The following is a 55,272-nucleotide window of genomic DNA, read 5'->3' as shown; positions in this document are numbered from 1 at the left end:
TGCGTCCGGACTCTGGCTCGGGCATCGTCGGGAAAAGACCCTGGACCGCGACATGTTTCCCTTCCGAGATCACAACCCCTCTGAACGCACGCCCTATATCACTTACACCCTGATCTTCATCAATCTGGTGATGTTCGTGCTGACCATGCCCTGGCTGATCGGGATGACCGCCCTGTGGGACCAGCTTGCGCTTTATCCCGTGGCAGTTGTGAACGGCTATAACCTGTGGGGATTGCTGACGCATATGTTCCTGCATGCGGGCATCCTGCATATCGCCGGGAATATGCTGTTTCTTTGGGTCTTTGGTGACAATCTGGAAGACCAGATGGGCCATGCGGGCTTCCTGATCTTCTATCTGGGCTGCGGCCTTGCGGCGGCAGCGGCGCAGATCGCCGCCAACCCGGCCGAAGGAATTCCGATGGTCGGTGCATCGGGTGCGATTGCCGGCGTGATGGGCGGCTATCTGCTGTTGTTTCCCAAGGCGCGGGTCGATGTGCTGGCAATCATCATCATCTTCATCAAGGTTTTCACGATCCCCGCTTGGGTCATGCTGGGGGTCTGGTTCGTTCTGCAGATCTTCGGAGGCTTTTCGCTGATGGGCGGCGACAGCGTCGCCTATTGGGCACATGCAGGCGGGTTCATCGCCGGGGTGCTGCTGACCGTACCGGTATTCCTGCGGCGCGGCGGCACGACATATTGGAGCCGAACCCACGGCCACCCACCGCATCCGGCAACCGAATACACCAGATCGCGCATTCCACAGGTCCGCAGATGACACTGCCAGCGATCCAGACCCCGCACCGCCTGACCTGCCATTGTGGCGCGGTAGAGCTTGCCGTGACACTGTCCGACGGGCTGAACACCAAGCGCCGCTGCGACTGTTCCTTCTGCCGCCGGCGCGGCGCGGTTGCCGTCACCGCCCCGCTGGATGGCATCCGCATCGTGAAGGGAGGGGACGCGCTCAGCCTGTATCAGTTCAACACCGGCACGGCGAAACACTATTTCTGCAGGCATTGCGGGATCTATACCCATCACCAGCGCAGGTCGAACCCAAACGAATACGGCGTCAATGCCGGCGCGCTGGAAGGCTTGAATCCCCGCGATCTGGACCCGGTGCCCTGGTCAGACGGGGTCAGCCACCCCTCGGATCGCTAGAACGGCTGCGTCAGGCGGTGCGCAGCCCTGCCATCGCGTAATTCACCGACAGGTCGCGATCCGACAGCGACCAGCCCCAACTGATCGGGTTGAACACCATGCCCTGCCGGTCCGCGACCCGAAGCCCGGCGGATTGCATCATTTCGGCCAGCTCGTCGGGCGTGATGAAACGCTGCCACTCATGCGTGCCTTTCGGCAGCCAGCGCATGACCCATTCTGCCCCGATGATCGCCGCCCCGAAGCTGCGCATGGTGCGGTTCAGGGTCGACATGACCAGAAGCCCGCCGGGCTGCAGCAGGTCGTGACAGCTTTGCACAAATCCCGGCGGGTCGGCGACATGTTCGACGATTTCCATCGCCAGAACCACATCAAAGCGTTCGCCCGCGGCAAGCAGATCTTCGGCGGCTTCGGCGCGGTAGTCGATCTTGAGATCCACCTGATCGGCATGGATGCGGGCGACCTCGATATTGCGGGCGGCCGCATCCGCGCCCACAACGCTGGCCCCCAGCCGCGCCATCGGCTCGGACAGAAGCCCCCCGCCGCAGCCGATATCCAGCAGACGCAGGCCTTCAAACGGACGCGGCGATTCCAGATCGCGCCCGAACTCGGCGGCGATTTGCGTCGTGATATAGCCCAGACGAACCGGGTTCATCATATGCAGCGGCTTGAACTTCCCTTTCGGGTCCCACCATTCGGCGGCCATTGCCTCAAACTTGGCAATCTCTGACGGATCTCGGCTGTCGGTCATGGTCGGTCCTTTCGCGCCCCTCACGCGGCGTATATAGGGAAAACATGGATCGGACAGCAGCGCAAATCGGCGCATCCCGCCTTTATCCGCATATAGAGCCCTTTGATCGCTGCAAGATCGAGGTCGGCGACGGCCATGTTCTTTATGTCGAACAGTCCGGGAACCCCGATGGGGTGCCGGTGGTCGTCCTGCATGGCGGACCGGGCGGCGGGTGCAGTCCCTATATGCGGCGCTTCTTTGATCCGGCGCATTACCGCGCCGTCCTGTTCGATCAGCGCGGCTGCGGGCTGTCGACACCGCATGCAAGCGTCCAGGCGAATACGACGCAGCACCTTGTCGCCGACATCCGGGCGATCCGTGAAACGCTCGGCATCGAAAGCTGGATCGTATTCGGGGGAAGCTGGGGGGCGACGCTGGCGCTCGCCTATGCCCAGACCCACCCGTCAGAGGTCATGTCACTGGTGCTGCGCGGTGTGTTTCTGGCGACGCAGGCAGAGCTGGACTGGTTCTATGGCGGCGGCGCATCGCGGTTCTGGCCGGAACGCTGGCAGGATTTCTGCGCGCCGATCCCGGAGGAAGAGCGCGGCAACCTGATCGCCGCCTACCACCGCCGCCTGTTTTCGGGAAATGAAGCAGAGGAGCGCAGCCTCGCCCGGCACTGGATCATGTGGGAGAACGGGCTTGCCGGGATGGACATCGCCAGCCCCGGCGCAGCTTCGCCGCAATATGCGCGGGCATTCGCGCGGCTGGAGTGCCATTATTTCAGCAATAACTGCTTCCTCTCCGAGGGTCAGCTTCTGCACGAGCGGCACCGGATCGAACATATCCCGACCCGGATCGTGCAGGGCCGCTATGACATGGTCTGCCCCCCCATCGGAGCGTGGACGCTGGCGCAGGACTGGGCAAACTGCTTTCTGCACATGGTTCCGGCGTCCGGCCACGCGCTGAGCGAGCCGCGCATCGCAGCGGAACTGGTTTCGATCATGGACGAATTGAAGGGGCAGGCGGCATGATGGCCTTTTATTTCCTTTGCTTCCTGTCGGCATCGGCCGCGGCTGCCGCGACCGGAAGCGCGTTTCTGCCGGGCACCTGGTATCAGTCGCTTGAAAAGCCGTCATGGACGCCGCCGAAGAAGGCGTTCCCCATTGTCTGGACGGTGCTTTACGTCGCCTCGGCCATTGCGGCAACGCGGATCGCGCTCAGCACGAATCCAGCGCCCGGACTCGCGCTGTGGTCAACGCAGATCGCGCTGAATACGCTTTGGACACCGATCTTCTTCGGGGCAAAGCGGATGGGCATGGGCATGATTGTCATCGCCTGCCTTTGGCTGGTCATCGCCATTGCCACCGTCGTGTTCCTGCAGACGGACCTGATCGCGGGGCTGCTGATGATCCCTTATTTCGTCTGGATCGGCCTGGCGACTGCGCTGAACTGGCGCATCTGGCGCGACAACAACGATTCGGCTTGAATTCCCTTGGCTCCGGCGCTATATCGCCATCAACAGCGGTGCAGGCTTCCACCCCCTGCGCCACCGAAAGCATGACGGGCCGCTGTGGGCCCGTTTTTCATTTCCGGGGATGCTCATGTCCAACGACCTGATCGCCAAAACCGCCATCGACCGCCGACTTGCGGAAATTCTGATCCCTGTCATCGAGGATATGGGGTTCGAACTTGTGCGCCTGCGCCTGCAGGGCGGCAAGACGGCAACCTTGCAGATCATGGCCGACCGTCCCGAGGGCGGTATCAATGTAGATGACTGCGCCGAGATTTCGACCATGGTCAGCGCAACGCTGGACGTGGAAGACCCCATCGAAGACAAATACATGCTGGAAGTATCCAGCCCCGGCATTGATCGCCCGCTGACCCGGCTGAAGGATTTCGAGACGTTCGAAGGCTATGACGCCAAGCTGGAAACCAACCAGCCCATCGACGGCCGCAAGCGCTTCTCAGGCGTTCTGGCCGGGGTCGAGGGCGACGATGTCCTTATCAATATCGAGGTCGGGGCCGAGACCCAGACCATCGGGCTTAATTTCGACTGGCTGGCCGACGCCAAGCTGCTGCTGACCGACGAACTGATCGCCGAGATGCTGCGCCAGAAGAAGGAAGCCGGAATCGAGATCGACAATCTCGACGAATCCATGTTCGACGAAGTTCAAACCGAAGACGGCGACCGTGACGACGCCGCGATGAAGGAGTAAGTGATGGCAATCACCTCTGCCAACCAGCTGGAACTGCTGCAAACCGCCGAGGCGGTCGCACGCGAAAAGATGATCGAGCCCGAGCTGGTCATTGAAGCGATGGAAGACAGCCTCGCGCGCGCCGCCAAGTCGCGTTACGGCGCGGAAATGGATATCCGCGTCTCGATCGATCGCAAGACCGGCAACGCAACCTTTACCCGTGTGCGCACCGTCGTGGACGAGGAAGTGCTGGAAAACTATCAGGCCGAATTCACTGCCGCGCAGGCCAAGCCTTATTTCGAGGCACAGCGGGACGCGGCCAACTACTGGTCGCGTGAAGGTATCCGGATCGACGATTTCGCCGGTGGTCCGCAGGTGGGCGACGTGTTCCAGGAACAGGTCCCGCCTGTCGAGTTGGGCCGCATCGCCGCCCAGTCGGCCAAGCAGGTGATCCTGCAGAAGGTCCGCGAGGCCGAGCGTGACCGCCAGTATGAAGAATTCAAGGACCGTGCCGGCACCATCATCAACGGCATCGTCAAGCGCGAGGAATACGGCAATATCATCGTTGATGTCGGCCGTGGCGAGGCGATCCTGCGCCGCAACGAAAAGATCGGCCGCGAAAGCTATCGCCCGAACGACCGCATCCGCGCCTATGTGAAGGATGTGCGCCGCGAAACGCGTGGCCCGCAGATCTTCCTGTCGCGCACCGATCCGCAATTCATGGCGGAACTGTTCAAGATGGAAGTGCCGGAAATCTATGACGGCGTGATCGAGATCAAGGCCGTCGCCCGCGATCCGGGCAGCCGCGCCAAGATCGCCGTGATCTCCTATGACAACTCCATCGACCCGGTCGGGGCCTGCGTCGGGATGCGCGGCAGCCGCGTTCAGGCCGTTGTCGGCGAATTGCAGGGCGAAAAGATCGACATCATCCCGTGGTCGGAAGATCAGGCAACGTTCCTTGTGAACGCGCTGCAGCCTGCTGAAGTCAGCAAGGTTGTCGTTGACGAAGACGCGCCGCGGATTGAAGTGGTCGTTCCGGAAGAACAGCTTTCGCTGGCCATCGGCCGGCGCGGCCAGAACGTGCGTCTCGCCTCGCAGCTGACCGGGCTCGATATCGACATCCTGACCGAGGAAGAGGAATCGAAGCGCCGTCAGGCCGAGTTCAATGCCCGCACGAAGCTGTTCATGGACAACCTCGATCTGGACGAATTCTTCGCCCAGCTTCTGGTCGCGGAAGGCTTCACGAACCTTGAAGAGGTCGCCTATATCGACCAGGACGAGCTTCTGTCGATTGACGGCGTTGACGAAGACACCGCCAATGAACTGCAGGCCCGCGCCCGCGACGTGATCGAAGCCGCGAACCGCACCGCACTTGAAAATGCCCGCGGTCTGGGTGCCGAGGACAGCCTTATTGAATTCGAAGGCCTCACCCCCCAGATGGTTGAGGCTTTGGCCAAGGACGGCGTCAAGACGCTGGAAGACTTCGCAACCTGCGCCGATTGGGAACTGGCCGGTGGCTGGACGACCGTTGACGGGCAGCGCGTCAAGGACGAGGGCCTGCTTGAACCCTATGGCATCTCGCTGGAAACCGCACAGGACATGGTCATGACCGCCCGCGTGATGCTGGGCTGGGTCGACCCTGAGGAGCTGGCGCAAGGCGAAGACGTTGAAGACGTCGCCGAAACCGAGGAGGCCGGGGCCTGATGCCCCGGATCCGGCGGCATGACGCGAGGCGGGCGCGATAAGACGGAAGACGGCACGGAACGCCGTTGCCTTGTCACCGGCGAGGTGCAACCGAAAGCAGGTCTCATCCGTTTCGTGTTGGGCCCTGACGGCATTGTCGTGCCCGATCTGGCCGAAAAGCTGCCGGGCCGCGGCTTCTGGCTGACGGCGGACCGCGCGGTTATCGAGAAGGCGATTTCGAAGGGCACATTTTCGCGCGGGGCAAAAACGCAGGCCCAGGCGCCTGACGGGCTGGTGGAACTGATTGAAAGCGGGCTGGCAAAGCGCGTTGTCGAACTCGTTTCGCTCGCCCGGAAATCCGGCGATGCCGTCGCCGGTTTCGAAAAGGTCAAGGACTGGCTGGCGGCCGGTCGGGTTAAGGTTCTTCTGCAGGCCTCGGATGGGTCCGAACGCGGCAAGGGGAAACTTTGGACACCAGAAGGGGCACGCTGGTTCGGCTGCCTCACCGCTTCAGAATTGGGTTTGGCTTTCGGACGCGATCATGTCATACACAGCGCGCTTTCGAAGGGCGGACTCGCAGACAAGATCATCCGGGACGCTGGCAGGCTGAATGGCCTGCGAGGGCAATCGGCCATCCGGGCCGGGAAGGAATAAGACGCAGATGAGTGATACAGACGGCAAAAAACCCCTCGGCCTCGGCGGCAACCGCCCCGGTCAGGTAAAACAGAGCTTCAGCCACGGCCGCACCAAGAGTGTCGTGGTTGAAACCAAGCGCAAGCGCGTCGTGGTGCCCAAGCCGGGTGCTGCGGCCGACAAGGCGCGCCCGAACGGGACACCGGATAATGTAGCCAAGGCTGTCGCGTCTTCGTCCAAACGCCCTGCTGGCATCTCGGACGCGGAAATGGAGCGTCGTCTCAAGGCGTTGGCCGCTGCCAAGGCCCGCGAGGCCGAAGAAGCCGAAGCCCGCGCCGCCGAGGAAAAGGCACGCGAGGAAGAACGCGAGCGCCGCCGCGCCGAGGCGGAAGCCAAGGAGCGCGAGGACCGCGAGCGCGAAGAAGCGTTGAAGGCCAAGGAAGAAGAGGACGCCCGCAAGGCCGAAGAGGCCAAGCTGCGCGCCCAGAAGAAGGAAGAGGTCCGCAAGCCCGCCGCCAAGGATGCGGCGCCGGTCGATGCCGCCGCCGCACAGGCGGCCGCCTCGCGGGCCGAGACCAAGGGCGTGGCCTCTCGCCCCTCGCGCCCCGAGCGTGAGCAGCGCGACACCCGCACCGACGACCGCGATTCGCGCGGCAAGGGTGGCGAACGTGATGGTCGCCGCGCCGGCAAGCTTTCGGTGACGGCAGCGCTGGAAGGCGAAGGCGGGCGTCAGCGCAGCCTTGCCGCCATGAAGCGCAAACAGGAACGCGCCAAGCAAAAGGCGATGGGCGGTTCGGTTCGTGCTGAAAAGCAGGTGCGCGAAGTCCAGCTTCCCGAAACGATCGTGGTCAGCGAGCTCGCCAACCGGATGGCCGAACGCGCCGCCGACGTGGTCAAGTCGCTGATGAAGATGGGCATGATGGTGTCCATGAACCAGACGATTGACGCCGACACGGCCGAGCTCGTCATCGACGAATTCGGCCACAAGGCCGTGCGCGTCAGCGACGCGGATGTCGAACAGGTGATTCACACGGTCGAGGACAAGGTCGAAGATCTGGAAAACCGCCCGCCGATCATCACGATCATGGGCCATGTTGACCACGGTAAGACCTCGCTTCTGGATGCGATCCGTCACGCGAATGTCGTGTCGGGCGAGGCCGGCGGGATTACCCAGCATATCGGCGCCTATCAGGTGAAAACCGATAGCGGGGCTGTGCTGACCTTCCTCGACACGCCCGGCCACGCTGCCTTTACGTCGATGCGGGCGCGCGGCGCGAACGTCACCGACATCGTCGTGCTGGTCGTTGCCGCCGATGACGCGGTGATGCCGCAGACGATCGAGGCGATCAACCACGCCAAGGCCGCCGAGGTCCCGATGATCGTGGCGATCAACAAGGTCGACAAGCCCGACGCCGACCCGCAAAAGGTCCGGACCTCGCTGCTTCAGCACGAAGTCATCGTCGAGGAAATGTCCGGCGATGTGCAGGATGTCGAGGTTTCGGCCAAGACCGGGCAGGGTCTGGACAACCTGCTGGAAGCCATCGCGCTTCAGGCCGAGATCCTTGAACTGAAGGCCAATCCCGACCGCGCCGCGCAGGGCGCCGTGATCGAGGCGAAGCTTGATGTGGGTCGCGGTCCGGTCGCGACGGTTCTGGTGCAGAACGGCACACTGCGTCGCGGTGACATCTTCGTTGTCGGCGAACAGTGGGGCAAGGTCCGCGCCCTGATCGACGACAAGGGAGAGCGCGTTGACGAGGCCGGTCCTTCGGTTCCGGTCGAGGTTCTGGGCCTGAACGGCACGCCCGAAGCCGGCGACGTGCTGAACGTCGTCGAAACCGAAGCGCAGGCCCGCGAGATCGCCGAATACCGTCAGGAGGCCGCGAAAGACAAGCGCGCCGCTGCCGGTGCCGCGATCACGCTGGATCAGCTGATGGCCAAGGCCAAGGCGGATGAGAACGTGGCCGAGCTGCCGGTGGTCATGAAGGCCGACGTGCAGGGCTCTGCCGAGGCAATCGTTCAGGCGCTGGAAAAGGTCGGCAATGACGAGGTGCGCGTCCGCGTGCTGCATTACGGCGTCGGTGCGATCACCGAATCCGATATCGGTCTGGCCGAGGCTTCGGGCGCGCCGGTCATCGGCTTTAACGTCCGCGCCAACGCGCCTGCACGCAACGCCGCGAACCAGAAGGGCGTCGAGATCCGTTATTATTCGGTGATCTACGACCTCGTGGACGACATCAAGGCGGCGGCCTCGGGCTTGCTCTCAGCCGAAGTGCGCGAAAACTTCATCGGCTATGCCGAGATCCGCGAAGTCTTCAAGGTCACCGGCGTCGGCAAGGTTGCCGGCTGTCTGGTCACCGAAGGCGTGGCCCGTCGTTCCGCCGGCGTCCGCCTGCTGCGCGACAACGTGGTGATCCACGAAGGCACGCTGAAAACGCTGAAGCGCTTCAAGGACGAAGTGAAGGAAGTGCAGTCCGGTCAGGAATGCGGCATGGCGTTCGAAAACTACGACGACATCCGCCCTGGCGACGTCATCGAGATCTTCGAGCGTGAGGAAGTTGAACGGACGCTGTGAGCTGTCCGGTTTTGGAAATGGAACAGCCCGCCAGTTTGGCGGGCTGTTTGGTTTTGTGTATTCTCACCAATTGCGGCTTGGCGAATTTATCCAGTCAGAACAGCCATAATTCCACCACGCTCCATTTTTCTGCAGCCGGATAACCAAAACAGTGTCCGATGCATCAATTCGCGACTTCAGTTCATCTCTGATCGCTGGTGCAGGTTCGTTGGTGTCCAATAGCCAAACAGACTCCAAATCCTTGCAGTGATTAAACTGCTTTAGATATTGGTGGACCGGCTGGTAGTTTCGACCCGGCTTTCTCAAGTCATAGGTCACAAGATAGACTGCCATGGCAGACCCTCGCTCATTTTGCATGGGTCGCTTGACTTGCCGTTTCGCTGAGCGATACACTCAACTTGTATCTCACGGACGATCCGCAGCGACCCACAGGTTATGGTTGCGGAGTTTGGAGGACAGCGCCGTCGTGGCTGCAACCATGGCGGCGCGCCTGATTCTCCAAATGTCAATTATGGATAATGAAGCAGGCTGACCCTACGAGTCAACGTCTTCAACGATATATTGTATGGTCTGCAGCTTGGATCACAAACGCTGGTCATCAGCCTAGATCAATAAAACCGTGCTCACTAAGTCCGCGCCCCTATCCCCGCGCCGCCTCCAACGCCTCCCGCAATACCTCCATATCCCCAATATGGTTCATCAGCACCAAGATCAGCCGCGCATTCAGCGCGTCGGATTGGTCCTTTGTCAGCCCCTCATGCGCCTCCAGCAGCATTGCATAGGCGTCGTCGGGGGAGGACAGGTTCGGTTGCAGGTTCAGGCTCATGGCGTGTTTCCTGTGGCGCGGGCGATGGCTTCGCGGATGGCGCGGGCGTCGAAGGCGGGCCAGCGAGCGGCGATGTGCTGGTCGGGGCGGATCAGGTAGATGCCGGTGCCGTAGCGCTCGGCCAGGGTTTCCGAGGGGGCGAGGGCGATCAGGTCGATGGGAATGTCGCCAGCCTCGACGGGTTTGGCGTCCGTGCCTATGGCCAGAACAGTGAAACGCCCACCAAGGCGGTCGAGCAGGAAGCCATCGGGCAGTTCGGCATCCGGGCAGGGGCTGCCGGGACGGGTGCGGGCGGGTGCCTCTGGCATGGCGTCCGCCGTGTTCAGCGCCGATCCGTCATAGGTGCAGGGGACCGACAGCCGGCCGGAATTCACGAAGGGGCGGGCGAAGGCGTGGCGTTCGGACAGATGCAGGGCGGCATCGCGGAAGATGCGGCTGATTTCCGACTTTGGCGTGATGAAATCGGTTGAGCGGGTGGAGTTGAGGATGTTTTCCTCGGCCCCGTAAAGCCGTTCGGCATCATAGCTGTCGAGCAGGGTTTCGGGCGCACTGCCGTCCAGCACCAGTTTCAGCTTCCAGCACAGGTTGTCGGCGTCCTGGATGCCGCTGTTCGCGCCGCGCGCGCCGAAGGGGCTGACCTGATGGGCGCTGTCGCCCGCGAAGATCACACGGCCATGCCGGAAACGCTCCATCCTCCGGCATTGGAAGGTGTAGACGCTGACCCATTCCAGCGCGAATTCGACATCCTCGCCCAGCATCGCCTTGATGCGGGGGATGACGTTTTCCGGGCGCTTTTCGACCTCTTTGTCGATGTCCCAGCCCAGTTGCAGGTCGATCCGCCAGACCCCATCGGGCTGTTTGTGCAGCAAAGCAGACTGGCCCGGGTTGAAGGGCGGGTCGAACCAGAACCAGCGCTCGGTCGGGAAATCTGCCTGCATGGTCACGTCGGCGATCAGGAAATTATCTTCGAACACGCGGCCGACGAAATCGAGGCCCAGCATCTTGCGCGTGGGCGACCCCGCGCCGTCGCAGGCGATCAGCCAGTCGGCCTCCAGTTCATATGGGCCTTCGGGCGTGTCGATTTCCACCGTCGCATGGTCCTCATGCTGGCCGATGGCGGAAACGCGGGACTTGCCGCGCAGCTGGATCGGCGCGCCCTGCCCCTGCAAGTCGCGCAAGCGGTCCAGCAGCATCTGTTCGACGTAATATTGCTGAAGGTTGATGAAGGCGGGGCGGCGGTGGCCCCCTTCAGGCAGCAGGTTGAAGTCATAGACCTGCCTTTCGCCCATGAAAACCTTGCCGACATTCCAGACCACGCCCTTGTCGACCATCTGTTGCCCGCAGCCGAGGCGATCGAAAATCTCCAGCGGGCGCTTGGCGAAACAGATGGCACGGCTGCCGGTCGATACGCGGTCGTTGTCGTCAAGCAGCACGACCGGCACGCCGTGCAGGCCCAGGTCGATGGCCGTGGCCAGCCCGACCGGCCCGGCACCCACCACGATGACCGGATGACGCACGGGCGCAGACGCATCCTGATCGGGATGGCGCTGGTAAGGATAAAGCTGCTGGTCGAAGATCTTCGCGTCTGCCATGGGCCTCCCCTCCCTGACCGGCGTTAGCCTTGCAGCATGTCCCACATCTGCTTGTCACGCTCGGCAGTCCAGATGCGCGGGGTGTCGATGCCGAGCGCTTCGTCATAGGCGCGGGCGACGTTGAAGGGCAGGCAATGTTCATAGATCGCGTAATCGCCGAATTTCGGGTCGCATTCGGCGCGCACGGCGTCCCATGCCTGTTTCAGCGTGCCGCCACCGCGCGCCACACGGGCTGCGGGCAGATAGGTCGAGCGCACGAAATCGGCGGTATTATCAAGCGCCGCGTTCACCATGTCGCGCCCGACAAGCGCGTCACCGCGGCCCGGCGCGATTGCGTCCAGATCGAAGGCGCGGATCGCTTCCAGCGTCGCTGGCCAATCGGCGAAATGACCATCGCCGCAATAGCAGGCGCTATGGTATTCGACGATATCCCCCGTAAACATGACATTCGCGTCAGGCACATAGGCCACGATATCGCCCGCCGTATGGGCGCGACCCAGATGCATCAGATCAACCCGGCGATTGCCCAGATAGACGGTCATTCGGTCGCTGAAAGTCTCGGTCGGCCAGGTCAGGCCGGGGATCTCCTCATGCCCCTGAAACAAGCGCGGGAAGCGCTGAAACTCGCTGTCCCAGTCCTCCTGCCCGCGCTCCACGACCATGGCGCGGGCCTTCTCGCCCATGATTACCGTCGGCGCACCGTAAGCCGAGGCACCGAGCACCCGAACCGCGTGATAATGCGTCATCACCAGATGGCTGATCGGCTTGTCCGTGACCTCACGAACCTTCTCGATCACCTTGCGGGCCAGCCGCGGCGTCGCCTGCGCCTCGACGATCATCACCGATTCGTCGCCGATGATGACACCGGTATTCGGATCGCCTTCGGCCGTGAAGGCCCACAGACCCTCGCCAACCTCCGTAAAGCTGATCTTCTTTTCCGCCATGTCGCCGGCAGAGGCGAATTGCTTGGACATCCCTTACTCCTTCGCGGGTAGCACGGTCCCCGTGCAGTCGCCGAAGCCGACGCGGTAGCCGTCGCCCTGCGCATAACCGTTCAGCGTGATCGTATCTCCGTCCTGAATGAAAGTCCGCTCTTCATCGCCGATTTTCACGGGTTTCTTGCCACCTTCGGTCATTTCCAGCAGCGCACCGGTCGAATCGGGCGTTGGGCCGGAAATTGTGCCGGAACCCAGCAGATCGCCGACCCGCATCGGGCAGCCGGATGACGCGTGATGCGCCAGTTGCTGGGCCGAGGAGTAGTACATGACGTTGTAATTCGTGCGGCTAAGCACTTCGCCGTTCAAGCTCCACGACAGGTTGATGTCATAAAGACCGGGACGGGATTCGTGCAGGTAAGGCAGCAGTGGGTTCTGGCGTTCGGCGCCCTTGCTGCGGAAGGGCTCCAGCGCGGCCTGTGTCACGACCCACGGGCTAATCGTGGTCGCGAAGGCCTTGGCCTGAAACGGACCAAGCGGCTGGTATTCCCAGGCCTGAATATCGCGCGCCGACCAGTCGTTCAGCAGGACATAACCGAAGATCATCTGTTCGGCCTGATCGACGCTGACGCGGTCCCCCATATCTGAGGTTGCGCCGACGATTGCCCCTATCTCCAGCTCCAGATCCAGGCGCTTGCTGGCCGACCAGATCGGGCCGTCATCGCCTTTCAACTGGCCCATCGGGCGGATCACATCGGTGCCCGACACGACAACGGAAGACGCGCGGCCGTTATAACCGATTGGCATATGCGTCCATTGCGCCGGCAAAGCGTTTTCCGGGCCGCGGAACAGGACGCCGACGTTGAAGGCGTGGTTTCGGGAAGCATAAAAGTCCGTATATTCGGTGACACGGATCGGAAGATGCAACGTCGCCTCGGACATTGCGACGGTCGGCACATTCTCGTCGCCATCCTGCGCCAGAAGCGCTGTCAGAACACTGCGGATCTCTTCCCATTTGACGCGTCCCAGCGCGATGAAATCGTTGAGATGGGGGGCAGAGAATGTCCCGGCAGCATCCAGATAACCCTGCGCCTCGCAAGCGGCCAGATCGACGATGCGGTCGCCAATGGCTACGCCGCAGCGGCGCGTATCACCGCCGACTGAAAACACGCCATAGGGCAGATTCTGAATCGGAAAATCGCAATCCGGCGCGTTTGCTGCCTCGATCCAGCTTTTCAACGACATGTCAGCCTCCCATATAAGTTGCAAACGCAACTAACATAGCGCACCTGATCTGGCAAGTGCTCAGTCGTCGCGATCCTTTGTAAGATCGCGGAGAATCGCCGCGAGTTCTGTCGTCCGGGCCTTTCCAAGACGATCTATCAGGGTGTCAGAAAAGCGTTTTGCATGTGCGGTAAGGTCCGCATGAACCTGCCTGCCCTGATCGGTCAGGGAAAGATGCTCTGCCCGGCGGTCGATGGTGGAAGGCGCGCGGCGCAGCAAGCCCCGCTCTTCCAGCGCCGCAACCGCGCGCGATACCTTCGATTTTTCGAGATGAGAGCGAACGCATATATCGCTGGCAGTCAGCGCCCCATCGCTGCCGAGATGCGCCATGATCCGCCATTGCGCACGGGTCATGCCATAAGCTTCGCGATAATGGGCCGAAAACGCGCGGCTCGTCGATTCTGCGGCGTTGTTCAGAAGATAGGGCAAGAAATCATCCAGCCTGAAATCGGTCATTTTTGTCCTGTCGCTGGCAACGAGAGTCCTGCAACTGTCGCATATGCAACCGCCACTTGCCAATGCGCCCGAAACGCGCAAATCAATCAGAATGAACGGCTTCGTTTCATTCATTTCCTCTGGCCCCGGCGATCCAGAGCTTCTGACCCTGCGGGCCGCGGATCGGCTCTCGCAGGCTGATGTGGTGCTGTATGACGACCTGTCCTCGGGCCCGATCCTTGCGCTGGCCGTGCAGGCGCAGCTGATTCCTGTCGGCAAACGCGCCGGACGGCCAAGCGCTAAGCAGGACGCCGTGAATGCGCTGATCCTGAAGCATGCGCAGGCGGGGCAGCGCGTGGTGCGGCTGAAATCCGGCGATGCGGGCATGTTCGGGCGGTTGGAGGAGGAGCTGGCAGCCGTGCGCGGGGCCGGCATTCCGTTTGAAGTCGTACCGGGCGTGTCATCCGTGAACGCGGCGGCAGCAGCGGCAGGGCTGCCGCTGACCCGCCGCCTCACCGCGCGCCGGGTTCAGTATCTGACCGGGGCTGACGTAACCGGCAAGCTGCCGCAGGATCTGAACTGGGCGGCACTTGCCGATCCGAAATCCGTCACGGTGATTTTCATGGGGCAGCGCAGCTTCCCGGACATGGCGGCGGGTCTGATCGCCCACGGCCTGCCTGCCGAAACCCCTGCCCTGATCGCCGCAGCGATTAGCCAGCCAGGCCAGCGCATTCGGCGCGGCACGGTCGCCGAACTGGCCGAAACGCTGCGCCGCGAAGGCCCAAGCGCTGCGCCGGCGCTGATCTTCTATGGCCCGCTCGCCGAAATCAGCGATGAAGCGGTCGAGGTATTAGGCGGCTAGAACGGCCTTCGCATCGGCATATTCGCGGGCAAGCTGGTCGATATATGCTGCAGCAGGCTGGACCTTGTGGATCGCGCCGATCCCCTGCCCGGCACCCCAGATCGCGCTCCATGCCTTGGGTTTCGATGCGCCCTGGCTGAAATTCATAGAAGACGCATCGGCATGTTCAAGATCGTCCGGGTCCAGTCCGGCATTGCGGATTGATGGTTTCAGGTAATTTCCGTGAACGCCTGTGAACAACGATGAATAAACGATATCCTCGGCCCCGGAATTCACGATCATGTCCTTGTATTCTGGGACTGCATTGGCTTCCTCGGTCGCGATGAAGGGGCTGCCGATATAGCCCAGATCGGCCCCCATGGCCTGCGCCGCCAGCACGGCGCGACCCGTGGCGATGGACCCCGACAGCGCAATCGGGCCGTCGAACCACGTGCGAATTTCCTGAATCAGCGCGAAGGGCGACTGCATCCCTGCGTGACCGCCCGCGCCCGCCGCAACCGCGATCAGACCGTCGGCGCCCTTTTCAATCGCCTTCTTCGCGAAGGTGTTGTTGATGATGTCGTGCATCACGACGCCGCCGACAGAATGCGCCGCCTCGTTCACCTCGGGCCGGGCGCCAAGCGAGGTGATCCACAGCGGCACCTTGTGCTTCACGCAGATCTCGATGTCACGTTCCAGCCGCACATTCGAACGATGCACGATCTGGTTAACCGCAAAAGGGGCTGCCGGATTGTCGGGATTGGCCTGATTGTGGCGATCGAGTTCTTCGGTGATGCGGGTCAGCCATGCTTCAAGCTGAACCGGCTCGCCATCTTTCTCCCGCGCGTTCAGGGCCGGAAAACTGCCAACGATCCCGGCCTTGCATTGCGCAATCACCAGATCCGGGTTCGAGACGATGAACATCGGCGAGGCGATGACGGGAATGCGCAGGTTTGAAAGAATGGGCGGCAGCGACATGACGGACAACTCCTCCTGAAGATATTGCCCGTTATCATTGCGTTGGCCCCGAAAAGGGCAAGCGTTACGTCGCGGAGCCAACCTTGCCTTCTTGGGCGGATCAAGCCTGACGGCCAAGCCGCGTCAGATAGGACGGCGCGACCTCGGACGAACGCTTCCAAAGCTCCCACGGCTGGCGGCGGGCAAGATCAGCGTCGATCTCGACCTCGTCAAAACCCGACCGGCGCGCCATCGGGAACTGATCGGCGATGACGTGGCCATGCGCGCGCAGACGCCCCTTGTATCCCGCCATGCGCAGACGCCGCGCGATGGTGAAACCGCGCCCATCTGTGAAGCTGGGGAAAGCGATGCGGATCAGTTCCGCCTCGCGGAAATTCACATTCGCCTCGTCCAGATTGGTATCGCTTTCAAGATCGAGGATTTCGCCGGTGAAATCGTCAGCCGCAAAACCGCTGTCGCGGACAATGACCGGCTGGCCATCCACGGGTTCGAAAGCAGCGGTTTCGGCTTCGGCTGGCTCTGCCTCGGCGGGCTGAATACGTTGTAGCTTACCGTTCACGAAATGAATCCCACATTCAGTCTTCTGTTGCCCGCGCCAGCGGCCTGCGCGCGGGTCCTCACCCTCCTGGACCGGGCTTGTGCAGGGTGCACAGCCGATAGAGGGATAGCCCTGCGACACAAGCGGGTGGCGCGGCAGATTGTTGTTCACGATATAGTCGGCGACATCCTGTGCCGTCCAGTGCGCCAGCGGATTGATCTTGATGCGCGGACCGGCCGGGTCCTCTTCGAAAAAGTCGATGTCAGCGCGGCTGGCGGCCTGAAAGCGTTTGCGCCCGGTGATCCAGCTGTCAAAGCCCTGAAGCGCCTTGTTCAGCGGCACCGTCTTGCGCAGATCGCAGCAGGCGTCGGGATTTGTCTGGTTCAAATCGCCGTCCGGGTCCGCTGCCGCAATCGCGGCAGGCGTGGCACGGATGATGCGCACATCGGTCAGGCCCAGCTTGGCCGCGACCTCTTGCTGATACGCCAACGTCTCGGGGAACAGCATCTGCGTGTCCACGAACAGGACCGGCGTGTCGCGATCGACAAGCGCGATCATGTGCAGCAGCGCGACAGAATCGGCCCCGAACGAAGATACCATCGCCACACGCCCCAGTTCCGGGTCACGCAACGCGTCGCGCAGCACGCGGATCGCGGCGTGATGACGATAGCGGTCGTTCAGCGCGGCAATGCGCGCCGGACGTGTCGGGATCGTGACGACCTGTGCCATTACGCGGCCGCCTTTTCAGGATAAAGCGCTGCCTTGAACGGCTCTGGCCCCAGTCGGCGATAGGCCTGAAGGAACGTTTCCGATGCGTCCTCGCGAACGTCAAGATAGCCATAGACCAGGCGCTCGATGGCCGGGATGATCTCATCCTTCGAAAAGCCGGGGCCCGCACGCTCGCCCACCGACATGGTTTCGGTGCCGTCGCCGCCAAGCGTGACCTGATAGTTTTCGACGCCGGCGCGGTCCAGGCCAAGGATGCCGATATGGCCGACATGGTGGTGCCCGCAGGCATTGATGCAGCCGGAAATCTTGATCTTCAGTTCGCCGATTTCATGTTCCAGCTTCAGCTCGTCGAAGCGCGTCGCGATCTGCTGGGCAATCGGGATCGACCGCGCCGTCGCCAGCGCGCAATAATCCAGCCCCGGGCAAGCGATGATGTCCGAGATCAGGCCGAGATTGGCCGTCCCCAGATCAGCCTCGCGCAGCGCGGCGTGAAGCGCGGCAAGGTCAGCCTTGTGAATGTGCGGCAGCACGACGTTCTGTTCGTGACTGATGCGCAGATCGCCCTGCCCGAACCGTTCGGCAAGATCGGCGAGCACGCGCATCTGGTCAAAGGTCGCATCACCCGGCGTTGCACCATGCTTTTTCAGCGACACGGTGACGATCGCATAATCGGCATGCTTGTGCGCATGCAGGTTCGTATCGGCCCAGGACCGGAAAATTGGGTCCGCCTCGCGCGCCGCGTCGTAATCGGCAGTGCTGCGGCCGCTCACCAGCGTCGGCTGCCCGAACCGCGCGGCGATCTGGTCAAGGATCGTCTGATCGGTGCCGTCGAATTTAGGGCGGATCTCGGCAAAACGCTCATCCACCAGTTCCCGGATATGGTCGATGCCAAGTTCCTGCACGGCGATCTTCAGGCGCGCCTTGTACTTGTTGTCGCGTCGCCCGACAGAGTTATAGGCCGACAGGATCGCCTCCAGATAGGGCAGCAGATCAGCCACCGGGACGAATTCGTTGATGACCTTGCCGACCAGCGGCGTGCGGCCAAGCCCACCACCGACAGAGACTTCGAACCCGCTTTCCCCGTCCTTTTCGACCATGCGCAGGCCGATGTCATGCGACTTGACGACCGCGCGGTCATTCGGGCTGCCCGACACCGCGATCTTGAACTTGCGCGGCAGGAACTGGAATTCCGGGTGATCGGTCGACCACTGGCGGATCAACTCGGCATAGGGGCGCGGATCGGCAATTTCATCCGCGGCTGCCCCGGCGAAGTGGTCAGCCGTGACATTGCGGATCGTGTTGCCCGATGTCTGGATCGCATGCATGCCGACTTCTGCCAGTGCATCAAGCATATCCGGGATGTCGACCAGCTTGGGCCAGTTGAACTGGATATTCTGGCGGGTCGTGAAATGGCCGTAGCCCTTGTCCCAGCGGTCAGCGATCACGGCAAGCTGACGCATCTGGTCCGGGCTGATCGTGCCATAGGGGATCGCGATGCGCAGCATATAGGCGTGCAGCTGCAGATAGACGCCGTTCATCAGGCGCAGCGGGCGAAATTCGTCTTCGGTCAGCGCGCCAGAGATGCGGCGCTGCACCTGATCGCGGAAACGCTGTGCGCGATCAACGACGAAGGCGCGGTCAAATTCGGTGTGATGATACATTACGCTTCCTCTGCCTGCTTGCCGTGGAAGTAATTCGAAGGCCCGTGGGCCCGAAACGCCTCACGGGGGTGGCCGGGTTCAGGGCCGTCGGGCCCGGCCTTGGCCGGCGCCAGAAACACGCCCACCGCCCGATCGGACAGCGCAAGCGCGTGGGCCATGCGATGCTTGGCCTTTTCTTCGTCGGTAATCAGCTCTGCCTGACGCAGATGGGGAACCCATTCATCCTTGCCGGTAAGATAGATGACACGACCATCGAACAGGTCGTTGGCTGAAATGACGACTGGCTCAAATGCGCGGGCCATGGCGAATCTCCGGTTTTGTTGGGGGTAATATGGGATATTTTTCCACAAACATGCTAGTATCTGTGCGAAATAAGGAATACTGTTCCCCTGACGCCGCCAGAGAGGACAAAACACCGTCATGGACGACCTCAGCGAAAAGAAACTCCGCATCGATGCGCTCGACCGGAAAATCCTGACCGAGTTGCAGGAAGATGCGAGCCAGTCCCTGGACGATATCGCCCGCAAGATCGGCTCGTCCAAGACCCCGGTCTGGAACCGCATCCGCAAGCTGAAAGATGCGGGCGTCATCACGAAGCAGACCGTGATCCTCGACCCCGATGCGGTCGGCCTGGGCACCTGCTTCTTCGTGCTGATCCGCACCAGCGAACACGAGGCCGGCTGGCAGCAGAAGTTTCTGAACGCCCTGCAATCGCGGCCCGAGGTTCTGGAGGCGCACCGCCTGGCAGGAGAGATCGACTATATCGTCAAGCTGCGCGTTTCCGACGCACGCGCCTATGACGCATTCTATCAGGCGCTGATCGCAGAGGTTAAGATCTTCAACGTCACCGCGCTTCTGTCGATGGAAGAACTGAAATCGACGACCTTCCTTCCCGTTTAGGCACAGGGTGGGCCGCGCACTGGACAGACGGGCGGCATGGGGGTCTAATTCCGTCCATAGACCGCCCTGTAGCACGGAGATTTCCCGACAATGCCACCAGCCGCGCCCGAATTCACCGTCGGCAGCCTGCGCGGGACCATCCGCTTGCGTGTAGAGGCAGACGGAAGACTATGAAGCGTCGCGCTGTCACGCCGGAGACAGGTTTATGACCATGATACATTGGGTTCAAGCGGGCACTGACGCACTTTTCGGCTTGCAGCGGCTCATTCGCAAGCAAGGTAAGGATGTCCGCGTCTGGACCCGTGACGGCATCTCGTTGGACGGGATCAGCGCGGACATCCAGCAGCCCTATGACCATGACAGGCTTTCCGACGCGGTGCAGCCCGGCGATGTGATCGTCGCCCCACGCCCGACCGAGATTGCCATTGCACGTCTGGCGATGGATCGCGGCGCGAATATGGCGGTCGGCTGGCATGTCTCGGACAATCTGCGCGCGGCAGTCGCCGGGGCGGCAGAACGGGGTCTGGTTGTCATGGCCGAGGCTGGAATGGTGCCGGGGATCGAACACCTCATGGCGCGCGATCTGGTGAACGAATATCGCCACGACGCACGGCCCGGCGATGTGCTGCATTTCACATGCTATGGCGGCGGCATGCCGAAGTACCCCGACAATTTCCGCCATAAATTCAACACTTCGCCATTGTCGCTGCTGAACGCCCTTGCGACGCCGACAAGCTGGATCGGCGATGGCGAGGTCCGGCACGCAGACTTCCCCTTCGATGTGATCCGCAGCCATGACCTGAACCTGCCGACGCCGGAACGTCATCAGGTCTATCCGCATTATGACGTAGCGCCCTATCTTCAGGCCTATGGTTTCGATCCCGATTGGCAGATCGCCACGGCGCAGCGCGGCGCGATCCGGCTGAAGGGCTGGGATCAGGGCTGGGCGGAAGTCTTCGCCCATATCCGGGAAACCGGAAAAGATCAGAAAGCGCTGCGCGAACTTGCCGAAGTGCTGTGGAAACAGCATCCCTTCATGCGCGACGAGGCTGATCGGGCGGTTCTGTCCGTGTCGCTCAGGGCCGAGGCGGAGGGAAAGACGCGCTGGCATCGGGAATGGGTGATGGACGCCGCGGGCGGCCGCAACGGTTTCGCGCGGTTCCGCCTGAACTCGCTGATGCTTGCCCTGGGCGCAGAGGCGATTGTCGCAGGCCGGATATCACCCGGCCTGCATATCGGCGTCACCGACCCGGACCTGATCGCGAACTGGCTCGTCGAGGTGACGCATCAGGCGGGGCATTCGCGACGCATAAACCATACGCGCAATCCGTCAGAGCAAGCGTCGTGACGGTCTGGCAGAAAGGCGCACCGCATGGCATATGACGAAACCCTTGTCGTCCGGGTAAGACAAACACTGTCAGAGATGGGTGGCGCGGACGAGATCAGCATGATGGGCGGGCTCTGCTTCATGCGCGGCGGCAACATGGCGTGCGGCGTTTCCGGCGAACGGCTGATGGTGCGGCTGGGAAACGAGGCCGCTGCGAAAGCAGCAAAAGCCGAAGACGTCGCCCTGTTGCAGATCGGTGGCGGGCGCATTGCACGAGCTTTCGTGACAGTCGATCCGGCCAGCATCGCCGATCCGTCATCATTGGCCGCATGGGTCAGTCGCGGCGTCAATTTCGCCGACCGCCTGCCCCCGAAAAATCGCTAGCGGCGCAGATAGACGTAATAAGCCCCCGTTCCGCCATGGCGCAGATGCGCCGGCACGACCTGCTGCACGACGCGCGACAAGGGCGCGCTGTGCAGCCAATGCGGCACCTGATGGCGCAGGGCGCCGGGCCTGGTCGGCAGTGGTCCCTCATCCGCCGCGCGACTGCCCTTGCCGGTAATGACCAGAAGCAGCCGAAATCCGCGCGCATGACAGGACAGGATAAAGTTCGCCAGTTCCGGCCCAGCCTGCGCAAGCGTCATCCCGTGAAGATCCAGCCGCGCCTCTGGACGCAGCTTGCCGCGTGTCATCTGGCGGTGGGTTTTCTGGTCCATGCGCAGGGGATGCGTGGCAAGCGCCTCGGCAGGGCTGGGTGCGCGGCTGTAGCCGACGCTTGGCAGGCGCGCGGTATTTCCGGGCTTCGACAGGCCCGGCGGAAGCTCAAGACGCGGTTTGGGCGACGACGACTTTCGCGCAGCTGCTTCGGACGCTGCGGGCGAGGCATCCGGCGCGGACGGAATGGCAGCGCGGTGAAGGGGCGTGGTGGTGCGCGCGACGCGCGACCAAAGTTCGCGGTCCTCTGGTGTCAGGCCGCGGCGGCGGCCCATCAGACGCCGGTCGCGACAAGCCGCCAGTTCGGATCGTTCGAGCCCATCTTGCGTTCGAACGTCCAGCTGTCGCGCTGTTTGCGCGGCGATTTCGGATCACCCTCGATGACATTGCCATCGGCATCCTTCACGGCCGAGATCATCTCGCCGACAAACCGAACCGTCAGTTCTGCCTCGGCATTGTCGGGGTTGAAGCTTGCGGACGACAGCGCTGTCTCTCGGGTGCCAAGGAACTGCGCCTCGACCGTCTGGCCTGCTTCCTTTCTCGCCTTGATGACACCATCGAACGCCCCCGCGACTTCGGGCGACAGGAACGGTCTGACGCCTTCGATGTCACCGTTTTCGAAGGCGAGAAGGATCATCTCGTAGGCCTGCTTCGCACCCGACAGAAATTCCCCAAGCGAGAAGGACGGCTCGGCCTGCTTCATGGCTGCAAGGGCTGCGTAGGCGGGACTTGCTGCGTCGACGTGATCGGCAAGATCGTCGTCCGATTGGGGATTGCGCGTATCATCCTCGACCGCCTCGAAGTCGCGGGCGGGCCGTCGGTCTTCCTCGACCCGCGGGGATTCGAAGCCGTCGCGCGTTCCCAGAACCCCGCGAAGCCGCAGGATCAGAAACACCGCAATGGCGGCAAGAACGATAAGCTGAATCATCGGGTTCGACATCGACCATCCTTCGTCGCAGTCCATGACGGTTTGTTTTTCCGCCTTCCGACCCTATGTAGGGATGCAACGGGGCCAAGTCCAGTTTCCACCCCCCGCCAAAGGAGCGACATGCCGCTGTTTTTGCTGTTCATCATTGTTCCGATCATCGAGATCGCGCTGTTCATTCAGGTCGGCGGTCTGATCGGGTTGTGGCCAACCATTGCACTCGTTCTGCTTTCCGCAGTGATCGGCACGGTCCTGATCCGCAGCCAGGGCGCACGTGCCTTGAACGAGATTCAGCAATCCTTCCGCACGCTTAGCGATCCGACGCGGCCGCTTGCGCATGGCGCGATGATCCTTCTGGCCGGGCTTTTGCTGCTGACGCCGGGATTTTTCACCGACACGATCGGGCTTCTGTTGCTTGTCCCGGCGGTGCGCGACTGGGTGATGCGCCGTGCAGGGCGACATGTGAAAGTGTCGCGCGGCGGGTTCGGCTTCGACAGTGCCGAACAGCCGCGGCACGGCTGGCCCGGCCGCGATGACGAAGTCATTGACGGCGACTATGTCGTCCAGGATGACCCCTATACCTCGCGCGACGATATCGAGTTGCCCAAGCGCGAACTGCCGGGGGACGAGCGGCGCCAACGCTCAAATCGCCCATCTGGCTGGACCCGTCCCGACTGAGGATGGGAATGTCCGTCCGCCTGCACGCTGGCCCTGCACGCTGGCGTTGAGGCCGCGCTGAACGGGTGCTAGAACAGCGCCCAAGCCATGTATCCGGAACGAGGACGCGATATGACCGACGAAAACCCGCAAGAGACTTCCACTGACGCCGCACAGCAGCCGCCGCGAATGCAAATCCTCGCGCAGTATGTCCGCGATCTTTCGTTCGAAAATATCGTCGCGCAGCGCGGGCTCAGCGGATCGGAAGTGACGCCGGAAATCGGCGTTCAGGTCAGCCTCGACGCGCGCAAACGCAATGTCGAGAACCAGTATGAGGTGATCTGCAAGTTCCGCGTCTCGTCCAAGAACACCAATGACGACACCAACCTGTTCATGTGCGAACTGGATTACGGCGGGGTTTTCCTGGTCGAAGGGGTGCCGGAAGATCAGCTTCACCCCTTCCTGATGATCGAATGCCCTCGGATGCTGTTCCCGTTCATCCGCCGCATCATCAGCGACACGACACGCGACGGAGGCTTCCCGCCGGTCAATCTGGACCCGGTGGATTTCGTGGCGCTTTACCGTCAGGAGCTGTCCCGCCGCGCGCAGGCTGAACGACCGGCCGACGCGCCGCTGTCCTGATGCTGCGCTGACATGGCCGGTAAATCCGCCAGACGGGCCTGGCAGCGAATGCTGTCAGGCAGGCGGCTTGATCTGCTGGACCCGACGCCTTTCGACATCGAGATCGAGGACATTGCCCACGGCCTTGCCTTCGTCGCGCGCTGGAATGGGCAGACGCGCGGCGACTGGCCCTATTCCGTGGCCGAGCATTCGCTTCTGGTCGAACAGGCTTTCGCGCTGATCGCACCCGAGGCCGGCGCGCAGTGGCGTCTGGCGGCATTACTTCATGACGCGCCGGAATATGTCATCGGAGATATGATTTCGCCGGTGAAAGCTGCCCTCGGACCGGAATATGGTGAAATGGACGAACGCATTGCGATAGCCGTTCACCGACGCTTTGGGCTGCCGGCGAAAATACCTGCGGCCATAAAAAAGCAGATAAAGCAGGCGGATCAGGTATCTGCGTGGCTGGAAGCAATCGAAATTGCTGGGTTTTCGGAATCCGACGCGAAAGCGATCTTCAGGATACCGAAACCCGAATATTGTTCGGGCCTTACAATTCGACTGCGACCACCGGCCGAGGCGCGACAGGCTTATCTGGAACGCTTCGCAGCGCTGATCGCCCAGACCTGATACCGCGCCGCGTTATTAGCGCCCGCCTGCCCGGCGAGCGCCGGTGTCAGATTGCCAGATCGTCCAGCGACTTTCCGGCAGACAAAGCCGCCTGAACCCATTGCGGACGACGGCCACGGCCAGTCCAGGTTTGGCTCGGGTCTTCGGGGTTCGCGTATTTCGGTGCAACCTTGCCGCCGCGGCGGCTTGCCTTGACGCCGGTCAGTTCGTTCAGCGAAAAGCCGTGCTCGCGCGCGGCTGCGTCTGCAGCGGCCATCGCCTCGCGCCGTTTTCGTTCTTCGAAGCTGACGATTGCACGCTCGACCTTTGTGCGCAATTCCTGCAGGTCTTTCAGGGACAGGTTATCGATATCCAGCATCGATTACTCCAATGTTCAAGAGATTGGATAGTTATGGCCGATTATCGTGACTGTCAAATAACTTTGATAACGATTCGCTATTTCGGGCTGCGTTTGGCCAAAATCCGCTGAAGCGTCCGGCGATGCATATGTAAACGCCGTGCAGTTTCGCTGACATTCCGGTCGCATTGTTCATAAACGCGCTGGATATGTTCCCATTTAATCCGGTCGGCGGACATTGGATTTTCCGGCGGCGGCGGCAGGGTTTCGCCCGTTTGCAGCAACGCCAAGACAATGTCATTCGCATCGGCGGGCTTTGACAAATAGTCGGTTGCGCCCATCTTCACAGCTGCCACGGCCGTCGCGATTGCGCCATATCCGGTCAGGACAATGGCGCGGGCGTCCGGGCGCGCCTCGTGCAGTGCCTCGACGACATCAAGTCCGCTGCCGTCTTCCAGTCGCAGGTCGATCACGGCATAGGCGGCGGGCGCCGATTTCACCTCCGCAAGCGCATCGGCGACCGAGGTGGTAACAACGGGCCTGAAACCGCGCTTCTCCATCGCGCGCGACAGGCGATTGACGAAAATCGCGTCATCATCGACCAGAAGCAAGCTCGGGTCCGGTCCCAGATCTGTTTGCTTTTCCTCGGACATGATGCCTCCCGCTGAATGGTTCACATTCTCTAGGCGCTCTTGGCGGGGGAATCAAACTTCAGGCATAACGCGTGCGTTCACGACGCCTCGACGAAGCAGGCAACCCGCTCTGCCAATTCGTCGGGGCTGAGGTCGCGGCGGAAGAATTCGACCGTGCCCTTTTCCGGCAGCACGAGATAGGTATTCGTCGCATGATCGACCAGATAAAAATCTGTGCCGTCATCGTTCAGCTTATAATAATTCTTCCAAAGCTTGCTGGCCGCATCGGTTTCGGCAAGGGTGCCGGTCAGACCGATCATTTTCTCGTGCAGATTTTCGGTGAAGTCGGCCACGACCTCTGGTGTGTCGCGCTTCGGATCCACGGTAATGAACACGGCTTGTGCATCAATGCCCTGCTCATCAAGGACATCCAGCGCTTCGGCATTTCGCGCGCTGTCCAGCGGGCAAACATCCGGGCAATAGGTATAGCCGAAATAAAGAAGTGACGGCTTGGTAAAGACCTGGGTATCCGTCACGCGCTTTCCCGTCTCGTCGGTAAGTTCGAACGCACCACCCAACGCGCCTGCACCCCCCGCAACGACGCCGGTTCGGCATTGGGCGAATTCGTCACCGCCGGAAGGACCGCGGTTCAGCCAGAATGCACCGCCGACCAGCAATATCGCTGTCGCTGCCACACCGAGTATCAATATCTGGCGGTCTTTCATGTCGATCCTTCCATTTGCCCGCGCCTTGATCGCGTAATGTGGTATCGATATCAACTGCTCGCGTTGTCGCAGTGTAAGGACAGACGATGCCCCTGGGTCCACATTTCAGCGCAATGGTCGCCGCAGGTATCCCCCCGAGGGCAGAGCCGATCCGGCGACGCACCCTTGTTCTGCTTCGCTGGGTCGCCTTGGCTGGCCAGCTTGCGGCAATTCTGCTGGCCTGGCTGGCCGGTGTCCGCTTCGCACTGCTTCCTGCATTGGTCCTGGTCTGCCTGGGTGCGGCGTTGAACCTGTGGATGACCGCAAGTCCTGCGCGCGTGACCCAGCGCGGCGCGACCTTGCAGCTTGTGTTCGATCTGGCGCAGATTTCCGCGCTGATCGGATTGACGGGCGGCATGTCGAACCCCTTCGCGCTTCTGGTCCTCGCCCCAGTGACAATTGCGGCGGCGGCGCTGGAAAACCATCTAACCATTCTGATCGGGGCAACAACGGTTGTCATGATCTCGCTTGCAGGGTGGTTTGCCGGGCCGCTTCAGCATCCCACGCTGGATCTAGCCATGCCACCCATGCTGCAACTGGCCCATTGGGTCGCCATTCTGATCGGCGTCGTGTTTTTTGCAGCGTATGCCCGCCGGGTCGCAATCGAACTCGCCACCACCTCCGAGGCGCTTTTTGCAACGCAGATGGCGCTGGCACGCGAGCAGAAGCTGCAACATCTCGGCGGTGTGGTCGCCGCCGCCGCGCACGAGATGGGCACGCCACTTGCCACGATAAAGCTGATCGCTTCCGAATTGCGGGATGAGCTTGCAGACGCCCTGCCGGAACGCGGTGACCTTGCCGAGGACGCGCGCATTCTTGGCGATTCGGCTGATCGCTGCCGTGACATCATGCGTTCGATGGGACGCGCCGGGAAGGACGATCTGCTTCTGCATGCCGCGCCGCTTCGTACGCTGCTGGAGGAAGCTGCAGGCCCGCATTCGGAACGAGGGATCACCATCAAGATCGACCTGCTTGGCGAAGGCTCGCCCCCCTTTATCCGCCGCTATCCCGGACTGATTCACGGACTGCGCAATATCATTCAGAACGCGGTGGATTTTGCGGGCGCGTCCGTCACGATCGGCGCTTTCTGGGGCGACGGGCGCCTGAAGGTCACGATCGCCGATGACGGTCCGGGCTTCCCCGCGACAATGATCGGGCGTCTGGCGGAACCCTTCCCGGTCAGCCCGAAGAACGAACGTCGACCGGGTTACGAAGGCATGGGCCTGGGTCTGTTCATCGCCCGCGGATTACTGGAAGGCACGGGCGCGCAACTGGAATTTCGCAATGGCGACACTGGCGGCGCAGTCGTTACCGTGGACTGGCCGCTGGACCGGGTAGAGGTCGACAGCCGTGCAGCGCTGCAACAGAATCCGGGATTATATGAGGAATTAACCACTTCTTAATCTTTCCCGTGTGACGCTGCGCAAAAGTTTCAGTTCGGTCAAGTCATGCACGTATTTCTGACTGTCGCCATTGCCGTTGCCGGCAGCGCATTATCTTTCATTCTGGCTATTCTTGCGATGCGTTGGACGGCGCGGCCCGAGCGGCGCGCGCTTCTGGATGCAGACCTTGTTGCGCCCTGCATCTTCCTTTTCAACGGCGCCAGACTTGTCGATGCGACTGGCCCGGCACGCGCGATTCTGGCCGGTTGTGCAGCAGAAGATCTGCCGGCGCTGAAAATCTGGCTCGCGCAGCGCTTTGACGATCTGTCAGTGCTGGATGATCTGTCCGCGCATCACGGCAGGGTCGAACTGCTGGGTCGGGGCGGGACGGGAACGGCGCGGCTGCGCCTTCTGGCCGAGGAAACAGAAGGCGGCTCGCTTCGCCTGACGCTGGTTCAGCCTGATTGCGCAAGCGCCGGTATCGTGGTCGATTCGCTGTCGCAGCAAGCGATGGAGGAGGAGCTTGCCCTTCTGCGCCAGATCGTCGAAGCCGCGCCCATGATGATTACCCGCCGCGACGACGCGGGCAATATCGTCTGGGCGAACGCGACCTATCTGAACGCGGTCGAGAAGGGGGACAAAAATGCCACGCCCTGGCCACTGCCGGAGATCCTGAAATCAGACGCGACGCCCGATGCTGCGGCGGTGATCCGGCGCGCGCGCGTCGAGGGCGGCGAAGGCACCAACTGGTTCGATTGCTATGAACATAGTGATGGCGACGGCACGACCACATATGCCCTGCCAGCAGATGCCGAGGTTCGGGCCGAACAGAACCTGAGGGAGTTCCTTCAGACTTTGACCAAGACGTTCGCCGATCTGCCCATCGGGCTCGCGATTTTTGACCGTGAGCGGCAACTGCAGCTTTTCAATCCGGCACTGATCGACCTGACGGGTCTTTCGGTCGGCTTCCTTACAGCCCGCCCGTCGCTTTACAGCGTTCTCGACCAGCTCAGGGAACTGCGCATTGTGCCGGAACCGCGGGACTATCGGAGCTGGCGCAAGCAGATCACTACGCTCGAAGCCGCCGCTGCAGCGGGGCATCACGTCGAAACCTGGTCGCTTCCCGGCGGACGAACCTACCGCGTGACCGGCCGTCCGCATCCGGGCGGCGCGATCGCGTTCCTGTTCGACGACATCACCTCAGAGATCACGCTGACGCGCAAATTCCGTGCGGAACTTTCCCTTGGCTCTCAGGTGCTGGACGGGTTGGAACGCGCGCTGATCGTGTTCAACGCAGTCGGTCAGGTGGTCATGGTGAACCGTGCCTATACGCAGCTATGGGGCGAAAACCCCGGTCGCATGTCTGATGCGCTCAAGATCTGGCGCGGCGACTGGGCCGAAGCCCCCGGTCTCGCGGAACTGGAAAGGGAACTAAGCCGTGACGGCGTCGGCGGGCAGGACCGGGGTGTGATCTTCGGCCCCGCCGGCACAGGCGTTCTCGCGTGGTCGATGACGGCACTTCCGGGCGGAAAGCGTATGGTCCGCTTCGCGGCCGCATCGGCTTCGCAGGCAGATACAGCCCAGCCGCCGGTGGAAGCGCTGGCGGGTCCCGGCAGACAGGCGCAGTCGTTGAAGGCCTGACGCGTCAGTCCGGAGGCAATTGCAGGTTCGATTTCGGACCCGCCACATACCAGGCGATCAGGCCGACGACCGGCAGCAGGGCCACGACGGCGATCCAGATCACCTTGGGCGTCGTTTCCGCACGGGAATTGATGATCTGCGCAATCGCCCAGACGTCCAGCGCGAATATAATCAGCCCGATAAGGCCGGAAAACATATTGAAGGCCATGACAGGCTCCGTGATCGAGTTTTCGTTCTGCGAAACCAACTGGCATAAGCCCGCGCTGGTTCCACCCAGATTTTATTGATGTCCGGAACTTACAGGACGTAGCGAGACAGGTCGGCAGATCTGGCCAGATCGCCAAGGTGTTCCTCGACGAAAGCCGCGTCGACCAGAACAGTACCGCCGTCACGGTCAGGCGCGACGAATGACAGGTCTTCGAATACGCGTTCCATGACCGTATAAAGACGACGCGCGCCGATATTCTCGACACTGCCGTTCACTTCGGCGGCAATGCGCGCAAGTGCGGCAATGCCGTCATCGGCAAAGCTGACGGTGACGCCTTCGGTCCCCATCAGTGCGGTATATTGCCGCGTCAGCGCGTTGTCGGTTTCGGTCAGAATTCGCACGAAGTCTTTCTCGGTAAGTGCGCGCAGCTCGACCCGGATCGGCAGGCGGCCCTGAAGCTCGGGCAGCAGATCCGATGGTTTGGCGACGTGGAACGCGCCAGAGGCGATGAACAGGATATGGTCGGTCTTGACCGCGCCATACTTGGTGCTGACGGTGGTGCCCTCGATCAGCGGCAGAAGATCGCGCTGCACGCCCTCGCGGCTGACATCGGCCCCACGAGCGCCTGACCGGGCCGAAACCTTGTCGATCTCGTCAATGAACACGATGCCGTTTTCCTGCACGGATTCGACAGCCGCGGCCTTGACGACTTCGTCATCAAGCAGCTTGTCGGCTTCTTCAGCAATCAGCAACTCATAGCTTTCGGCGACCGTTACCTTGCGCTTTACACGGCGTCCGCCAAAGGCCTTCATCAGACCGGACAGGTCCATCATCCCCATCCCGCCCTGTTGGCCGGGCAGGTCCATCATGCCAAGCGGGTTGGAGTTGTCCTGCAGTTCCACCTCGATGATCGTATCGTCCAACTCTCCGCGTTTCAGCTTGTCGCGGAACATGTTGCGGGTCTGATCGCGCGCGCCTTCGCCGGCAAGCACGGCGATCACCCGGTCCTCGGCCGCCTTGTGGGCGCGGGCCTTCACGTCCTCGCGCATGCGCTCTCGGGTGTCGATCATCGCGGCATCGACCAGATCGCGGATGATCTGTTCAACATCGCGCCCGACATAGCCGACCTCGGTGAACTTGGTCGCCTCGACCTTGACGAACGGCGCATGCGCAAGCTTTGCAAGTCGCCGGCTGATCTCGGTTTTGCCGACGCCGGTCGGGCCGATCATGAGGATGTTTTTCGGGTAAACTTCATCACGCAGGTCGTCGCTCAGTTGTTTGCGCCGCCAGCGATTGCGCAGCGCAACAGCAACGGCGCGCTTGGCATCCTTCTGGCCGATGATGAAGCGGTCCAGCTCGGACACGATTTCACGGGGGGTGAGGTCAGTCATGTTTTCACTTTCGCTCTGCCACAGGCCTGCGACCGGCTGGGCATCTCTGCCCGGCCGCCGGCATCAGGCCTCAAGGATTTCGACGGTCAGCTTGCCGTTGGTGTAAACGCAGATATCCGACGCGATGGCCATTGCCTTTCGCGCAACTTCCTCTGGTCCGAGATCGGTTTCCAGAAGACCGCGCGCCGCCGCAAGTGCGAAATTCCCGCCAGAGCCGATCGCGGCGACGTCATGTTCGGGTTCCAGCACATCGCCCGCGCCGGTCACGACATAGATCTGCGTGCCGTCGGTCACGATCAGCATGGCTTCGAGGTTCCGCAGATATTTGTCGGTCCGCCAGTCCTTCGCCAGTTCGACGCAAGCGCGCTGAAGCTGGCCCGGCGCTGCCTCCAGCTTCTTTTCCAGCCGCTCCAGCAGGGTGAAGGCGTCGGCTGTCGATCCGGCAAAGCCCACCACAACATCGCGGCCGCCGGGCGAAAGGCGGCGCACCTTGCGCGCGGTGCCTTTCATGACCGTCTGCCCGACGCTGACCTGACCATCGCCCGCCACGACCACCTTGCCGTCGCGCTTGACGGCAAGGATCGTGGTGCCGTGCCAGCCCGGAAATCTGTCGTCTTCCATGAACATCTCCTTCGTTGCCATGCAGATAGGTTCGGTCGGGCACCGTCGCAAGCCATTGCGACCCGACCGGGCGCGGCATAGTTTCCCGGCATGGTGCGCAATACGCTGCTGATACATCTTGATCCTGAAATGGCGGCGCGCGCCGAGGCGGGCCATTTCAACTTTGTCGAACGTATCCTTGAAGCCGTTCGCAGCCGGGGCTGGCAGGCGGCTATCGCCCCCGAAACGGCCGAGCCCCCGCCACGCCACAGCTATGCGCTGCATCATATGCACGGCCCGGACCATCGCCGGGTCAAGATCTTCCGGCGCTGCTATTACTATCCCTATTGGCATATCGAAAAGCTGCCGCAGCGATGGCGATGGCCCGTCGCGCGCGCGACGTTCGAGCCAGGGCAGATCGACCGCACCGAGGCACGCGATTTCATCCACCACTTACGCCAGAAGGTGATGCCCGGCCTTCGGCCGCAGACACCCGGCCATGTGCTGATTCCGCTTCAGGGAAAGCTGACCGAAATGCGGTCGTTCCAGACCATGAGTCCCATCGATATGGTCGCCGCCGTCGCCGCGACTGGCAAGAGCTGCATCGCAACACTGCATCCGAACGAAACCTACAGTCTTTCCGAGCGAGGCGCGCTCGACTCGCTGGCCGAGCGATACGACAATCTCAGTATCGGGGGAAACAGCCGCGAACTTCTTGCCGGGGCAGAATATGTCGCCACGCAAAACAGCGCCGTGGCGATGGACGCCTATCTGCTGACCCGGCCCGTGGTGCTGTTCGCGCAGGTCGACTTTCACCATATCGCGCTGAATGTGGCGGATATCGGGGTCGATCAGGCGCTGGCGCAGGCACCCACCCATAAGGCTGACTATGCGCGATACCTGCTGTGGTTCCTGCGCAAGCAGGCGATTGACGCGATGGCACCCGATGCGGGAGCGCGGATGCTCGACGCATTGAAAAAGGGCGGCTGGCCAATATGACCGCCGCCCTTCCTGCAAAATCAGCGTGGATCAGACGTTCTCGTCGATCCAGGCTTTCAGTGCGGCCTTCGGTGCCGCGCCGATCTTGTTCGATATGACTTTGCCGTCCTTGAACATGAACAGCGCCGGGATACCGCGCACGCCCAGGGCGGCGGGGCTTTCGGGGTTTTCGTCAACGTTCACCTTGACGATTTTGACCTTGCCTTCGTATTCGGACGAAAGCTCTTCCAGTGCGGGGCCGATCTGTTTGCACGGGCCGCACCATTCGGCCCAGAAATCGACGATGACGGGGGTGTCGGACTTCACGACCTCGGCGTCGAATTGTGCATCCGATACGGGTTGAGTGGCCATTGCAGGATCTCCTGTAAGCTGCCGGGCAGGGCCGGCGGGAAAGGCTTAGTCAACAGCTAGGTGCCGTCGCGGGTCAGGTCAAGGGCGGCCATCGCCTGATCCAGAAGCGTGTCGGGCAGCCACATAAGTTCCCGTGTCGCCGTCCACAGAACGCCAGCCGTTACCGGACGGTCGGGATAGATCCCGGCAAGCGCCGCGCGATAGGCCGCCATCTGGCGCAGGATGCCGACGGGCGTATCCTCGGGGCGGGCGGGCACGGTCGCGTTCGTCTTGAAGTCGATCACGCTCACCCCCTGATCCGAGACGATCAGCCGGTCCGCTATACCGCGCATCAGACCGATACCGGGCAGCTTTGCTGAAAGCTCTGCCTCGGTCAGGATTTTCGCGCCTTCCGGCGGGGTGAAAACCTCGCTCAGGGCAGGTGCGTCCAGCACCGCCGACGCGTCGTCGATCAGGCGCGCGAGCATCGGGCCATCCGGCATGCCGCCTTCGCCTGCGACAAGAAGATCGCGCGCGCGGGCCTGCCATTCGGTTCGCGGCAAGGCGGGAAGCTGTTCAAGAAGAAGGTGCAGCCGTGTCCCGAACAGCATCGCGGCTTCCGGGTCATCGCCGTCCGGGCCGGGCAGAGCCTTCGCGCCCCCAAGCGCAGAGGCGGTCATCGGCAACCGGCGCGGCAAGACAGGCGGCGGATTCGTCCACAGCCAGGGTGCGTCTTCGCCCACGACCGCCGCTGTCGCAGCGGTTGCAGGTGGCGGCGCTGCGGGCCAGTCGCCAAAACTGAAGCGCCGGATATCGCCCAGCCCGCCTTGCTGCGTGGTTTCCGCAAGCCCGCTGCCCTCCAACCCGTCGCGGACCATGCCATACCAGCTTTCGCCACGCTCGCCGATTTCACCCGCCGCCGCCACGATCAGCCAGCTTTCCGCCCGCGTCATGGCGACGTAAAGCAGGCGCTTTCGTTCTTCGGCGTTCAGGCGGGCAGCTTCGGCGACAGCGTCCTGCGCGAAGGGGGGCCGCGCATCAGCCCGACCTGCCAGCATGGGCTCTCCACCCTTCGGGCGCAGCACCTCCGGTGGACGCGATGACTGGCGTTTATGGGTATCGGGCAAGATTACGACCGGGCTTTCCAGCCCTTTGGAGCCGTGGACCGTCATCACCCGGATCAGCCCTGCGCCTGATCCGGGTTGACGGCGCACCTCTACCTCATCGGCGGACAGCCAGACAAGAAAGCCGGTCAGCGACGGCACTTCGGTCCGCTCATACGCAAGCGCCTGGGTCAGCAACTCGTCAATGCCGTCCTCGGCCTCTGGCCCAAGGCGCGCCAGAAGCCGCTCGCGCCCGCCATGCCGGTTCAGCAGCCGCGAGATCAGGTCGAATGGGCGCAGCATCGAATTGTCGATCATGTCGCCCAACATGGCGCGCGCTTCGTCGTGGTGGGAATTCCGCAGCCGCGCCCAAAGAAATTCGCGTTCGCCGCGCCCATGCGCAAGGCGATACAGCGCATCCTCGTCCAACCCGATAAGCGGAGAGCGGAGCAGGGCTGCAAGCGAGAGATCATCCTCAGGTGTGGCGAGAAAGTTCAGCAACGCCCGGATATCCTTCACCGCCAGCTCTGCCGCCAGCCGCAGCCTGTCCGCACCCGCGACGGGCAGTTCCGCTGCCTTCAGCGCGCGAATGATCTCTCCGAACAGGGGCGAGCGACGGCCCTGCACAAGGATCAGAATGTCGCCCGCCGTCATGCGCCGGATCTCGCCGCTGCGGGTTGTGATGCTGGTTCCCGTATCCGGGTCGAGCATCGCCGAAACCTGACGCGCGATTTCCTCGGCCAGCCGGGTCGGGGCCGCATCGGGGGCCAGCCGGTCAACCGGATCTTCCCACGGGGTTTCTTCGGGTGACGGCGGGGCTTCGGCGACGGGCCAAAGATCCACGCGCCCCGGACGGCCGCTGTGAAACGCGCGGTGGCGGCTTTCCTGCCCCAGCCCAAGCCCCGCATCACCGGCGAATGTTGAATCTACCGCACCAAGGATCGCGGGCGAGGAGCGGAAAGAGTATTCAAGATCAAGGCGTTGCATCGGCTGTTCGACCATCGCGAAGGCCTCGCCGAACTGGTCACGCCGCGATTCGAACACCGCAATATCGGCACCCTGAAATGAATAGATCGACTGCTTCGGGTCGCCGACCACGAAAAGCGTTCGCAGCCGGTCCGATACCCCTGTCGTGAATTCCGCCGTCAACCGTTCGACCACGCGCCATTGTTCCGGCGACGTATCCTGTGCCTCGTCAACAAGAATATGGTCGATGCCGCCGTCAAGCCGGAACAGGACCCATTGTGCCATTGCGGCATCTGACAGAAGCTGTCCCGCCCGCATGATGAGGTCGTCGAAATCAAGCCAGCCGGCAGCCGCCTTGCGCGCCTCATACCGGGCTGCAAACGCCCGCGCAAAGCGGTGAAGTGCTGCGCTTCTGTTCACGAAATTAATTGCGACGCGCAACGGCCGTGCGTCGGCCACCCGCTGCATCAGCGCATTCAGATCGTCCATATATGCGGCGCAGGGCCCGGATTGCAGCGCTTTGGTCGGAATGCCGCCGATCTTCGGTGCGAACGGAGCCTTTGCAGAAGCGCCGAAAAGCAGCGCGCCCTCCAGCAGCTCCAGCTCGGTTGAGGACGGGTTATCCCAGTTGCCGCGCAGAAGGGCCGCCGCAAGCTTCCGATCGTTGCTTCCACTTCCCAGCAGCGCCGGGATCATGGCGCGGAACATCTCGGCTTCGGTGCCGGTCAATACGTTGCGAACAAGACCGTCATCGGTCAGACCTTCGGGCAGCGCGGCAGCAGCGCGCATACCTGCCAGCGTGGGATCGGCGGTGAAATTGCGCGTCAGTTCTGCCAGAAGGCTGTCCACACGCTCACCCGAGGTGATCGCGGTGATGTCGGCCATCTCGGCGGCGCCCTGCTCTGCCATCTCCTCCAGCACTTCGGCACGCAGCAGGGAGGCGCTTCGATCGTCAAGCTCGGTAAAGCCGTGTGGGACGCCTGCCTCCAGCGGAAAGCGGCGCAGAAGCGAGGCGCAGAAGCTGTGGATCGTCTGCACCTTCAAGCCGCCCGGCGTCTCGATTGCCTGCGCGAACAGACGCCGCGCGGCACCAAGATCAGACACCTCGCCCGCACCGAGTTCACGCAGCGTCGCGTGCAATTCGTCGGCCGGCAGCATCGCCCACTCGCCAAGCCGCTGCAGCAGCCTGTTCTGCATCTCTGTCGCGGCGGCCTTGGTATAGGTCAGGCACAGCACGCGTTCTGGTCTGGTTCCGTTCAGCAGCAGGCGAGCGACACGGTCGGTCAGCACCCGCGTCTTGCCCGAACCCGCATTGGCCGTCAGCCAGGTCGAACGCGCCGGATCGGCCGCCGCAATCTGGCGCAGGGTTGCATCGCTTGTCGCCTCAGCCATCGCCGCCCACCCGCATCTTGACGGGCAGATCCCCGTCACCCCATTCGCCATAGCGGGAGAGGTGGTCGTAATCGCCCGCATCCGTGGTTTTCTGCAAGGCACGCCGCGCGGTGAAGCCGCGCTCTCCGCGCAGGTAATGCGAGGCGAGGATCACGAATTTCTGCCAGGTTTCCTCGGCCGCATCCGCAGTAAATTTTCGCGGATGTGTCTCGCCCTCAGCGCCGAGCTGTATATAGCTGATACCCTCGACCTCCACCGGCCCGAGCGTCGGGAACGCCCCCTTGGCGACCATTGCCGCCTCAAGCAGAAGCTGTTTGTCGAAATGCTCGATCTCGCGGTCATTTGGCGGGCGGCCAGATTTGTAATCGTAGACATGCGCCGCCTCACCACCCGCCAACCGGTCGATCCGGTCGGGCTTCGCCGTCAGCCGAAGGTTCAGCCCCGGAACAGGCAAGCTATGCGTGCTTTCGACGACAAGCGGGCGTCCGTTCTGAAGGCGGTTCGCCTCGTCCTTGGCGATCTGTGTCGCGATGCGATCCATGCGCGCCTGCCAGAAGGCGCGCGCGGCCGGCCACGGTACCTCCTGCGCCAGCACGTCGCGCGTCGCCTGAAGAAAGCGCTCTGCAAGCACGGCGGGGGGTGTGTCGGGCGATGGTGGCGGGCTGAGCAGGCGTTCCGCGACCTTGTGCAGCACCTGCCCACGCAAGGATGCATCGGGTTCGGGACGCAGCGGGTCAAGCGGGCGCAGGCGCAAGACCTTGCTGGCATAGATGGAATATGGGTCGCGGATCAGCTTGCTGACCTGCGTGACCGAGATATTGTCGAATGCCGGCGCGGGCGGCACAGGGGCAGGGCGCGGCGCCGGATCAAGCTTGAAGCGCGGCTGAACCAATTGCCGCGCCAGCGCCAGCCAGCGCCCGCCACGCATACGCATCGCGTCAAGCGCCTGCGGGCCACCCTGATCCGGCAGGCCAGAGACAAGGTTGGTCAGCCTGTTCAACCAGCGCGACGGGATTGTTTCGGCATCGGCATCGCGGCGCGCGCGGGTCATCACGACCTCGGGTGCGGCAATGGCCTGCTGAAAGTCATGCGCTGAAAGCCCGACCTGCCGTTCGGGGACGGTCAGCCCGGCCTGCCGACGCATATCGCGCGACAGCCACGGATCGGGGGGCAACGATTGCGGCCAGCCACCTTCGTTCAGACCGGCAAGGATCACGATGGCATTGTCTGAAAGATTGACCTCGGTTCTGGCTTCACGCGGTCCACAGGCGCGGATCAGCGGATGGCCCCGGTCGCGCGCGCGCACGGCCTGTGCGGAAAGCTGCGTGTCGATAAGGTCGCCGTAATCGCGTGGCCCCATCGCCTGCGCGCGCCCCGCGTGATCTGCAAGATAGCTCATGGCCGCCTTCGCGGCATGGCCCGCCGCGTCGTCCCACAGCCGCGACTGCAGGGCGTCACCTCCCGGCCCTGCGGCCATCCACTCGGCCAGGTGCAGGTGATCGGCAAGCCGATCTGTCACCGGACGATTGGTCACGTCATCTGCAGCAGTCGTTACTATATCCAGTGCATATGACAGCCAGCTTGCCCATATCTTGCGGCTCTCATCACCCCGGCTGCCCCAGTCTCGCAGCGTCTCACCGTCCGGGAAGGCCGGCCCGTGGCTGCGCAGGCGCAGTTCCAGATCGCGGGTATGGCGCAGGGAATCGCCATGACTGCTGCCCGTCGCGGTTATCTGGTTCTTCAGCAGCGCAAGCAATGTGTCGATGCTGAGCCGCTGACCGAAAAGCCCCGCGACATGGCGCAGGAACAGCCCCGGACCTGAAAGATGAAGCGGCTCGCCCGCGCTGTCATCAAGCGACAGATCCCAGCGATCCAGTGCCGCACCGACGCGGCGCACCAAGCCACGGTCAGCAGCGAACAGGCGAACAGGCTGCCCACGCCCGACGGCATCGCGGATCAGGACGGCGATGGCATCGGCTTCCTCTTGCGGCTGGTCGGCCTCGATCAGCGTCATGTTCTTGGTAAGGGCAGAAATCTCTGGCAGATGCGGGCCTTCGGATATCCACTGATCGGTGACCGGCGCAGGCCGCAACGCAAGCGAGATCAGCTTGTTGACTTCGTTCTGCGGGGCGTCTGTCCACGGCATCACGCCTTCGCCACGCAGCGCCGCAAGTCGCGCTTGAGGGTGGTCGTCGTCACCGGCGCCAAGATGATCCCAAACCCGATCCGGCTGATGGAAGTCATAGCCGGGAAGGATAACCGCGCCCAATGGAAGGCCGGCCACCGCGCGAAGGAACAATCGCGTCGCGCCATGCGACCCGGTGGAGCCGACGACGAGAACCGGATTCTGCGGAAGATCGCGCCCATCCTGCCATGCCTGGGCCAGCGCCTCGGCGCGGCGGCGCTGGCGGGATGCGGTATCTACCGGCGGGTCAGAAAGATAGAAACCGGCCGCGATGTGCAGAAACTGAAGGCTTCGCTGCCAATGTGCCGCGTGTTCGCGAATGTCGATCTGATCGAGACTTGTCGCATCGCAGCCTTCAGACTGCATCTCTCCCATCAATTCCGACAGCGATTGCGCCAATTCCGGGACTGACTGGCCCGCGCCAAGCACAGGATCACGCTCGATCAACCTTGATACCAGATTGCCGAGGTCCAGCACGCGCGCAAGGGGCGCAGCCCTTTCGCCCGGAAGTGCCGCGCCGAGGTCCGAGATCAGGCGCAGCTTCGGCAGCAGAAGCGGGCCGTTCTGCGCAGCATGGGCGTCGAACGCGGTGCGCAGCGTGTTCAATGTGCGTGCGGCGTTGACGTATATCGTGATCGCCGCCATCGCTTCGGGCGGTTTGCCCTGCACGCGCCCGATCAGCCCATCGACGACGCCGCGACAGAAATCGGCGCCCGGCGGCAGCGCGAATGTGCCGTTTTTCCAGTCAGACCACATCTTCGGCCAGCATGGCTTCGGCCATTGCAATCGTCTCGGGGCGACCGAGATCGCACCAGCCGCCGGGATGGGTGATTCCGTAGGCGCGGCCGCCCGCAATCATCAGATCCCATAGCCGGTTCAGCGAGAAAGCGTCCTCGGTGATCGTCCCCAGCAGGTCCGGCTTGATGATCTGGCAGCCGGCATAGACAAAATCGCCCTTCCGCGTGATCCGCCCGGCATGATCCAGACTGAAATCACCCGGTCCGATCCGGCCCCGCGCGCTGTCATGGGCCACAAGCATCAGCAGCGCGTCCATGCGGGCAGGGTCCCAGGCCGAACGCAGCGACGAAAGCGGGTTCGGCCCGGTCCAGATGACATCGGGGTTCAGCGACATGACCGGACCAGGTCCAAGCAGCGGCAGCGCCTTGCGCAGGCCACCGCCGGTTTCAAGAAGCTGCTCGGCCTCGTCCGAAATCGCGATGCCAGACCCGGCAAGATGATCCCGGACCTGATCGCCGAGGTAATGCGTGTTGACGACGATCCGTTCCGCGCCCGCCTGCCGCCCCATGTCGATCGCACGATCCAGCAGAGTGCGTCCCGCGACCTCGATCAGCGGTTTGGGGCGGGTATCGGTCAGGGGTGCCATGCGCGTTCCCTTACCGGCAGCGAAAATCATCAGCGGGGGCATTGCGCGCGTATCCTTTGCAGAATGGCGTCAGTGGGCGCGGGAATCCTGGCGATCAGCGCATTCAGCTCGGTCAGTGCCGGATGCGCGACCTCGCGCCGGATCAGCGACCAGACATGCGGCATGAAATCGAGATAGCGTGGCTTGCCGTCACGGATGCAAAGACGTGTGAAAATCCCCATGATCCGCAGATTACGCTGCGCGCCCAACAGTGCAAAGGCCACATGAAAGCGTTCAGGATCGAAGCCGGTTTCCGACAGGAAGCGATCCACAGCCGCGCGTTCGACATGTTCCGGTATGTCGCGGCGCGCGTCATGCAGCGCAGAAACGAGATCATAGGCCGGATGGGTCGCAACCGCATCCTGAAAATCCAGCAATCCCAAGCGATTATCCGGCGTCAGAATGATGTTCTCGGCATGAAAATCGCGCAGGCTCGTCACCGGTTTCTGGTCGGTGCAGAACTGTTGATGCAGGCGTTCGAATGTCGGGGCGATTTCGGCCGCTGCGGCCATCGCATCGGCATCCGCCCCCGCTGCGTCAGGATAATATTCGGCGAAAAGGGCAAGCTGGCGGGCCATTTCCGCCCCGTCAAGCCGCAGGATACCCGGTGCCGGTGGAAAGCCCGCCAGACGCGCAAGCATGCCGGATATGCGGTCATACAGCGCGCCGGTGCAGGCCGGGTCCGCCTCAATCACGCGGGCGACCTGCGCGTCGCCGAAATCCTCGATCAGCGCAAGGCCCGCATCACGGTCCGCGGCGATGATGCGCGGCACATCGAAGTCGCGCTGCGCCAGCCATTCGGTCATGGCGAGGTAGGGGCGCAGCGTGGCCGCATCGGCGTCCATCATGACCGCCGTCGCGTCGTCGCGGGTCAGCCGATAATAGCGCCGTGACGAGGCATCGCCCGCGAGAAACGCAACTGCGGCGTCGCCCCAACCGGACTGCTGTGCAAAATCGGCCCGCGCTAGGGCGCGCGCGGCGCGCCGCCACCTCGCGGGATCACCAGCCAACCCGATCCGGCGCAGGTCCGGGTTTTCACCGGGCATAATTCGCAGGGTCAGCGCGCCGGGCACATCCTCCATCCGGTCAGGCCATTCGATCAGCGCGATGCTGTCGGCAATCGCGTCGCTCAGGCCAAGCTCGTCGATTTCGGCGGGGTCGCTCAGCCGGTACAGATCGGCGTGCCAGATGGGGGGCATTCCTTCGTAGGTCTGCACCAGCGTGAATGTCGGGCTTGGCACATCCTCGGACGGGTTCCCGAGCCGCGCGCGGATCAGCGCCCGCGCAAAATGCGATTTGCCCGCGCCTACAAGCCCGTCAAGCAGCAGCGTATCGCCCGCGCCCAGATCTGGCGCGAGCGCACGGGCAAATGCCTCGGTTAGCGCGGCATCTGCGCTTACGGTCAGTAAGGCAGCGGCCATTCGCGGTTCAGATCGTCAATTGCGGCCCGAAGATCGCCGGGAATCGGCGTCTCCAGCCCCGCAAGCTGATGGTCAAGCTGGTCGACATTGGTCGCGCCAAGGATCGGAATGACCGGGAAAGGCCGCGTGCGCAGCCAGGCCAACGCCATATGCACCGGGTCGATCCCGTGTTCGCGGGCAAGCGCCTGATACGCGTCGATTGCCGGAAAGACGCGGACGGTCTTGCGGCCACCCAGCATGCCTGTGCCGCCGGTCGCGATATCGACCGCCATACGGCTTGCCTCGGGCATCGCACCATTCTGATATTTGCCGGTCAGCAGCCCCGCCGCGAGCGGCGAATAGGCGAGCAGGGTAACAGCTTCGTTTACCGCGACCTCGGCCAGATCAGTGTCGTAAAGTCTGGCCAGCAGCGAATATTCGTTCTGGATCGACACGACACGTGGCCCGCCGACCCGTTCAGCGGTGTCGATCCAGCGCGTGGTGCCCCACGCCGTCTCGTTCGACAGCCCGAAGGCGCGGATCTTTCCCTCGGTGACAGCATCCGACAGGGCCCGCAACACGTCGCCCATATGATCTATATTCTGCTGCCGGCTCTGCCCCGACGGGTCATAGCGCCAGTTCTGCCGGAAGCCGTAACCGCCGCGCATCGGCCAGTGAAGCTGATACAGGTCGATGACATCGGTCTGCAGCCGCTTCAGCGAGGCGTCGATCGTGCCGCGGATGATATCGCCGCTGAATCCTTCGCCGTCGCGGACAGCAGAGCCATTGCCGCTGACTTTCGTTGCTATCTCGACCTCGTCACGACGACCGCTTTTGGCGAACCAGTTGCCGATGATTTCCTCGGACCGTCCGGCGGTTTCGGCGCGGATGGGGTTCACCGGATAGGCTTCGGCGCAATCCAGAAACGTTATGCCCGCCGCGAGTGCACGGTCGATCTGCGCGTGGGCGTCGGATTCGTCGGTCTGGTTGCCGAAGGTCATGGTGCCAAGGCAGAAGGAACTGACCTCGACATCGCTCTGTCCAAGATTTTCGCGCTTCATGCTGCCTCCTATGGGTTCGCGCGGGACGCTACAGCCCCGGACGCGGGATGGAAAGGCCGTGATCGCGGGAACGCGCCCGAAGTCGGTCTCGCCTCAGTGACGCGCCCCGTCACGCGCGGCAGAGGTCAGCACGACAGTGCAATCTTCGACTGGGAGCGGCCGGATTTCCTCGATATGGAAGACAAGCGACAGGGTATATTCGGTGTCCGTTGTGCTGATTTCGGCCTCTCCATCAAGCTGCATCGCGAAGGCTTCGATAAGCTGGCTGCCCAGACCGGTGCCTTCCATCGCCAGATCCTGTTCGCCGATAGAGTTGGTGACGTCGAGGCGCGCGTGATCGGCATCGACGCGGCTCAGTTTCACGCTGACCCAGGCCTTGTCCTCGCCCGGCGGCACACCGGCATATTTTACCGCGTTCGTAAAGGCCTCGTTGGTCAGGAGTGTCAGCGGAACGGCCTGGTCAGGCTGCAGGACAAGCGGCATCAGGTCGGTTTCGACATGCAGCCGGAAATCTGGGCTGGAGGATGCGCGGGTCATTTGGTTGATGATTTCCGAAATGAGCCTGTCCGCATCCACGGATTCAAGATGCTCTGCCTGATAGAGGTTCTTGTAGATCGACGCGAGCGAGGCAACGCGATCCTGAACCGAGCGCAGGACCCGTTTGGCGTCGTCATGTTCGATCACGCGGCCCTGCATCGAGATGATCGAAGCGATAAGCTGAAGATTGTTCTTGACCCTGTGATGCACTTCCTTCAGCAGCACCGTCTTTTCGTCGATGGCGGATTCCAGCGCTGCTTCGTCCCTGTTCAGGATGCGCACCATGCTGTGGAAGGTCCGCGACACGTCGGCGATTTCCGTCGGCGCATCTTCCATGATCCGGGGTGGGGCGGCCCGGTCGCCGACCGCGAAGCGGCGCATCTGACCCCGCAATTCGCGCACGTGGCGCAGAACCAGCCGGTAGACGGCATAATACGCAACGCCAAGCGACACGGCCCACAGCGCAACAGCGAACAGAACCGCCGTCAGCTTGGTCACACGATATCCCTGAACCCCGGCCTCGGTCGGGCTGAAGCTGCCCAACGCATACACAAGGCCGGGAACCACAGTCACGACCGCAAAGACGCGCTGTTCGCCGGAATCGGTGACATCGGTGAACGTCGTCTCGGCGCGCGAGATCAGGCTTCGCAGCGTCTCGTCGCGTGGCAGCGCGCCGCTGATTTCGTCGATCACACCTTCATCCGCAGACAGAATGTCACCGTCTGCGTTGAAGGTGATCGTCCGTGCGCCGCTGCTGCCATAGACGGAGCTGTGGGTCGATTGCAGCAGTTCCTGCGAGAGCGATACCGCGACATAGCCCAGCAATTCGCGGTCGCGGTAAAGCGGCTGTGCGACGACGACGACAGGCTTGCCGCTGATCGCGCCCGCACGCATCGGCACCACCATCGTGGTGGGGTTGACGACGAAATGTTCATAGGCGGCGAAACCAGTCAGATCACGCTCTGCCCCGCCGGAATTGCAGTCCGTCATGCCGGAAAGCTGAACGAAGCCTGCATAGACATAGGTCGCGCCGCGTTCGACAAAACTGCTCAGCATCTCGGAGCACGCGGCCGGATTCGCGATTTCCCGCAAGACTGCGGGGCCAAGCGCGTCCGCCGTGCCAAGCGCGCCCTGAAACAGCGCGCGCTCGCCTGCCGCGGCCGCCCCAGTGCGGCCGACAATCGCGGTTTCGGCCGAACGCTCGGCCTCGCCGGAAAGATACATCGTCTGGATCAGTGACATCAGCCCGATGGGCAGGATTGCCACCGATAGCAGCGCCGCAAGACGAAACCCGAGACCCTTGGTGAATTGAAGCGCCTCGGACAGATCCCGCAGCATCTCACCTCAGCGCATGACAGGGGCGTTCGACGCCATCGCGGCCATGGTCGCACGGTCGGTCATTTCCAGCTCTTCGCCGTCTTCAAGCTGAAGCAGTTCGGCAAGCCGGCGGCGGCCACGATTGGCGCGCGACTTGACCGTGCCGACGGCAACCCCGGTCATTTCCGCAGCTTCTTCGTAGGAAAAGCCCGATGCGCCAACAAGAATCAGCGCCTCGCGCTGCTCGTCGGGCAGCTTTTCGAAGGCAGTGCGGAAATCATTCAACGCAAGGCGGCCATCATGTTCCGGTCGCGTCGCCAGACGCGCAGCGTGGACGCCGTCTGCATCCGAAACCTCTCGTTTGGTTTTGCGGCGCGCGGAATAGAACGTGTTGCGCAGGATCGTGAAAAGCCAGGCGCGCAGGTTCGTGCCGGGCTGAAACTTGTCCATGTTCGTCCATGCTTTGACGATGGTATCCTGCACAAGATCGTCGGCAGAGGAGCCATCGCGCGTCAGCGATAACGCGAAGGCACGAAGCGCCGGAAGGTGATTCACCAGCTCGTCGCGGGGCGTTGCGCCGGACTTTGCACCCTGCGCGGCTTTTGCTGAATTGGTCATGTGGTCACTCCTGCTCGCGCAGTTTGTCCAGCAGGGCAAGGAACCTGTCGGGAATGTCCTGGTCAAGCTCCTCGTCGTAAACGCGTTTGAGGTTTTCGTCGATCTGCTTGTCCAGCGCCGCCTTCTTGCGCTCGTCCCGCTTGGTCGTCATGTTTTTGTTAATCCCGGCAATCTTGTGTCCACGCGCCTCAACCGATAGATCATGCTCAGGTTCCATCGGGGACCGTGATGATAGGGGTTTACATGTCTTCTGCCGAGCTTGCCAAGTCCATCGGGCGCGATCTGCCTTATCTGCGTCGTTATGCACGTGCGCTGACAGGCAGTCAGACAGCGGGCGACAACTACGCGGCCGCCACGCTGGAAGCGATCCTGTCGGATCGCGATGTGATGGAGGGACGCGATCCGCGCGTCGGTCTGTTCCGCGCGTTTCATGCGATCTGGCAATCCAGCGGTCAGCCCGTCGCGGATGCCGATGGCAGTTCCCGCAGCAAGCGTGCGCAAGCACATCTGGCCGGATTGACGCCGAATTCGCGCGAGGCGCTGCTGCTGAATTCGATCGAGGGAATGCGATACGATCAGATCGCCGAGATCATGCAGATCGAGCAGTCCGAGGCTGAAGACCTTGTCCGCATCGCGATGGACGAGATGGGCAAGTCGCTGCGCGGCAAGGTCATGGTAATCGAGGACGAGACCATCATCGCTATGGACCTGAAGGGTATCGTTCAGGCATTGGGGCACGAGGTCACAGGGATCGCGCGGACCCATTCGGCCGCGATTCAGCTTGCATCGGAGATCCGTCCCGACCTGATTCTTGCAGATATTCAGCTTGCCGACGGATCGTCCGGTGTCGATGCGGTGAACGAGCTTCTCGGCTCTCTGGGTGAGGTTCCGGTGATCTTCATCACCGCCTTCCCGGAACGCCTTCTGACCGGCGACCGGCCCGAGCCGGCCTTCCTGATCGCCAAGCCCTATACCGAGGATCAGGTGAGTTCCGCGGTCAGTCAGGCCATGTTCTTCGCCTCGACCGAAGGGCTGGAAGCAAGCTGAGCGATCTCGGCATCTTTCTGGTTGCCACGCCGGGGCTGGAACAGCCCCTGGCCGATGAAGCGCGCGATGCAGGGTTTGCCGATCCGTTGATCGTCCCCGGTGGCGTCGAAACGCGCGGGCCTTGGTCCGAAGTCTGGCGCGCCAATCTTGTGCTGCGCTGCCCGACGCGGGTTCTGGTTCGCATCGGCCAGTTTCGCGCGATGCATCTCGCGCAGCTTGACAAGCGGGCGCGCAAATTCCCCTGGTCCGAGATCCTGCGGAGTGACACCCCGGTGCGGGTCGAGGCGACGTGCCGAAAGTCGCGGATCTACCACGCAGGCGCTGCCGCCCAACGCGTCGAGCGCGCGATCACCGAGGAACTTGGCGCGCCACTGGCCGATGACGCTGCTGTCGTCGTCAAGCTGCGGATAGATGACGATCTTGCGGTGCTGAGCCTCGACAGTTCCGGCGAGAGCCTTCACAAGCGCGGCCACAAAGAGGCCGTGGCCAAAGCGCCGATGCGAGAGACGATGGCGGCGGCATTCCTGCGGGAATGCGGTTACGACGGTGGCGAAACCGTCTTTGACCCGATGTGCGGTTCTGGCACGTTCGTAATAGAAGCAGCAGAGATCGCCGCCGGTCTTTATCCGGGTCGCTCGCGACATTTCGCTTTCGAGGATTTCGCAACCTTCGATCCCGCCGTCTGGGACAGCATGAAATCACAGGCTGCCCCGCGCAGGCCCAACCATCGATTCTTCGGTTCAGACCGCGATGCCGGCGCGATCCGGATGAGCGTGGCAAATGCCGAACGGGCGGGCGTCGATGCGTGGTGCGACTTTGCGCAGGGTGCCATTTCGGACGCGATACCGCCCGAAGGCCCGCCCGGCCTTGTCATGATCAACCCGCCTTACGGCGCACGGGTCGGAAACAAGGGCCCGCTGTTTGGTCTGCACGCGGCGATGGGCGAGGTATTCCGCACCCGCTTCGCAGGCTGGCGCATTGGCATTGTCACATCAGAGCCGGCATTGGCGCGCGCGACTGGCCTGAAGTTTCACGAACCCGGCCCGATCGTCGCTCATGGCGGGCTGAAGGTGCGGCTTTATCAGACTGGCCCGCTCTGAACGTCCTGGGCCTCGTCACGCAATGACTGACGCGCCTCGCGGGCTGCGGATACACGGCGCCGGCGGCGCAGCTCGACATTGAAAACGGCGCCCAGCATCACGGAAAACGCACCGAGATAGAACCACATCAGAAGCGCCACGACAGCACCGATTGAGCCGTAGATGCGGTTATAGCTGTTGAAGCTGCCGATATAGGCCGAGAAAGCAAGCGAGGCGAGGCCCCAGCTGAGCGCGGCGACCAGCGATCCCCAGGTGAAGATCGAGGTGCGCGGCGTTTTGACGTTCGGTCCGTAGCGATAGAAAATCCCGATCCCGATCATCACCAGAAGGATCATCGCCGCCCAGGGCAACCCTGTGACCAGCCACGCCCGAAGCGGGCCGATGGTCAGGAAATTCAGGACGATGGGAACGATAACAATGGTCGCGAGCCCCATGAAGACGACACCGACAATTGCCAGCGTCAACGCATAGGCGACCAGAAATCCAGTAACCGTCGAATGCGAACGCACCCCGTAAGCCGCATTCAGACCGCGCACCAGCGCATCGACGCCCGCCCGCGCCGCAATCGTCGCGATCACGAACGACACCATAGATGCCCAGCCAAGCTGCGTTCGCCCGCCAGATGTCAGGGAATCGACCTGAGATTGCAGGATCTGCATTGCCTCTGGCGGGACGAATTCCTGCACGACAAGGATATAGTCGTCGATGACATGCGGGTCATACCACAGGCCCCACAGCGCAATGATAGCGGCCAGCCCCGGAAACACGGCAAACATGGCATAGAACGCCACGCCAGCAGAGATCAGACCCATATGGATCTTGTCCATCCGCTCGCCAATCGCCTTGATGAACTGCCAGATATCCCAAAGCAGGCCGATCACGCCCTCCGTCTCTTGCCTGTGATGAACATTGACGCTTCCGCGAGAGAGTTCAATCGCTGTGCACGCTGACGTAACGCAGCCAGACCGCTTTATCCCCCATGCGTGATATGAATTCCTCATGCAGCCGCATTTCTGCAGCCGCAAGGCGTGGCGGAAGCGGACGGGGGCGACTGCGCATCTGAGCTGGTGCAGTGGTTCCAGAAGGCTGGCCGTGCACCGGCTTTTCAGGCGCCGGCGCGGCAAGCACGAGATCGGGTTGGCGGCCGCCGATCAGTTCCAGATAGACGTCGGCGAGAATCTCGCTGTCAAGAAGCGCGCCGTGCAGCGTCCGCGCGGAATTGTCGATGCCAAAGCGCCGGCAAAGCGCGTCGAGAGAGTTCTGCGCGCCGGGAAACTTTTCCCGCGCCAGCGCAAGCGTGTCGAGCGCCCGCGACCAGGGCAGCTTGGGACGCCCGATCCGCGCCAGTTCGGCATTCAGAAATTTCATGTCGAAAGCTGCGTTATGGATAACCAGCTTGGCATCCTCGCCGATAAACGCGACGAATTCCGCCGCAATATCGCTGAACAGGGGCTTGTCGCGCAGGAATTCCCCGGTCAGGCCATGAATCGACACCGCGTCGGCGGGCACGTCGCGTTCCGGGTTGAGGTATTTATGAAATGTGCGGTTGGTGGGCAGGTGGTTCACAAGCTCGACCGCGCCGATCTCGACGATCCTGTCACCCGTTTCAGGGTCGAAACCCGTGGTTTCCGTGTCCAGAACAATCTCACGCATCTTGTCTTTCCAGAATTTCGTCACATATCTTGCGCACTGCATCCCGTGCGACCTGCATGTTATCGGACGGAATAATCCAGTCGGCACGAGCCCGCTTCTGGTCATCCGGCATCTGACGCGACAGGATCATCGCGAAGGTCTGCTCTGTCATTCCCTCACGCGCCATGACTCTTTCACGTTGAAGCTGCGCACTTGTCGAGACGACGGCAACGCCGTCCATCTGCGCGTCGGCCCCGGTTTCGAACAAAAGTGGGATATCCAGCACGACGATCTGGTCCCCCCTGTGCCGTGCGGCGTCGACAAATTCTTCCCGGTCGGCCGCGACAAGCGGGTGAACGATGCGCTCCAGCTTTTGCAACCCTTTGCTATCATTGGCTAATAATGACTTCAGCCTTTCACGATCAATCGCCCCCTCAGACACGGCGCCCGGAAAAGCTTCGCCTACAGGCCGCACTGCAGCACCGCCTTGCGCGTAAAGGCGGTGAACCGCCGCGTCTGCATCCCAAAGCGGATAGCCGAGGTCAACGAACATGCGCCCCGCCGTTGATTTGCCCATCCCGATAGAGCCAGTGAGTCCAAGCCTGAAAGTCACAGAACCGCCTGTCTCAGATCCTCGTCCACCTCCGGGCGACGCCCGAACCAGCGCTCGAACCCCGGTACGGCCTGGTGAAGCAGCATGCCCAGTCCGTCAACGACCTTGCAGCCGCGCGACTGGGCCTCTTTCAGCAGGTCAGTCATGAGGGGTGTATAGACAAGATCGGTTACCAGCGCGTCGGGGCTGAGCGCATCCAGAGGTATCCGAAGCGGCAGTTTGCCGGTCATTCCCATCGACGTGGCGTTCACCACGGTTGTCGCGCCCTCAAGCATGTTCCCGGCCTGCGCCCAGTCATAGACAACCACTTTCGCCCCGAATTCCGCCTTTATCTGTTCGGCGCGCAACTTTGTGCGGTTGGTGATCCGCAGTTCCGGCACGCCGCTTTCAAGCAGAGAGGCAACGACTGCACGTGCTGCGCCGCCTGCCCCGATTACAGCGGCGGCACCACGTGTCGCCTGCCAGTCGGGCGCGTTCTGCGTCAGGTTCGAAATGAACCCGTATCCGTCAGTGTTGTCAGCGTGAATTTTGCCGTCCTCACGGAAGATGAGCGTATTCGCTGCACCGATCAACGCGGCTCGATCAGTCACGATGTCGGCGATCTGAAGGACAGTTTCCTTGTGCGGAATGGTCACATTGGCCCCGACAAACCCCATTTTCGTCAGCCCGCGCAGCACCTCAAGCAGGTTTTCAGGGCGAACGGGAAGAGGAATATAGTGTCCCGGCAGATCGTATCTTTGCAGCCAGTGCCCGTGCAGCAAGGGAGAGCGCGAATGCGCAATCGGCCATCCGAGCACCCCGGCAAGAGGAACGTGGGCTGGCAGTGTTTCCCGACTGTCAATGAGATCTTCCTTCATCTCTCTTGGATAGCGGCAAGCCGCGTCTGTGGGAAGCGGAAAGCAGGCGGACATGCGCACGCTTTCGGGGTAAGTCTGTGGATAAAGCCGGTACGGTTCTGAGGTGGATTTCTGCCGTGGAAAACTGCGAAGAACCGAAGAAGAACGAGGAGCAATTATCCACACGTGCAAGGCATTCGCAGACTTGTGCACAACATGTGGAAGAGTCACCAGTTAATATTATAAATATCTGATTATATTATATCATTTATGCTTCTAAAGCCAATTGATCTGTGGATGGATGTTGCGTTGCCAAGCTATACTGCTACCCACAGGGCCTACAAACATCATCATCTTTCTTCCTTATCAATTAAGGATTAAGGCAGAGCCATGACTGAACTTCTCGCTACGCTGTATCCTTGGATAAAGTCCCTGCATGTGATGGCGGTGATCGCCTGGATGGCCGGGCTTTTCTATCTGCCCAGGCTGTTTGTCTATCACGTCGAACGCGGGTTTGACGGCGTAGAACCGGCGGCCTCTCTTCAGATCATGGAAGACAAACTTCTGCGGGTGATTATGAACCCCGCAATGATCGTGGCTTGGATCTGCGGTCTTCTGCTGGTGATGACGCCTGGTATTGTCGACTGGTCGATGCTGTGGCCCTGGACGAAGGCAGGGGCGGTCATTGCGATGACCTGGTTTCATATGTGGCTGGCGGGACAGAGACGTGCTCTGGCGCGCGGTGAGGGCCTCAGCGGGCGCAACTATCGGATGATGAATGAGTTGCCGACTTTGCTGATGGCAATCATTGTCGTTTCGGTGATCGTCAAGTTCTGAGACAACAATTCGCCAAGAAAAGTTGACTCACCCCGCGCGCTCGGGTATGCGGCGCGCAACGATCCCGCCGTCCGGTGAGGATTTTCTCCATGACAAAATGCGACAGCCTGCAATGCGGGCGAGATTTTCGGTGATGCGATGAGCGATGAAAGATTGAACCTGTCGGATCTGAAGGCGAAAAGCCCGAAGGATCTTCTGGCGATGGCCGAAGAATGGGAGATCGAAAACGCCTCGACCATGCGCAAGGGCGAGATGATGTTCTCGATCCTGAAGGAACATGCCGAGGATGGATACGATATCGGCGGCGATGGTGTGCTTGAGGTCGTGCAGGATGGCTTCGGCTTCCTGCGCTCGACCGAAGCCAACTATTTGCCTGGACCCGACGACATCTATGTCAGCCCGGATATGATCCGGCAGCATTCGCTGCGAACCGGTGACACTGTCGAGGGCGTGATCCGCGCGCCGGGTGAGAATGAGCGCTATTTCGCGCTGACCAAGGTCGAGAAGATCAACTTTGAAGATCCGGAACGTGCGCGTCACAAGGTCGCGTTCGACAACCTGACGCCGCTTTATCCCGATGAGCGTCTGAAGATGGAAATCGAAGACCCGACCATCAAGGATCGCTCGGCAAGGATCATTGATCTGGTGGCACCGATCGGCAAGGGTCAGCGTTCGCTGATCGTGGCACCGCCGCGGACAGGTAAGACGGTTCTGTTGCAGAACATCGCTCATTCCATCGAGCGGAACCATCCGGAATGCTATCTGATCGTGCTGCTGATCGACGAGCGGCCCGAAGAGGTCACTGACATGCAGCGCTCGGTCAGGGGAGAGGTCGTTTCGTCGACCTTCGACGAACCCGCGAGCCGCCACGTTGCCGTTTCCGAGATGGTGATCGAAAAGGCGAAGCGCCTCGTGGAGCATAAGCGAGATGTTGTGATTCTTCTCGATTCGATCACAAGACTTGGTAGGGCGTTTAACACGGTTGTCCCAAGCTCTGGTAAGGTGCTGACCGGCGGTGTCGATGCGAACGCCCTGCAACGTCCGAAGCGATTCTTCGGTGCCGCACGAAATATCGAGGAAGGCGGGTCACTGACCATCATCGCAACGGCGCTGATCGATACCGGCTCTCGGATGGACGAGGTCATCTTTGAGGAGTTCAAGGGCACCGGCAACAGCGAGATCGTGCTGGACCGCAAGGTGGCTGACAAGCGCGTATTCCCCGCCATGGACATTCTGAAGTCGGGGACGCGGAAGGAAGAATTGCTTGTTGATTCCAAAGACCTGCAGAAGACTTACCTGTTGCGCCGCATCTTGAACCCGATGGGCACCACGGACGCTATCGAGTTCCTGATTTCGAAGCTGAAACAGACGAAGAACAACGCAGATTTCTTCGAATCCATGAACGCGTGATGCGGCGTGGAAACGATATTTGCAGAATCGACGCCGCCCGGACGGGGCGGCGTCTCAATCGTCCGGGTTAGCGGGCCAAGGTCGCGGGAAGTTGCCGAGATATTGGCAGGACCGCTGCCCGAACCTCGCTATTGCTATTATCGCTCGATTCGCGATGGCGACGACATTATAGACCGCGCTTTGGTGCTGCGGTTCGATGCTGGCTCGAGCTTTACGGGCGAGGCGAGCTGCGAATTCCAGCTTCATGGTGCGCCCGTCGTCGTAAGGCGTCTGGAAGAAGCGCTGCTGAGGAATGGCCTTCGTCGCGCCGAGGCTGGCGAGTTCACGCTTCGCTCATTTGTGGCCGGCCAGATGGATTTGGCAGAGGTTGAGGGTCTTTCCGATTTGCTTGCGGCAGAGACCGAGGCGCAGCGCAAGTTGGCAGTTGAAGCGGCAACGGGATCGCTAGGCCGGGTCGCGTCCATTTGGCGGGAGAAGCTGCTAGAGGCGGGGTCGCTTCTGACAGCGTCAATCGATTTCGCCGATGAAGAAATACCGGATGATGTCGCGGATCATGTGTGGCAGCTCATTGCGGATGTAAGGTCGTCAATCAGAGAAGAACTGACGGGGTATCCTGCCCGGGCGCGACTGCGCGAAGGCTTCGAGGTTGCCTTGGTTGGCGCACCAAATGCCGGGAAGTCGTCGTTGATGAACGCAATTGCGCGGAAAGACATCGCGATTGTGACTGAGCAACCAGGAACGACCCGCGACGTCGTCGAGTTTCGGGCCGATCTTCGGGGTTTGCCAGTGACTTTTCTTGATACGGCGGGAATTCGCGAAACGGATGACCTTGTAGAAGGTATCGGGATCGAACGAACAAGGTCGCGAGCGGAAGGCGCTGATTTGCGAATCTTCATTGGAGATGCTCCGGAGAATGTGGCTGATCTTGCGCGACCTGATGATCTGTTCGTGAAAAGCAAAGGTGACATCACGGGTGATGCTGACGCGATATCCAGCGTGACTGGGAAAGGTGTTGACGACCTTTTGAACGATGTTTTTTCCGTTTTGCGTGATCGCGTAACGCAGTCTGGGGTTTCCAGTCATGCGCGGCAGGCGGACGCGATGGAAAATGCGGCGCTCTCGCTGGAAGTAGCCGCAGACACCCCGGCGGAGCTTCTTTCGGAGGCTTTGCGAGAGGCTCATCACCATCTCGAAAGATTGGTTGGCAGAGTGGACGTCGAAGACTATCTTGGAAGGGTCTTCAGCTCATTCTGCATCGGAAAGTAAGGACCGTTTCACGTGAAACATTTTGATGTGATCGTCATCGGCGCAGGCCATGCCGGGACCGAGGCTGCAGCAGCTGCGGCGCGGCTTGGGAAGAGTGTTGCCTTGGTCACGATGTCAGAGCGCGACGTGGGGACGATGTCCTGCAATCCCGCGATCGGAGGGCTCGGGAAGGGCCACCTGGTTCGTGAGATCGATGCGATGGACGGCCTAATGGGGCGCTTGGCCGATGCGGCCGGTATCCAGTTCCGCTTGTTGAACAGGCGAAAGGGCCCAGCCGTGCAGGGCCCGCGAACACAGGCAGATAGGGATGCGTATAGGCGTGCTGCAAATACCGCTCTTTCGCTGATACCCGGAATCACGCTGGTCTTTGGTGAAGTAACTGACCTGCTTGTGAAAGGTGGAAAAATTACGGGCATAGCACTGGCGAGCGATGCTATATCAGCTTCGCGCGTAGTGCTTACAACTGGGACGTTCCTGAATGGTCTGATCCACATTGGTGAGGAATCTCGCCCTGCAGGTCGCTGGGGCGATGGTTCGGCATCGCGCCTGGGAAACATGATCCGCGACCTGAAGCTCCCGCTTGGGCGGCTGAAAACCGGGACCCCGCCAAGGCTCGATGGTCGAACGATTAACTGGGCTATTCTGGCAGAGCAGCCTGGAGACGAGGACACTGAATTTCTTTCATTCTTGTCCGATCGGGCACAACTGCGCCAGATCAGTTGTGGCATTACGCATACAAATCCGCGCACCCACGACATCATTCGGGAAAATCTTTCTCGCTCAGCAATGTACGGCGGCCGCATCGAGGGCGTGGGCCCGCGCTACTGTCCCTCTATCGAGGATAAGATTCACCGCTTCGCTGATAAGGATTCCCACCAAATATTCCTTGAGCCTGAAGGGCTCGAGACGCATATCGTATATCCCAACGGTATTTCGACGTCGCTACCGATGGACGTTCAGCGTGACTACATACGGTCGATTACGGGCCTTGAAAACGCGAGCATTCTACAGCCGGGTTATGCGGTCGAGTATGATTATGTCGACCCTCGCGCGCTGGATAAGCGCTTGGAACTGCGCGAAATCGAGGGGCTGTATCTGGCAGGGCAGATAAACGGAACGACCGGTTACGAAGAAGCTGCTGCGCAAGGCCTTGTCGCGGGCCTGAATGCCGCGAGCGAGGACCCGGTGACCTTCTCGAGGGCCGACTCGTATATCGGCGTGATGGTTGATGATCTCACCGCGCGCGGGGCCACCGAGCCGTATCGCATGTTTACGTCACGCGCCGAGTTCAGGCTTTCGCTGCGCGCCGACAATGCCGACCAACGCCTCACACCGAAGGGCATAGAGCTGGGATGCGTCGGAGACGCAAGGAAGGACCAATTCAACCGGAAGGCCGATCGGTTGGCCATCGCGACCGCGGATCTGAAGTCCAGAGAATATGTCCCGAAACAAGTTGCAGCGGTCGGCCTGCCTACTGGTCGTGACGGGCGCCGACGTAGTGCGTATGAGTTGCTGGCAAATAGCGAGGTAGGGTTTCAACGGCTTTACGAGCTTGATGTCGACATCCCCGAATTTGACGTTCCTGTCCAGAAGCAGCTGAAGATTGACGCGACATACGCTCAATATGAAGAGCGGCAGCGCAAGGAAGCCTCGGCTCTCCGCCGAGACGAGGCGGTAGCTA

Annotated in this window: 56 protein-coding genes and 1 pseudogene (1 of these 57 cut by a window edge); 24 read left to right on the top strand and 33 right to left on the bottom strand. The window is 61.9% G+C overall.

The genetic code is table 11. From position 1 onward, the window contains the following. The first annotated feature begins 52 nt into the window (after positions 1-52). Positions 53-775, top strand: coding sequence for a rhomboid family intramembrane serine protease (locus FQV27_RS14690; protein WP_147099931.1), 723 nt, complete (start codon positions 53-55; stop codon positions 773-775). Then, on the top strand, positions 772-1,155 hold the full coding sequence (locus tag FQV27_RS14685; RefSeq protein WP_147099929.1) for a GFA family protein: 384 nt from the start codon (positions 772-774) through the stop codon (positions 1,153-1,155). Before FQV27_RS14690 ends, FQV27_RS14685 begins: the two co-directional genes overlap by 4 nt. Before the next feature lie 10 nt (positions 1,156-1,165). On the opposite strand, the gene ubiG is transcribed toward FQV27_RS14685, so the two are convergent. Then, on the bottom strand, positions 1,166-1,903 hold the full coding sequence (ubiG, locus tag FQV27_RS14680) for a bifunctional 2-polyprenyl-6-hydroxyphenol methylase/3-demethylubiquinol 3-O-methyltransferase UbiG (protein ID WP_147099927.1): 738 nt from the start codon (positions 1,901-1,903) through the stop codon (positions 1,166-1,168). A gap of 44 nt (positions 1,904-1,947) precedes the next feature. Between ubiG and pip the strand changes: the two genes are divergently transcribed. The 6 genes from pip (at position 1,948) to infB (ending at position 8,968) form a co-directional block, all read left to right on the top strand. Continuing rightward, a complete protein-coding gene (gene pip / locus FQV27_RS14675; RefSeq protein ID WP_147099925.1) occupies positions 1,948-2,916 on the top strand; it encodes a prolyl aminopeptidase in 969 nt (322 codons plus the stop codon). Then, entirely contained in the window at positions 2,913-3,371 is a 459-nt protein-coding gene (gene tspO / locus FQV27_RS14670) for a tryptophan-rich sensory protein TspO (protein WP_147099923.1), read from the top strand. Before pip ends, tspO begins: the two co-directional genes overlap by 4 nt. Positions 3,372-3,486: 115 nt before the next feature. Next, on the top strand, positions 3,487-4,101 hold the full coding sequence (gene rimP, locus FQV27_RS14665) for a ribosome maturation factor RimP (protein ID WP_147099922.1): 615 nt from the start codon (positions 3,487-3,489) through the stop codon (positions 4,099-4,101). 3 nt (positions 4,102-4,104) lie between these two features. Further along, on the top strand, positions 4,105-5,784 hold the full coding sequence (gene nusA, locus FQV27_RS14660; RefSeq protein WP_147099920.1) for a transcription termination factor NusA: 1,680 nt from the start codon (positions 4,105-4,107) through the stop codon (positions 5,782-5,784). Between the two features lie 18 nt (positions 5,785-5,802). After that, entirely contained in the window at positions 5,803-6,417 is a 615-nt protein-coding gene (locus FQV27_RS14655; RefSeq protein WP_147099917.1) for an RNA-binding protein, read from the top strand. 7 nt (positions 6,418-6,424) lie between these two features. Then, the gene (gene infB, locus FQV27_RS14650; protein ID WP_147099915.1) at positions 6,425-8,968 is read left to right on the top strand and encodes a translation initiation factor IF-2; all 2,544 of its coding nucleotides are present in this window, start codon (positions 6,425-6,427) and stop codon (positions 8,966-8,968) included. A gap of 63 nt (positions 8,969-9,031) precedes the next feature. On the opposite strand, the gene FQV27_RS14645 is transcribed toward infB, so the two are convergent. The 6 genes from FQV27_RS14645 to FQV27_RS14620 all read right to left on the bottom strand — a co-directional run bounded on the left by FQV27_RS14645 (position 9,032) and on the right by FQV27_RS14620 (position 14,061). Continuing rightward, positions 9,032-9,301 (bottom strand): hypothetical protein, encoded by a 270-nt coding sequence (locus tag FQV27_RS14645; protein ID WP_147099913.1) that lies wholly within the window; start codon positions 9,299-9,301, stop codon positions 9,032-9,034. Positions 9,302-9,608: 307 nt separating this feature from the next. Next, the gene (locus tag FQV27_RS14640) at positions 9,609-9,794 is read right to left on the bottom strand and encodes a DUF2783 domain-containing protein (RefSeq protein WP_147099911.1); all 186 of its coding nucleotides are present in this window, start codon (positions 9,792-9,794) and stop codon (positions 9,609-9,611) included. Next, the gene (locus FQV27_RS14635; protein ID WP_147099909.1) at positions 9,791-11,386 is read right to left on the bottom strand and encodes an FAD-dependent oxidoreductase; all 1,596 of its coding nucleotides are present in this window, start codon (positions 11,384-11,386) and stop codon (positions 9,791-9,793) included. The genes FQV27_RS14640 and FQV27_RS14635 overlap by 4 nt, the downstream gene beginning before the upstream one ends. 23 nt (positions 11,387-11,409) lie before the next feature. After that, positions 11,410-12,360, bottom strand: coding sequence for an MBL fold metallo-hydrolase (locus FQV27_RS14630; protein WP_147099907.1), 951 nt, complete (start codon positions 12,358-12,360; stop codon positions 11,410-11,412). 3 nt (positions 12,361-12,363) lie between these two features. Further along, complete coding sequence (fahA, locus tag FQV27_RS14625; protein ID WP_147099905.1) at positions 12,364-13,566, bottom strand: fumarylacetoacetase; 1,203 nt, start codon at positions 13,564-13,566, stop codon at positions 12,364-12,366. 60 nt (positions 13,567-13,626) lie between these two features. Continuing rightward, on the bottom strand, positions 13,627-14,061 hold the full coding sequence (locus FQV27_RS14620; RefSeq protein WP_147099903.1) for a MarR family winged helix-turn-helix transcriptional regulator: 435 nt from the start codon (positions 14,059-14,061) through the stop codon (positions 13,627-13,629). Between the two features lie 91 nt (positions 14,062-14,152). On the opposite strand from FQV27_RS14620, the gene cobA reads away from it, so the two are divergent. After that, complete coding sequence (gene cobA / locus FQV27_RS14615) at positions 14,153-14,902, top strand: uroporphyrinogen-III C-methyltransferase (protein WP_147099901.1); 750 nt, start codon at positions 14,153-14,155, stop codon at positions 14,900-14,902. Here cobA and FQV27_RS14610 read toward each other — a convergent pair. From FQV27_RS14610 to FQV27_RS14595, 5 genes and pseudogenes are all read right to left on the bottom strand, one after another. Beyond that, positions 14,891-15,859: an NAD(P)H-dependent flavin oxidoreductase gene (locus FQV27_RS14610; RefSeq protein WP_147099899.1), complete on the bottom strand. Its 969-nt coding sequence runs from the start codon at positions 15,857-15,859 to the stop codon at positions 14,891-14,893. The two genes, cobA and FQV27_RS14610, sit on opposite strands and share 12 nt — an antisense overlap. Before the next feature lie 100 nt (positions 15,860-15,959). Beyond that, positions 15,960-16,343: a DUF934 domain-containing protein gene (locus tag FQV27_RS19035; RefSeq protein ID WP_222611707.1), complete on the bottom strand. Its 384-nt coding sequence runs from the start codon at positions 16,341-16,343 to the stop codon at positions 15,960-15,962. A 54-nt stretch (positions 16,344-16,397) separates the two neighbouring features. Then, positions 16,398-17,126, bottom strand: a pseudogene (locus FQV27_RS19030) (phosphoadenylyl-sulfate reductase); the annotation flags it as partial. Further along, entirely contained in the window at positions 17,126-18,787 is a 1,662-nt protein-coding gene (locus FQV27_RS14600) for a nitrite/sulfite reductase (RefSeq protein WP_147099896.1), read from the bottom strand. The pseudogene FQV27_RS19030 and the gene FQV27_RS14600, both read right to left, overlap by 1 nt. Further along, entirely contained in the window at positions 18,787-19,089 is a 303-nt protein-coding gene (locus FQV27_RS14595; RefSeq protein ID WP_147099894.1) for a DUF2849 domain-containing protein, read from the bottom strand. The genes FQV27_RS14600 and FQV27_RS14595 overlap by 1 nt, the downstream gene beginning before the upstream one ends. A gap of 118 nt (positions 19,090-19,207) precedes the next feature. On the opposite strand from FQV27_RS14595, the gene FQV27_RS14590 reads away from it, so the two are divergent. The 3 genes from FQV27_RS14590 to FQV27_RS14580 all read left to right on the top strand — a co-directional run bounded on the left by FQV27_RS14590 (position 19,208) and on the right by FQV27_RS14580 (position 21,398). Continuing rightward, complete coding sequence (locus FQV27_RS14590) at positions 19,208-19,687, top strand: Lrp/AsnC family transcriptional regulator (RefSeq protein ID WP_147099892.1); 480 nt, start codon at positions 19,208-19,210, stop codon at positions 19,685-19,687. A gap of 205 nt (positions 19,688-19,892) precedes the next feature. Next, positions 19,893-21,035, top strand: a complete 1,143-nt coding sequence (locus FQV27_RS14585) for a saccharopine dehydrogenase C-terminal domain-containing protein (RefSeq protein WP_147099890.1) — start codon at positions 19,893-19,895, stop codon at positions 21,033-21,035. Positions 21,036-21,059: 24 nt separating this feature from the next. Then, a complete protein-coding gene (locus tag FQV27_RS14580) occupies positions 21,060-21,398 on the top strand; it encodes a TfoX/Sxy family protein (protein ID WP_147099877.1) in 339 nt (112 codons plus the stop codon). On the opposite strand, the gene FQV27_RS14575 is transcribed toward FQV27_RS14580, so the two are convergent. Together FQV27_RS14575 and FQV27_RS14570 are read right to left on the bottom strand one after the other, a co-directional pair. After that, positions 21,395-22,003 (bottom strand): Smr/MutS family protein, encoded by a 609-nt coding sequence (locus FQV27_RS14575; RefSeq protein WP_147099875.1) that lies wholly within the window; start codon positions 22,001-22,003, stop codon positions 21,395-21,397. The two genes, FQV27_RS14580 and FQV27_RS14575, sit on opposite strands and share 4 nt — an antisense overlap. Further along, the gene (locus tag FQV27_RS14570; RefSeq protein ID WP_147099872.1) at positions 22,003-22,668 is read right to left on the bottom strand and encodes a Tim44/TimA family putative adaptor protein; all 666 of its coding nucleotides are present in this window, start codon (positions 22,666-22,668) and stop codon (positions 22,003-22,005) included. The genes FQV27_RS14575 and FQV27_RS14570 overlap by 1 nt, the downstream gene beginning before the upstream one ends. Before the next feature lie 108 nt (positions 22,669-22,776). On the opposite strand from FQV27_RS14570, the gene FQV27_RS14565 reads away from it, so the two are divergent. The 3 genes from FQV27_RS14565 (at position 22,777) to FQV27_RS14555 (ending at position 24,564) form a co-directional block, all read left to right on the top strand. Beyond that, on the top strand, positions 22,777-23,331 hold the full coding sequence (locus FQV27_RS14565) for an FxsA family protein (protein ID WP_147099871.1): 555 nt from the start codon (positions 22,777-22,779) through the stop codon (positions 23,329-23,331). Between the two features lie 111 nt (positions 23,332-23,442). After that, complete coding sequence (gene secB, locus FQV27_RS14560; RefSeq protein ID WP_246133119.1) at positions 23,443-23,952, top strand: protein-export chaperone SecB; 510 nt, start codon at positions 23,443-23,445, stop codon at positions 23,950-23,952. Between the two features lie 12 nt (positions 23,953-23,964). After that, a complete protein-coding gene (locus tag FQV27_RS14555) occupies positions 23,965-24,564 on the top strand; it encodes a YfbR-like 5'-deoxynucleotidase (RefSeq protein ID WP_147099867.1) in 600 nt (199 codons plus the stop codon). A gap of 46 nt (positions 24,565-24,610) precedes the next feature. On the opposite strand, the gene FQV27_RS14550 is transcribed toward FQV27_RS14555, so the two are convergent. The 3 genes from FQV27_RS14550 to FQV27_RS14540 form a co-directional block, all read right to left on the bottom strand. Further along, the gene (locus tag FQV27_RS14550) at positions 24,611-24,922 is read right to left on the bottom strand and encodes an H-NS histone family protein (protein WP_147099864.1); all 312 of its coding nucleotides are present in this window, start codon (positions 24,920-24,922) and stop codon (positions 24,611-24,613) included. A 77-nt stretch (positions 24,923-24,999) separates the two neighbouring features. Further along, positions 25,000-25,554, bottom strand: coding sequence for an ActR/PrrA/RegA family redox response regulator transcription factor (locus tag FQV27_RS14545; protein ID WP_147099862.1), 555 nt, complete (start codon positions 25,552-25,554; stop codon positions 25,000-25,002). A gap of 77 nt (positions 25,555-25,631) precedes the next feature. Next, the gene (locus tag FQV27_RS14540) at positions 25,632-26,258 is read right to left on the bottom strand and encodes an SCO family protein (RefSeq protein WP_147099859.1); all 627 of its coding nucleotides are present in this window, start codon (positions 26,256-26,258) and stop codon (positions 25,632-25,634) included. 86 nt (positions 26,259-26,344) lie between these two features. Between FQV27_RS14540 and FQV27_RS14535 the strand changes: the two genes are divergently transcribed. Then, positions 26,345-27,700 (top strand): ActS/PrrB/RegB family redox-sensitive histidine kinase, encoded by a 1,356-nt coding sequence (locus FQV27_RS14535; RefSeq protein ID WP_246133118.1) that lies wholly within the window; start codon positions 26,345-26,347, stop codon positions 27,698-27,700. Between the two features lie 45 nt (positions 27,701-27,745). Next, positions 27,746-29,320 carry a PAS-domain containing protein gene (locus FQV27_RS14530; RefSeq protein WP_147099857.1) on the top strand — a complete coding sequence of 525 codons (1,575 nt, stop codon included), beginning with the start codon at positions 27,746-27,748 and terminating at the stop codon, positions 29,318-29,320. A gap of 4 nt (positions 29,321-29,324) precedes the next feature. Here FQV27_RS14530 and FQV27_RS14525 read toward each other — a convergent pair whose 3' ends face one another. The 3 genes from FQV27_RS14525 to hslV all read right to left on the bottom strand — a co-directional run bounded on the left by FQV27_RS14525 (position 29,325) and on the right by hslV (position 31,540). Next, positions 29,325-29,528 (bottom strand): PLD nuclease N-terminal domain-containing protein, encoded by a 204-nt coding sequence (locus FQV27_RS14525; protein WP_147099855.1) that lies wholly within the window; start codon positions 29,526-29,528, stop codon positions 29,325-29,327. Between the two features lie 89 nt (positions 29,529-29,617). Further along, positions 29,618-30,919, bottom strand: a complete 1,302-nt coding sequence (hslU, locus tag FQV27_RS14520) for an ATP-dependent protease ATPase subunit HslU (RefSeq protein ID WP_147099853.1) — start codon at positions 30,917-30,919, stop codon at positions 29,618-29,620. Between the two features lie 63 nt (positions 30,920-30,982). Further along, positions 30,983-31,540, bottom strand: coding sequence for an ATP-dependent protease subunit HslV (hslV, locus tag FQV27_RS14515; protein WP_147099851.1), 558 nt, complete (start codon positions 31,538-31,540; stop codon positions 30,983-30,985). Between the two features lie 90 nt (positions 31,541-31,630). Here hslV and FQV27_RS14510 point away from each other — a divergent pair, with 90 nt between their 5' ends. Next, the gene (locus tag FQV27_RS14510; RefSeq protein ID WP_147099849.1) at positions 31,631-32,518 is read left to right on the top strand and encodes a hypothetical protein; all 888 of its coding nucleotides are present in this window, start codon (positions 31,631-31,633) and stop codon (positions 32,516-32,518) included. Between the two features lie 30 nt (positions 32,519-32,548). Here the strand turns inward: FQV27_RS14510 and trxA are convergent, their stop codons facing one another. The 9 genes from trxA to FQV27_RS14465 form a co-directional block, all read right to left on the bottom strand. Then, positions 32,549-32,869, bottom strand: a complete 321-nt coding sequence (gene trxA, locus FQV27_RS14505; RefSeq protein WP_147099847.1) for a thioredoxin — start codon at positions 32,867-32,869, stop codon at positions 32,549-32,551. A gap of 56 nt (positions 32,870-32,925) precedes the next feature. Beyond that, positions 32,926-36,309, bottom strand: coding sequence for a double-strand break repair helicase AddA (gene addA / locus FQV27_RS14500; RefSeq protein WP_147099844.1), 3,384 nt, complete (start codon positions 36,307-36,309; stop codon positions 32,926-32,928). Continuing rightward, positions 36,302-39,250, bottom strand: coding sequence for a double-strand break repair protein AddB (addB, locus tag FQV27_RS14495; RefSeq protein WP_147099841.1), 2,949 nt, complete (start codon positions 39,248-39,250; stop codon positions 36,302-36,304). Before addB ends, addA begins: the two co-directional genes overlap by 8 nt. Then, positions 39,240-39,920 carry a nucleotidyltransferase family protein gene (locus FQV27_RS14490; protein WP_147099839.1) on the bottom strand — a complete coding sequence of 227 codons (681 nt, stop codon included), beginning with the start codon at positions 39,918-39,920 and terminating at the stop codon, positions 39,240-39,242. Before FQV27_RS14490 ends, addB begins: the two co-directional genes overlap by 11 nt. After that, on the bottom strand, positions 39,908-41,338 hold the full coding sequence (gene tsaE / locus FQV27_RS14485; RefSeq protein ID WP_147099835.1) for a tRNA (adenosine(37)-N6)-threonylcarbamoyltransferase complex ATPase subunit type 1 TsaE: 1,431 nt from the start codon (positions 41,336-41,338) through the stop codon (positions 39,908-39,910). The genes FQV27_RS14490 and tsaE overlap by 13 nt, the downstream gene beginning before the upstream one ends. Further along, on the bottom strand, positions 41,320-42,378 hold the full coding sequence (locus FQV27_RS14480; protein ID WP_147099833.1) for an aldo/keto reductase: 1,059 nt from the start codon (positions 42,376-42,378) through the stop codon (positions 41,320-41,322). Before FQV27_RS14480 ends, tsaE begins: the two co-directional genes overlap by 19 nt. Positions 42,379-42,471: 93 nt before the next feature. Then, complete coding sequence (locus FQV27_RS14475) at positions 42,472-44,253, bottom strand: sensor histidine kinase (protein ID WP_147099830.1); 1,782 nt, start codon at positions 44,251-44,253, stop codon at positions 42,472-42,474. A 6-nt stretch (positions 44,254-44,259) separates the two neighbouring features. Next, a complete protein-coding gene (locus FQV27_RS14470) occupies positions 44,260-44,850 on the bottom strand; it encodes an RNA polymerase sigma factor (RefSeq protein WP_147099827.1) in 591 nt (196 codons plus the stop codon). A 4-nt stretch (positions 44,851-44,854) separates the two neighbouring features. Continuing rightward, positions 44,855-45,001, bottom strand: a complete 147-nt coding sequence (locus FQV27_RS14465) for a NepR family anti-sigma factor (RefSeq protein ID WP_147099824.1) — start codon at positions 44,999-45,001, stop codon at positions 44,855-44,857. Positions 45,002-45,093: 92 nt separating this feature from the next. On the opposite strand from FQV27_RS14465, the gene FQV27_RS14460 reads away from it, so the two are divergent. Together FQV27_RS14460 and FQV27_RS14455 are read left to right on the top strand one after the other, a co-directional pair. Continuing rightward, positions 45,094-45,897, top strand: a complete 804-nt coding sequence (locus FQV27_RS14460; protein ID WP_147099822.1) for a response regulator — start codon at positions 45,094-45,096, stop codon at positions 45,895-45,897. After that, positions 45,894-46,997: a THUMP domain-containing class I SAM-dependent RNA methyltransferase gene (locus FQV27_RS14455; RefSeq protein WP_147099817.1), complete on the top strand. Its 1,104-nt coding sequence runs from the start codon at positions 45,894-45,896 to the stop codon at positions 46,995-46,997. The genes FQV27_RS14460 and FQV27_RS14455 overlap by 4 nt, the downstream gene beginning before the upstream one ends. Here FQV27_RS14455 and FQV27_RS14450 read toward each other — a convergent pair. From FQV27_RS14450 to FQV27_RS14435, 4 genes are read right to left on the bottom strand one after another with little or no spacing between them, the layout of a single operon-like run. After that, positions 46,979-47,878: a YihY/virulence factor BrkB family protein gene (locus FQV27_RS14450; protein ID WP_246133116.1), complete on the bottom strand. Its 900-nt coding sequence runs from the start codon at positions 47,876-47,878 to the stop codon at positions 46,979-46,981. The genes FQV27_RS14455 and FQV27_RS14450 overlap by 19 nt on opposite strands. Before the next feature lie 49 nt (positions 47,879-47,927). Continuing rightward, positions 47,928-48,650 (bottom strand): DNA polymerase III subunit epsilon, encoded by a 723-nt coding sequence (gene dnaQ / locus FQV27_RS14445; RefSeq protein WP_147099812.1) that lies wholly within the window; start codon positions 48,648-48,650, stop codon positions 47,928-47,930. After that, positions 48,643-49,242, bottom strand: a complete 600-nt coding sequence (coaE, locus tag FQV27_RS14440) for a dephospho-CoA kinase (RefSeq protein ID WP_147099810.1) — start codon at positions 49,240-49,242, stop codon at positions 48,643-48,645. Before coaE ends, dnaQ begins: the two co-directional genes overlap by 8 nt. Further along, positions 49,239-50,099 carry a shikimate dehydrogenase gene (locus tag FQV27_RS14435; protein WP_147099808.1) on the bottom strand — a complete coding sequence of 287 codons (861 nt, stop codon included), beginning with the start codon at positions 50,097-50,099 and terminating at the stop codon, positions 49,239-49,241. Before FQV27_RS14435 ends, coaE begins: the two co-directional genes overlap by 4 nt. A gap of 369 nt (positions 50,100-50,468) precedes the next feature. Between FQV27_RS14435 and FQV27_RS14430 the strand changes: the two genes are divergently transcribed. The 4 genes from FQV27_RS14430 to mnmG all read left to right on the top strand — a co-directional run. Further along, positions 50,469-50,915, top strand: a complete 447-nt coding sequence (locus tag FQV27_RS14430) for a CopD family protein (RefSeq protein WP_147099806.1) — start codon at positions 50,469-50,471, stop codon at positions 50,913-50,915. Positions 50,916-51,053: 138 nt separating this feature from the next. Beyond that, positions 51,054-52,325: a transcription termination factor Rho gene (gene rho, locus FQV27_RS14425; RefSeq protein ID WP_147099805.1), complete on the top strand. Its 1,272-nt coding sequence runs from the start codon at positions 51,054-51,056 to the stop codon at positions 52,323-52,325. Positions 52,326-52,331: 6 nt separating this feature from the next. Beyond that, complete coding sequence (gene mnmE, locus FQV27_RS14420) at positions 52,332-53,591, top strand: tRNA uridine-5-carboxymethylaminomethyl(34) synthesis GTPase MnmE (RefSeq protein ID WP_147099803.1); 1,260 nt, start codon at positions 52,332-52,334, stop codon at positions 53,589-53,591. 12 nt (positions 53,592-53,603) lie between these two features. Continuing rightward, positions 53,604-55,272: the 5' portion of a tRNA uridine-5-carboxymethylaminomethyl(34) synthesis enzyme MnmG gene (gene mnmG / locus FQV27_RS14415; RefSeq protein WP_147099801.1), read on the top strand. The gene runs 170 nt beyond the window's last position; 1,669 of the gene's 1,839 nt are visible here — the first part of the coding sequence; it begins with the start codon at positions 53,604-53,606; the stop codon falls past the right edge of the window.

It is taken from the genome of Paracoccus aurantiacus (assembly GCF_007993065.1).
Taxonomy (GTDB): domain Bacteria; phylum Pseudomonadota; class Alphaproteobacteria; order Rhodobacterales; family Rhodobacteraceae; genus Paracoccus; species Paracoccus aurantiacus.
This window is presented reverse-complemented; position numbering and strand designations above follow the sequence as displayed.

Excerpts from the sequence above, each read along its gene's own strand:
- FQV27_RS14470 (WP_147099827.1), bottom strand. The coding sequence starts at position 44,850 with ATGACCAATTCAGCAAAAGCCGCGCAGGGTGCAAAGTCCGGCGCAACG.
- FQV27_RS14635 (WP_147099909.1), bottom strand. The coding sequence starts at position 11,386 with ATGGCAGACGCGAAGATCTTCGACCAGCAGCTTTATCCTTACCAGCGC.
- FQV27_RS14545 (WP_147099862.1), bottom strand. The coding sequence starts at position 25,554 with ATGTCCGAGGAAAAGCAAACAGATCTGGGACCGGACCCGAGCTTGCTT.
- FQV27_RS14565 (WP_147099871.1), top strand. The coding sequence starts at position 22,777 with ATGCCGCTGTTTTTGCTGTTCATCATTGTTCCGATCATCGAGATCGCG.
- ubiG (WP_147099927.1), bottom strand. The coding sequence starts at position 1,903 with ATGACCGACAGCCGAGATCCGTCAGAGATTGCCAAGTTTGAGGCAATG.
- FQV27_RS14610 (WP_147099899.1), bottom strand. The coding sequence starts at position 15,859 with ATGTCGCTGCCGCCCATTCTTTCAAACCTGCGCATTCCCGTCATCGCC.
- FQV27_RS14630 (WP_147099907.1), bottom strand. The coding sequence starts at position 12,360 with ATGTCCAAGCAATTCGCCTCTGCCGGCGACATGGCGGAAAAGAAGATC.
- FQV27_RS14555 (WP_147099867.1), top strand. The coding sequence starts at position 23,965 with ATGGCCGGTAAATCCGCCAGACGGGCCTGGCAGCGAATGCTGTCAGGC.
- FQV27_RS14435 (WP_147099808.1), bottom strand. The coding sequence starts at position 50,099 with ATGAAGGAAGATCTCATTGACAGTCGGGAAACACTGCCAGCCCACGTT.
- hslV (WP_147099851.1), bottom strand. The coding sequence starts at position 31,540 with ATGGAAGACGACAGATTTCCGGGCTGGCACGGCACCACGATCCTTGCC.
- FQV27_RS14570 (WP_147099872.1), bottom strand. The coding sequence starts at position 22,668 with ATGTCGAACCCGATGATTCAGCTTATCGTTCTTGCCGCCATTGCGGTG.
- FQV27_RS14575 (WP_147099875.1), bottom strand. The coding sequence starts at position 22,003 with ATGGGCCGCCGCCGCGGCCTGACACCAGAGGACCGCGAACTTTGGTCG.
- FQV27_RS14640 (WP_147099911.1), bottom strand. The coding sequence starts at position 9,794 with ATGAGCCTGAACCTGCAACCGAACCTGTCCTCCCCCGACGACGCCTAT.
- FQV27_RS14585 (WP_147099890.1), top strand. The coding sequence starts at position 19,893 with ATGACCATGATACATTGGGTTCAAGCGGGCACTGACGCACTTTTCGGC.
- trxA (WP_147099847.1), bottom strand. The coding sequence starts at position 32,869 with ATGGCCACTCAACCCGTATCGGATGCACAATTCGACGCCGAGGTCGTG.
- hslU (WP_147099853.1), bottom strand. The coding sequence starts at position 30,919 with ATGACTGACCTCACCCCCCGTGAAATCGTGTCCGAGCTGGACCGCTTC.
- FQV27_RS14685 (WP_147099929.1), top strand. The coding sequence starts at position 772 with ATGACACTGCCAGCGATCCAGACCCCGCACCGCCTGACCTGCCATTGT.
- infB (WP_147099915.1), top strand. The coding sequence starts at position 6,425 with ATGAGTGATACAGACGGCAAAAAACCCCTCGGCCTCGGCGGCAACCGC.
- FQV27_RS14550 (WP_147099864.1), bottom strand. The coding sequence starts at position 24,922 with ATGCTGGATATCGATAACCTGTCCCTGAAAGACCTGCAGGAATTGCGC.
- FQV27_RS14525 (WP_147099855.1), bottom strand. The coding sequence starts at position 29,528 with ATGGCCTTCAATATGTTTTCCGGCCTTATCGGGCTGATTATATTCGCG.
- rimP (WP_147099922.1), top strand. The coding sequence starts at position 3,487 with ATGTCCAACGACCTGATCGCCAAAACCGCCATCGACCGCCGACTTGCG.
- FQV27_RS14510 (WP_147099849.1), top strand. The coding sequence starts at position 31,631 with ATGGTGCGCAATACGCTGCTGATACATCTTGATCCTGAAATGGCGGCG.
- FQV27_RS14430 (WP_147099806.1), top strand. The coding sequence starts at position 50,469 with ATGACTGAACTTCTCGCTACGCTGTATCCTTGGATAAAGTCCCTGCAT.
- nusA (WP_147099920.1), top strand. The coding sequence starts at position 4,105 with ATGGCAATCACCTCTGCCAACCAGCTGGAACTGCTGCAAACCGCCGAG.
- addB (WP_147099841.1), bottom strand. The coding sequence starts at position 39,250 with ATGTGGTCTGACTGGAAAAACGGCACATTCGCGCTGCCGCCGGGCGCC.
- FQV27_RS14460 (WP_147099822.1), top strand. The coding sequence starts at position 45,094 with ATGTCTTCTGCCGAGCTTGCCAAGTCCATCGGGCGCGATCTGCCTTAT.
- FQV27_RS14620 (WP_147099903.1), bottom strand. The coding sequence starts at position 14,061 with ATGACCGATTTCAGGCTGGATGATTTCTTGCCCTATCTTCTGAACAAC.
- FQV27_RS14580 (WP_147099877.1), top strand. The coding sequence starts at position 21,060 with ATGGCATATGACGAAACCCTTGTCGTCCGGGTAAGACAAACACTGTCA.
- fahA (WP_147099905.1), bottom strand. The coding sequence starts at position 13,566 with ATGTCGTTGAAAAGCTGGATCGAGGCAGCAAACGCGCCGGATTGCGAT.
- FQV27_RS14475 (WP_147099830.1), bottom strand. The coding sequence starts at position 44,253 with ATGCTGCGGGATCTGTCCGAGGCGCTTCAATTCACCAAGGGTCTCGGG.
- FQV27_RS14600 (WP_147099896.1), bottom strand. The coding sequence starts at position 18,787 with ATGTATCATCACACCGAATTTGACCGCGCCTTCGTCGTTGATCGCGCA.
- FQV27_RS14535 (WP_246133118.1), top strand. The coding sequence starts at position 26,345 with ATGCCCCTGGGTCCACATTTCAGCGCAATGGTCGCCGCAGGTATCCCC.
- FQV27_RS14655 (WP_147099917.1), top strand. The coding sequence starts at position 5,803 with ATGACGCGAGGCGGGCGCGATAAGACGGAAGACGGCACGGAACGCCGT.
- FQV27_RS14465 (WP_147099824.1), bottom strand. The coding sequence starts at position 45,001 with ATGACGACCAAGCGGGACGAGCGCAAGAAGGCGGCGCTGGACAAGCAG.
- tsaE (WP_147099835.1), bottom strand. The coding sequence starts at position 41,338 with ATGGCCGCTGCCTTACTGACCGTAAGCGCAGATGCCGCGCTAACCGAG.
- tspO (WP_147099923.1), top strand. The coding sequence starts at position 2,913 with ATGATGGCCTTTTATTTCCTTTGCTTCCTGTCGGCATCGGCCGCGGCT.
- FQV27_RS14590 (WP_147099892.1), top strand. The coding sequence starts at position 19,208 with ATGGACGACCTCAGCGAAAAGAAACTCCGCATCGATGCGCTCGACCGG.
- FQV27_RS14530 (WP_147099857.1), top strand. The coding sequence starts at position 27,746 with ATGCACGTATTTCTGACTGTCGCCATTGCCGTTGCCGGCAGCGCATTA.
- addA (WP_147099844.1), bottom strand. The coding sequence starts at position 36,309 with ATGGCTGAGGCGACAAGCGATGCAACCCTGCGCCAGATTGCGGCGGCC.
- FQV27_RS14480 (WP_147099833.1), bottom strand. The coding sequence starts at position 42,378 with ATGAAGCGCGAAAATCTTGGACAGAGCGATGTCGAGGTCAGTTCCTTC.
- FQV27_RS14490 (WP_147099839.1), bottom strand. The coding sequence starts at position 39,920 with ATGCCCCCGCTGATGATTTTCGCTGCCGGTAAGGGAACGCGCATGGCA.
- FQV27_RS14540 (WP_147099859.1), bottom strand. The coding sequence starts at position 26,258 with ATGAAAGACCGCCAGATATTGATACTCGGTGTGGCAGCGACAGCGATA.
- dnaQ (WP_147099812.1), bottom strand. The coding sequence starts at position 48,650 with ATGCGTGAGATTGTTCTGGACACGGAAACCACGGGTTTCGACCCTGAA.
- rho (WP_147099805.1), top strand. The coding sequence starts at position 51,054 with ATGAGCGATGAAAGATTGAACCTGTCGGATCTGAAGGCGAAAAGCCCG.
- secB (WP_246133119.1), top strand. The coding sequence starts at position 23,443 with ATGACCGACGAAAACCCGCAAGAGACTTCCACTGACGCCGCACAGCAG.
- FQV27_RS14645 (WP_147099913.1), bottom strand. The coding sequence starts at position 9,301 with ATGGCAGTCTATCTTGTGACCTATGACTTGAGAAAGCCGGGTCGAAAC.
- pip (WP_147099925.1), top strand. The coding sequence starts at position 1,948 with ATGGATCGGACAGCAGCGCAAATCGGCGCATCCCGCCTTTATCCGCAT.
- FQV27_RS14690 (WP_147099931.1), top strand. The coding sequence starts at position 53 with ATGTTTCCCTTCCGAGATCACAACCCCTCTGAACGCACGCCCTATATC.
- cobA (WP_147099901.1), top strand. The coding sequence starts at position 14,153 with ATGAACGGCTTCGTTTCATTCATTTCCTCTGGCCCCGGCGATCCAGAG.
- FQV27_RS14595 (WP_147099894.1), bottom strand. The coding sequence starts at position 19,089 with ATGGCCCGCGCATTTGAGCCAGTCGTCATTTCAGCCAACGACCTGTTC.